The sequence below is a fragment of the Streptomyces sp. NPDC007875 genome (genome assembly GCF_042868035.1).
In the GTDB taxonomy this organism is placed as follows: Bacteria; Actinomycetota; Actinomycetes; order Streptomycetales; family Streptomycetaceae; genus Streptomyces; species Streptomyces antimycoticus.
The window spans coordinates 57,672-112,695 of record NZ_JBIADZ010000029.1; the positions used below are offsets into that span (position 1 = coordinate 57,672).

The window sequence follows — 55,024 nt, forward strand, 5'->3', positions numbered from 1 at the left end:
TCCACCCCGCCCGCCAGGGCGATATGCGCATCGCCGACCGCGATCGCGCGGGCGGCCTGCAGTACGGCCTCCAGGCCCGAGGCGCACAGCCGGTTGACGGTCGCGCCGGGGACGGTGACGGGCAGCCCGGCCAGCAGTACGGCCATGCGGGCGACATCGCGGTTGTCCTCGCCCGCGCCGTTGGCGTTGCCGAAGTAGACGTCGTCGATGCGTGCCGGGTCGAGGTCGGGGGTGCGGGCGAGCAGGCCGCGCACCACATGGGCGGCCAGATCGTCGGGGCGCACTCCGGCCAGCGCGCCGCCGTATTTGCCGACGGGGGTGCGGACGGCGTCGACGATATAGACGTCACGCAAGGGGGTCATCGGGTCTCCTTCCCGGGCTTCCCGGCGGCTCCGGGCTCCTCGGCCGCTCCGGGCTCTCCGGCGGCTCCGGGCTTCTCGGCCGCTCCGGACTCTCCGCCCGCCCCGGGCTTCCCGGCGGCCTTGAGGGCGCGCAGCGCCGCCAGCTCGTCGGGGGTGGGTGGCTCGGTGGTGCCCACGGTGTCGGCGACGGTCAGATCCCAGCCGGTGGCGGCCCGCACCTGCTCCACGGTGACGCCCGGGTGCAGTTCGGTGAGCACCAGCTCGGCGGTGGCCGGGTCGGGGCGGAGCACTCCGAGGTCCGTGATCACGGCGACGGGGCCGGCGCCCGGCATGCCGAGCTTCTTACGGTCGCCGGGGCCGCTGCCGTGGCCCAGGGTCGTCACGAAGTCCAGCCTTCGCACGAAGTTGCGGGTGGAGTGGCGCAGCACCATCAGCACCTTGCCGCAGTTGGAGGCGATCTCGGGGGCGCCGCCCGCGCCGGGGAGACGGCCCTCGGGCTTGTCCGGGCCGCGGTCGACGATGGTGGTGTTGATGTTGGCGTAGCGGTCGACCTGGGCGGCGCCGAGGAAGCCGACGTCGATCCGGCCGCCCTGCAGCCAGTAGTTGAACACCTCCGGCACCGGGATCACCGCGTCGGCGGTGTCGGCGAGTTCGCCGTCGCCGATGGACAGCGGGAGCCGGGTGGGCTTGGAGCCGATGGTGCCGGACTCGTAGATGAGGACGAGGCCGGGGTTGACGGTGGCGCGGGCGAGGTTGGCGGCGGTGCTGGGGAGGCCGATGCCGACGAAGCAGGTGGTGGCGTCGGCGAGCGCGCGGGCGGCGTTGACCTCCATCAGCTCGTCGCTGGTGAACCCGGTCGTGCCGGCGGGTGTCGCGGTCATCGGGTGAGAGCTCCCTCGGTGGTGCGCACGTTCTCGTCGATCCACTTGGTGAACGCCTCGCGGTCGCGGGCGATCGGGTCCCATGCCTGGTAGAAGGCGTTGTCGCGGGTCGAATACCCGGCGGCGTAGGAGGGGTGGGCACCGCCGGGGACGACGGAGACCGCGTCGATCACCCAGGTCGGCAGCACGATCCCGCCGGGGCGTGGCGTCAGTTCCTCGACGATCTCCTCCACGGTCACCAGCACCCGCTCCGCCGCGAGCGCCGCCTCCTTCTGCACGCCCGTCAGCCCCCACAGCTGCACATTGCCGGCGCGGTCGGCCTGCTGCGCGTGGATGACGGTGACGTCGGGGTTGAGCGCCGCGACGGCGGCCAGCTCCTCCCCGGTGAAGGGGCAGACGACGGTGGAGACGGTGTCCGTACGGGTCGGGATGTCGCTGCCGCGATAGCCGCGCAACACGGCGAACGGCAGCTTGGAGGCGCCCGCCACATAGCGGTTCGCCATGCCCGCGTGGCTGTGCTCGTCCAGCTCCAGCGGCCGCGGCCAGCCGTTCTCGACGGCGTCGCGGAAGCGGTGCAGCGAGCCGACGCCGGGGTTGCCACCCCAGGAGAACACCAGCTTGCGGACGAGTCCGGCGCCGATGAGCTGGTCGTAGATGACGTCCGGAGTCATCCGGACGAGGGTCAGGTCGGTGATGCCCTGGCGAATGACCTCGTGCGCGGCGGCGTACGGGATCAGGTGCGTGAAGCCCTCCATCGCGATGGTGTCCCCGTCGTGGACGAGGTCCGCCACGGCGTCCTGCAGGCTTCGGATGTCGGCCATCGTCACTCCGCTCAGTCCGCGGTCAGGATGCTCAAATAATCAGTGTGCTGACTAATGTGGTATCGGGCCGCACGCTGCCATTGGCTGGTGCGCTCGTCAAGAGAGTCTAGGGTGAATGTCGGGCTCTCGACATGGGGTCTTCCACAGGGCAGAATCACTCAGTACACGGACTAATGGCGTAGTGGGAAGGCCGGGAGGGCACGGCATGGGCGGCGCGGTGGATCTGAACACGCACCCCGGGCATCTGGCCCGCCGCTTCCAGCAGGCGCACTCCCTGCTGTGGGGCGCGATGGTCTCCGAGGAGATCACCTCGCCGCAGTTCGCGGTGGTCAACGCACTGACGGAGAAGCCCGAGATAGACCAGCGGACGTTGAGCGAACACGTCCACCTCGACCGCTCCACCATCGCCGACCTAGTCGCCCGGCTGGCCCGCCGCGGCCTGCTGGAGCGGGTCCGCGACCCGAACGACGGCCGCCGCAACGTCCTGCGCCTGACGGAGGAGGGGGCCAGGATCCACCGGAAACTGGTCACGCGGACGGCCCGGATGAACCGGGTCTTCCTGTCCCCGCTGGACGAGACGGAGCGGGAAACGCTGCTGCGGCTGATCGCCCGGGTCACGGACGCGGCGGAGGAGCTGCGCGCGTAGGCGTGCGAGGCGCGCGTAGGCGTGCGAGGCGTGCGACGCGCGAAGGCGCGCAAAGGACGGCGCGCTCGGGTGCCCGCTTCGGCCGTCCGCTGCCGGATCGCGCAGCGCGTATTGAGTGGCGGGACCTAAGGGGCCGACGGCCTCGTCCCGATCACCACCGTCGCCTCCCGCTCCCCGCACTCGGCCAGCCGCGAATCCAGCCCGTCGCCGGCGGCGATGGCCAGAGCCGAGGCCGCCTGCCGCCCGCTCGTCTCGAACAGCAGCGAGCCCCCCGGGGCCAGCCACCGGCCCGCCTCGGCAGTCACCCGGCGCAGGACATCGAGCCCGTCCACGCCCCCGTCCAGCGCCACCCGCGCCTCGTGCACCCGGGCCTCCGGCGGCAGCAGCCCGACCTCTTCGGTCGGCACATACGGGACATTGGCCAGCAGGACGTCGACCCGGCCGCGCAGCGCGGCGGGCAGCGGCTCGTAGAGATCACCTTCGTAGACCGTGCCGCCCACGGGCTCGACATTGCGCCGCGCGCAGGCCACCGCGACGGGGTCGATATCGGCCGCGTACAGCTCCACCTCGCCCAGGGCCGAGGCCAGCGCGGCGCCCAGCGCGCCCGAGCCACAGCACAGATCGACCACGACGGCCCCGGGCCGGACCAGCGCCTCGGCCTGATCGACCAGGAATTCGGTGCGCCGGCGCGGCACGAAGACCCCGGCGTCGACGGATATCCGAAGCCCCCGGAACTCCGCCCAGCCGAGCACATGCTCCAGCGGAAGCCCAGCCGCGCGCCGGTCCACCATGGCGCTGAGTCCGGCCGGGGTACGAGCCGTGGCGAGGATCAACCGCGCCTCGTCCTCGGCGAACACGCACCCGGCGGCGCGGAGCCTGGTGACGACGGCGGAAAAGGTGGTGAGTGAAGGTGAAGCCGACATGGGGCCTGGAAAGCCTTTCGGGAGGTCTCAGGGCGCTCCCGGCGGTCAGCTATGCCGCGTACGTCGCGGCGACCACTCGGCCGTCACGGGCGAGCACCCAGCCTGAACTGGCGTTGATGGGTCTCACCTCCTCGGTGCGTACGGGTGACGGCCACATTACTCGATACGCCGGAGCCGCGAGGGCTCACGAGCCGACCGTCCGCCGTGCCTGACCGATCAGACCCCGGGCGCCGGCGAGATCGGCTGTCCGCGGCCGCTGACGTGAATCAGTTCGCGAGCGCCTCGTACCGCACCCCCGTCAGCCGCTCGGACGCCGCCCACAGTCCCCGCCCCGCCGTGTCGCTGCGCGTCCACTTGGCGCGCGCCGAGCGGACGGGGGAGCCGCGCCACATCCCCTGGAACGGTGGGCCGAAGAAGTCGTCCTGGCGGACGTCCGGGCCGGTGGCCGCGTACAGGGTGGGGAGGGCGCCCTGGTCCGGGCTCTGGGCGAAGTAGCGGTTGCCGATTTCCATGAATCGCTCGGCTGCCCGGCGGCCCTCCATCTTCGGGGCGGCGGTCTGGAGGTTGGTCGAGGCGTAGCCGGGGTGTGCGGCGGCCGCCACCAGGCGGGCGTTCGTCGCGCGCAGGCGGCGGGACAGCTCGTGGATGAAGAGGAGATTGGCGGACTTGGAGCGGGCGTAGGCGGTCCAACGGCGGTATCCGCGCTCCATGTTCAGGTCGCGTGGGTCGACCGTCCCCAGCATGTGCATAAAGCTGGACACGCTGACCACCCGCGCCCCCGGCCCCGCCTCCAGCAGCTTCGGCAGCAACAGCCCGGTCAGCGCGAAGTGCCCCAGGTGGTTGACGCCGAACTGCATCTCGAAGCCATCGGCGGTGCTGCGGCGCGGGAGGGCCATCACGCCCGCGTTGTTGATGAGCAGATCGAGCCGGTCGCCCGTGTGCTCGGCCGCGAAGGCCCGTACGGACTTCAGATCCGCGAGGTCCAGTGGCGCGACCCGCACATACGCGCCGGGCGCCTGCGCCCGGATCCGCTGCGCGGCCTCGGCCCCGCGCGCCTCGCTGCGGCACGCGAGCACCACCTGCGCGCCGCGCCGTGCCAACTCCCGGGCGGTGATGAAGCCGAGACCGCTGTTGGCGCCTGTCACCACGGCGGTACGGCCGGTCTGATCGGGGATGTCGCTCGCGGTCCAGCCCTTCATCAAGCGCTCCTTCGCGGTGTGCGCTACGCGCCGGTAGCCCCTGTCTCCGGCGACAGCCTAAGGGCGGAGTGGTGAAGGTGCGAGGCGCGTGGATCGGCCTGCGCAGCCATACCTCCTTGGGCGGGCGGTGGACCGCGGCTCAACTTGGCCGGCTCATGCGGGAGCGATGTCCATGTCCATGAGCGGGGCGTACTGCTGCCCGGCGTAGCAGTCGGTGTCGCGGAGGCCGCCTTGGACGGTCGGGCGGGGGAGGGAGACCTTGACGGCGAGGGCGAGGGGGTGGTTGACGACGAGGATCTGGTCGGGGTCGGCGTCGTAGAGGGTGGCGAAGAGGCCGGGGTTGAGGAAGCCGGTGGCGACGAGGGCGTCGTAGGCGGCCTGGTCGTGACACATGAAGTCGAAGGTGAGGGTGAAGGGGCCGGCGTTCTTGGAGCGGACCAGGGAGCAGTAGTCGAGCAGGGTGGTCATGGGTTACAGCTCCTCGGTGGTGGTGCGGAAGAGTTCGGTGGGGGCGACGGCTGTGGCGACGTGGTTGAGGGTGAAGCGATAGAGCGGGCCCCTGTCCGTCTCGGGCGGGGAGTAGGGGTAGGCGAGGGTGGAGACCAGGCCGTCGTACTCGGCGACCGGCAGGTGGCTGCTGGCGTGGGCGACGAACGTGGCGATGGCGTGGGCGGTCGCCTGGTCGGGCGCGGTGACGGTGATGAGCACGCCGAGCTCGCGGGGGGCGAGCAGGTCGGGTTCGCTGCCGTCGAGGACCGCGCCGGCGCCGTAGAGGCGGTAGTCGATGTCGACGTCGGCGGGGTCGACCGCTCCGCCGAAGACGTCGAGGATCTTCGCTTCGAAGTACTCCTTGGCCATCGGCACCAGCTTGGGCAGGGTGTCGATGACGACGCGGTCGCGTACGCCGCCGAAGATGACGGTCTGGTAGCCGATGAGTTCGGCGCCCTCGAGCTTGTTGGTGTAGCCGTCGGCCGGCAGGTAGCGGGCGCCGCGGACGCGGACGGTCCGCTCGTCGACCGCCTCGTAGGTGGCCTCGGTGGTGTCGAGTACACCGGAGGGTTCGGCGACACGGTACGGGTCGGCGTTCTCGTACAGCGTGTGGGCGGCGACGGAGCGGGGAGCCAGGCGGGTGCCGTCGGCGAGGGTGGTGACGTCGAAGTGGTCCTCGCGCAACGTGACGAGCAGACCATTGGCGGACGGGGGGATCGCGCAGGCGGCACCGCATTCGATGGTCTTGGCCAGGTGCCAGGTCAGGCCCGGGTCGGCGCCCCGCAGGTGTGGGACGGCGGCGAACAGGGCGGTGTCGCTGGCCCGTCCGGCGAGGATCACGTCGCAGCCGTCGCGCAGGGCTTCCTGGATGGGTTCGACGCCCATCATGGCGACGGTGTGGCTGCGGTCGAACAGGTCGCGGTCGATGGCGGGCGCGTGGGGAAGCGGCCGGATCCTGCCCGCGTCGTACAGGTCCCGCAGGCGCTGGGCGGGCTGGTCGGAGTAGATCAGGCCGAGCTTGAAGCTCAGGTTCTCCTCCGCGGCGATGGAGCGGGCGATGTCGGCGACCCAGTCGACACCGGCGTCGCGGCCCGAGGTGCCGCAGGAGCCGATGATCAGCGGCACACCGAGCTCGTCGCGGGCCCTGAGCAGCAGGCGCAGGTCGCGGGTGACGGCCTGGGCGGACAGCTTCGGGGTGCCCGAGCCCAGGGCGGCGGGGCCGGAGTCGGTGGAGCCGGCGTCGCAGGCGATCACGTCCGGCAGGGCGGCGACACCGCGGGCGAAGGCGTCGGCGTCGAACCCGGCGCCGAGCGCGCCGGTCGGGGCCAGGATGCGGAGTTCCATGAAAGTGGTGCCTTTCGTCGTGCGGGTCATCGTGCGGGAAGAGGGAAGGTCGGCCGGTCAGGCGGCGGCGTGGTCGGCGGCGCGGTCGGGGGCGCGGCGGGCCAGGCGGGTGAAGACGAGGAAGGTGACGCCGGCGAACACCGCGGCGTTCAGGTGCATATAGCGCCAGTGGGTCAGATCGATCGTGGTGCCGAGGATCGCCGGGCCCAGCGCCATCCCGGACGCCGAGGCGATCGTGTACAGCGTGGTGTAGGTGCCCAGCACCTTCTGGGTCGGTGCCAGGTTCCAGAGCGCGACCAGCGCGTTGACCGCGAACGAGGTGTACCCGAGCGAGCAGAGCACCATCGAGGTGATCGTGCCGGGTACGGTCGGCACCGTGAACCCGAGGAGCAGGCCCGCGATGAACAGTCCGACGCCGTACCGCATCGCGCGCAGCTGCCCGAGCCGGTTGGAGGCGTACGCGATCGGCAGCACGCAGATCAGGAACGCGACCGCACCCGGCAGGGCCAGGCCGGCCGCCTCGCCGCGGGTCAGGCCGAGCACCTGCGTGCCGTAGGGGGTCATGAGCGAGCGCAGCGCGGACCACATGCCGGCGAAGCAGAAGATGCCGACCATCAGCAGCAGGGTCGGGCTGGACGGCGAGCGCAGCGCGTCCTTCAGCACCGCCCACGGGGAGGCGAACTCCCGCTCGGGGGCGGCCTTATCCTCCTCGTCCTCCGGCAGCAGCACGTCGGTGTGACGGCGGCCGAGGAACGCCCACGACAGCCCCAGCATGATCAGCATCAGCAGCGGGGGTATGGCGAACGCGAGGCGCAGGGACCGGTCGACGACGAGAAGGCTGATCAGGGAGGACACGACGATGGTCAGGCTGACGCCGGCCTTGATGAAGCCCTGCGCCTTGCTGCGGTTGGACGGCGCGACGTAGTCGGACACCAGGGTCTCGGTAACGCCCTTGAACGCGTTGGCGATCGCGGCGAAACCGACCACGCACACCAACAGGGTGGGAAGGTTCGTCGCCCAGGGGATGAGGACGAACGGCACGGTCGCGGCCGCGGCGCCGATCAGCACGATCGGCCACCGGCCGGTGCGGCGGCGGGCGAGCTTGTCGGAGAGGAACCCGACCGACGGCTGCGTGAAGATGCCCCAGGAGTGGTCCAACCCCATGATCAGGCCGACCACGCCCGCGGAGCTGAAGTAGTGCCGCAACTGCTCGGGAACCTGGGTGTCGTAGAAGTTCCACACCGCTTCCTGCGCGAAGACGGCGAGGGTCACCCACAGCACGGCGCTGCGGTTCATATGGTCGCCGGGTGCCGGGCGGGGAAGGGTGCTCACCGCGGCGGTCGGGGAGGTGGGGGGAGTTTCGGGCATCGCGAAGGCTCCTGTGCTACATGCTATAGCAAATGGGGGAGGGGTCTGCCTGCCGGAGCGCATCCTGCGCGCCCAGTGGCGGGCAGGCGGCCTTGGGGCCGGCCGCTGGAGACTTGGGGTCGGCTGCCGGAGCTCGGGGATCAGCCCCGCCCCCGGGGCTTGGGGTCAGTTGCCGGAGAGCTGAACGAGCGCGGCGCGGTGGTGCCGCGCGGCGAGCTCCTCGGCGCGATCCTCGTCTCGTTCGAGGAGGGCGTCCAGGAGCCGGCGGTGCTCGGCGTAACGGGCGCGGAACGCCTCGGCGTGCTCGGGTGCGAGCTTCATGGTGAGGTCGAGCCGCTCCTCGTGGCTGAAGGCCCTCGCCTGGCCGAGCAGGCCCTCCAGGACGGGGTTGCCCACGCACGACTCGACCTGGCGATGGAAGAGCCGCAGCTTGTGGAAGACGGCCGCGAGCTGCTCGGACACATCGGCGTCCAACCCCTGCTCGGCGACGGTCTGTTCGATGCCGGCGGTGATCTGGTCGGTCTGGGCCAGCAAGGCGACCAGGTCGGTGAGTTGCTGAGCGGTGGCGTTACGGGCGGCGAGGCGGGCCATCAGGGCGGACAGCCGCACCTCGGCCTCGACGATCTCGGAGCGGGCGGCCGAGGAGTGGTCGGCGATCCGCAGGGCCCGGGGGCCGACGCGCTCGACGACCTTCTCGTGCACCAGCTGGCGCAGCGCCTCGCGGACGGGGGTGGGGCTCACTCCGAGCCGGGCGGCGAGATCGCGCTCGGTGATCTTCTCGCCCGGCCGCAGGACGCCCTCACGGATCGCGTCCCTCAGCCGCCGGTATGCCTGGTCGGCCAGCGATACGGTCTCCACGGGGCCGAGGGCGTCAGTGCTCATGGCAGTAAGAGTGCATTCTGCTATAGCAAATAGTCAAGAGGGCGAGCGGTAGATGGTCGGCCTCATGAGCGATGATCTCGCCATGGCGTATTCGACGGGGGAGGACGGGGGGCGTCCGATGGCGACCGGTGCGTGGACGGCTGTGGATGACCGACGCGTGGTGCCCGCGCTGGGCGGGCTCATCGACGGCACGGGGATGTGGCGGCCCGGGGCGCTGGCCTGTATCGAGCGGACCGGCAGCTTTCTGACCGGGACGTGGGATCCGCCGGGCGCCGAGGGCGAGGGCGAGGACGGCCCCGGGGTCGCCGGGGAAGGGTCGTGGCTGCGGTTCATCGGGCGGATCGGGGCCGTGGCGCTCCGGGCCGCCGTCGCGTCCACGCGTCCTGAGCGGCGCGAGCGGCTGCTGGCGCTGCTGGAGATGTGGGCGGAGAGCCCGTTCGCCGATCCGGCCGCCCGGCTGCGCACCGGGATCGTGGTCACCGAGCGGGCGGCGGTGCGGGATGAGCGCGGGGCGGCCGTCAGCGTGGGGTGGGGCCGTGAGGGGCGGCGAAAGTTCGTCGAGCTGCGGAGGGGGGACGCGGAGCCGCCGAGGCTGGGGGAGATCGAGGAGGCGCAGGAGGCACCGCGCGGCTGGGGGAGCCCCGCGCAACTGCGGCGGCTGGTGACGCTGGTGCGGGAGCGGGGGCCCGCGCCGTGGGACAAGGAGGCCGTGGCCCTGCTGCGGGAGCGTACGGGCATGGGGCGCCCCGCCGCGTCCCTCGCGCTCGCCGGGCTCCTGGAGCGGATGTACGTCCCGTTCCTGGACGCCGATGAGCGGGCGACGCTGCGGCTGAAGGTCGCCGAGGCCGAGGACGGCGCGTCCGAACTGGCCCGGCTGACCACGCTGGAGCGGCTGGAGCTGCTGGCCGACGTGCTGCCCGAGGACCCGGCCGAGCTATGGGAGCCGGCCGGGATGCGGGGAGTCGCGGAGCGGCTCGCCGAGGCGTGGCAGGCGCGGCGCGGCCGGCGGACCGTGGTGCCCGAGCGCACGCTCAACGCGGTCGTCGAGCTTCAGCTGCTCCGCGTATCGGCGGCCGAGTTCTGCGCGGCGTTCACCCAGCCCGCCGCCGAACCCGGGCTCAGTGCGCCCCTCGACACCTGGATCAAGAACAGCGAGCACGGCCCGCTGCTCACCGACGCCCGGTGGGACATCATGAGGTTCCAGGACCGCCTGCACTCCGTCGTGCCGCATCTGTCGTGGGTCTACGCCGAGCTTCCCACCGGCGACCCGGTCCGTGAGGGTGTGCCCGGCCTGGTGCGGCTGCTCCTCGAGCGCCTGGACCACCCGGGGCTGCTGCTGCGCGCCGGACCCCCCATCGGCCCCGGGCGCACGGTCGCCGATCTGCAGGAGCGGTTCGGGTTCCGGCCGTACGCGGGGCCGGAGCGGCTGGACGTCGCGAGCATCGACGACGGGCTCACCGTCATCACGGACGGCATCGTCGACCGCAGAGGGTATCTCTCCACGCCCAGGGTGTACTTCCGCCCCGCGTTCTACGGCGACGACGAGCGGTCAAGGGCCCTGGTGGAGATCACATCCGGCTACGGCCGTGAGGATCTCCCCTTTGTCGAGTGGCTGCGCGGCCCGGCCTGCGCGCACATCGTCGAGCGGATCGAGAGCGCCCCGCTGCCGCCCGGCGCGTACGAGTCGAACCCGGCGGCCTCCGCGCCCGACCTCGTGGCGCGGGTCGCCGGCACGCTCGGCCTCGACGAGGACGCGGCGGCGCTCTACCTCCAGCTGCTGGCCCTGCCCGCGCCGACCGACCGGAACGTCCGCACCTGGAACGGGTGGAAGACCGCCCGGCACCAGACGGCGGCCGCCGCGCTGGCCGGGCGCGGCCTGGTCATCGAGGACAAGCGCCCCCGGGCGGGCCGCCAGATCTTCCTGCCGGGCGAGTGGATCCACGCCAAGAAGCCGTACCAGCCCATGGAGGCATGGAAGGCGGAGCTGATCGGGGTGCGGCGCTCCTACAACCGACGGCTGGAGAACCCCCTTCCGCTGCCCACCCGCACCCTGCCCGAACTGTTCGCTCACGCCTGGGCGCTGGTGGAGAAGGGCGAGGGGCCGGTCTGAACCGGCCCCGCCCCGCTCCTACTTCACCCGCGCCTCGCACACCATCCGCCGCCGGTGGTCCACCGTGCGCTCGGGACCGGTCAGCGTCAGCGGGACCGTGTGCCGTACGCCGGAGTCGGCGCTGGAGGAGGCCAGCCGCAGCTCCAGCGCGCCCGGTTCCACCACCCTCGTGCCATCGGCACGCAGCGGATACGAGGCGAGGTCGGCGTGGAAGGCGAAGTGGACCTCGGCCGACTCACCCGGCCGCAGCGGCACCCGTGCGTAGCCGATCAGCCGGGACACCGGCCGGGCGATCCGCGCCACCGGGTCGTGGAGATAGAGCTGCACGACCTCCGTCCCGGCCCGGTCACCGGTGTTGCGCACGGTCAGCCGGACCGTGGTCTCCCCGTCGGTCGGCACATCGGCCGCGTCGGCCTCCGGGCGCTCCCAGGCGAACGAGGTGTAGGACAGCCCGTGGCCGAAGGGGAACAGCGGGGTCGGGTCGATCGAGCTGGAGTCGCCCCGCAGCCCGAGCGGCGGCTGTGCGTACGTCCAGGGCTGGCCGCCGGACGCGTACGGGACGCTCACCGGCAGCCGACCCGAGGGGTTGACGCGGCCGCTCAGCACCCCCGCCACCGCCGGGCCGCCCTCCTCACCGGGGAAGAACGCCTGCACGGCGGCGGCCAGCAGCCTCGACCAGCGGCCGAGAGCGTACGGCCGCCCGGTGAACAGCACCAGCACCACCGGGGTGCCGGTGGCCACCAGGGTGTCCAGCAACGCCCCCTGATCGCCGGGGAGTTCGAGGTCGGCGGCGTCGCAGCCCTCGCCCGAGGTGCCCCGGCCGAACAGGCCCGAGCGGTCGCCCAGCACCGCGACGCACACATCCGCGTCCGCCGCCGTCCTGGCCGCCTGCGCCAACCGGCTCTCGGCGGTGAGCGCCGCCGCACCGGCCGAGACCGCCGCGCCCGGGTCCCCGGCGGACCCGGCCGGGCCGGGCGCGGCGCACCCCTCGGCATGGGTGATCCGCGCACCGGGCAGTTCGGCGCGCAGCGCGGCGAACAGCGTCGGCACCTCGATGCCCAGGGGCAGTTCGGGGTGTTCCACCCCCACATGGCGGGGGAAGGTGTAGCAGCCGAGCATGGCGGCCGGGTCGTCGGCGAGCGGGCCGACCACCGCGATCCGGGCGTCCGGCGCGAGCGGCAGCACATCGCCGTCGTCGGCGAGCAGCACCACCGACTCCTCGGCCAGCTCCCGCGCCACGGCGCGCATGCCGGGCGGATCGAGATCGAGATCGGGGCCGGGGCCGACCGGTCCAGTGGGCGCTACGGATTCGGCGGCCTCCGCGAGCGCCGACGGCATCGGCGACCAGTCCGCGTCCAGCAGCCCCAGCTCGCACTTCTGCCGCAGCACCCGCAGCGCCGCCCGGTCCACCAGTGCCTCGTCCACCTCCCCGGCCCGCACCGCGTCCCGCAGCGGGGTGCCGAAGCAGCGCACCGCGGGCAGCTCCACATCCACCCCCGCCGCCAGGGCGAGCCCGGCGGCGTCGCCCCGGGTGGCGGCGACCCGGTGGGCCAGTTCCAGGAAGGACACCCCGAAGTAGTCGGCGACGACGGTGCCGGTGAAGCCCCAGGTGTCGCGGAGCAGTTCGGTCAGCAACCAGGGGTTGGCGGCCGAGGGCACCCCGTCGATGTCGTTGTAGGAGTGCATGACCGACCGCGCGCCCCCGTCCCGCACCGCCAACTCGAAGGGCGGCAGGATCACATCGGCGAGTTCCCGCGGGCCGATGGAGACCGGCGCGTGGTTGCGGCCGCCCCGGGAGGCGGAGTAGCCCGCGAAATGCTTGAGGGTGGCGACGATCCCGGCGGACTCCAGGCCGCGGACATACGCGGTGCCGATGGTCGCGACCAGATAGGGGTCCTCGCCGATGGACTCCTCCGTACGGCCCCAGCGCGCGTCCCGTACCACGTCCAGTACCGGGGCCAGCCCCTGGTGGATACCGGCCGACCGCAGCGAACCGCCGATCAGCTCGGCGGCCCGCCCCACCAGCGCCGGGTCGAAGGACGCGCCCCAGGCGAGCGGGGTGGGGAAGACCGTGGCGCGCCAGGCGAAGAAGCCGGTCAGACACTCCTCATGGGCCAGCGCCGGGATCCCGAAGCGGTTCCCGGCGGCGATCCGGGCCTGGAGACGGGCCAGCGCGGCGGCGCCCTCGGCCGGTTCGACGGGGGAGGTGCCGAAGGGGCGGGTCAGCTGGCCGACGCCATGGGGGAGGAGGCCGTCGAGGTCCACGGCCTCGGACACCTCGTGCTGGAGCGGGGCGACGTCCTCGCCCTCCTCGGCCTCGGATCCCGGCCATACGCTGGAGAGTTGGGCGAGCTTCTCCTCCAGCCTCATCGAGGAGAGCAGGGCCGCCGCGCGGTCCTGCGCGGAGAGGGAGGTGTCCTGCCAGGGCTGAGGCATGAAGCTCCTTGTCGGGGGAGGACGGCGGGGCGGGAGAAACGCGTGGGGCGGGAGAAACGCGTGGGGCGGGGGAACGGCCTACGTGCCGCCGGAGGCGGCCTGGGCGCGCGCCGGGGTCGGCCTATTTGCCGCCCATGCCCATCAGTCCGTTGATCAGCTGACGGCGGGCGAAGAGATAGACGAGGAAGATCGGAAGGATGGAGAGCACCACGGCCGTGAGCAGCGCCGGGGTGTCCACCCGGAACTCGCCCACGTAGTCGTACAGCCCCAGGGTCAGCAGCCGGTTGCTCTTGGACTGGGTGAGCAGCAGCGGGAAGAGGAAGCCGTTCCAGGCGTGCAGGGCCGACATCACCCCGACCGTGGAGATCCCGGACCGCGACAGTGGCACGACGAGCTGGAGCAGCACCCGGGTCGGGCTCGCCCCGTCCAGCGCCATCGACTCGTACAGCTCCTCGTCGATATCGCGCATCGTGCCGACCAGGATCAGCACGCTGACCGGGAGGGAGAAGGCGGCCGTCGGCAGGATCACGGCGAGCAGGGTGTCGTACAGATGGAGCTTGGTGATGACCAGATAGACCGGGATCACCACCGCCTGGGAGGGGATCGCCAGCCCCAGCAGGAAGATCTGGAAGATCCGGCGGGAGGCGCGGCTCCGGGCGCGCACGACGGTGTAGCCGACGGTCACCGACAGCGTGATCACGATCGCCGCGCATACGGCCGTGACCAGGGCGGTGTTGAGGAGGTAGGAGAGGAAGTCGGAGCGCAGCACCCGCCGGTAGTTGGCGAGCGTGGGGTGGTCGGGCAGGGCCAGCGGACCGTCGTCGATATAGCCGTCGCGGGTCTGGAAGGTGGCGGCCACCAGGACGTACAGCGGCAGTCCGACGATGCCGAGCCAGATCAGGGAGCCGAGCCCGGCGGGGTAGTTGGGGGTCCGGGAGCCGCGCCGGAGAAGGCGCGGGCGGCGGGGTAGACCCCGGCGGCGGAAGCGGGGGCCTGGGGCCGCCGGGGTCTGGTTCGGCGTACGGACGCCGTCCGGGGGGTGGTTCGGCGAGCGGTTCGGGTGGCCGGGCAGGACGTCGGTCACATCCCCTCCCGGGTGCTGCGCATCGCGGCGAAGCCGGTGAGCCGCACCAGCAGCAGCGAGACGGTGGTGGCGACGACGACGAGGATGGTGGCGACCGCGCTGGCGTAGCCGAGGTCGAACGCCTGGAAGCCGTTCTTGTACATCAGATACGGCACGATCGTGGTGTCCGTGCCGGGCCCGCCCTTGGTGAGGATCAGGACGGTGTCGAAGAAGGTCAGCGCCCCCACCACCATGATCACCGAGGAGGTGACGATGGTGTTGCGCAGCTGGGGCAGGGTGATCGAGAAGAACTGCCGTACGGTGCCGGCGCCGTCGATCGCCGCCGCGTCGTAGAGCGAGCGCGGGATGGCGCGGGCGCCGCCCTGGTAGATCAGTGTGTGCAGCGGGATGAACTGCCAGGCGGTGACGAAGAGGACCGCCCCGAAGGCGCCCTTGGAGCTGCCGAGCAGATCGCCGTCCGCGAAGCCCAGGGCGGGCCCGATGTCGGCGATCAGGCCGAAGTTGGGGTCCAGCAGCGACTTCCAGACCAGCGCGAGCGCGACGGAGGAGCCCAGCAGCGGCAGGAAGAAGATCGCCGACAGCACGGCCCGGTTGCGCTGCCGCCCGGCCGCCCACACGCCCAGCAGCAGGGCGAGCGGGGTCTGGAACACCCAGGTCAGCACGGTGAGCACCAGGCTGAGCCAGATGGCCTGATGGGTTTCCGGGTCGTCCCACAGCCGGGACCAGTTGCTCATCCCGGTCCAGCTCGGGGTGCCGATGCCGTCCCAGTCGGTGAAGGCCAGGGCGCCGACCAGGACCATCGGCGCCACCGCGAAGAAGACGAAGAACAGCGCCCCGGGCAGCGCCCAGACGACGCCGGGCCGGCCGACCCCCGGTCGGCCGACGCTCCGGCGCCGCTCGCGCGTCGCGGCGTCCGCCATCACATGCCCTTCAGGGCGTCGACGAACTCGGCCGGGCTGAGCTGTCCGTTGAACAGCTTCTGCACGGTGGTGTGCAGCGGCGGGGTGTACTTGGCGGGCAGCGCCTGGTCCCAGGAGAGCGTGAAGTCGGGGGCCTGCTTGACCAGGTCGTACTGGAACCGCGCGTAGTCGGGGTTCTCGTGCTTCCCGAGCAGGGAGGTGGCGTCGGAGGTGGCGGGCACGTCCCCGTTGGCGATGAGGTCGGCGGAGTAGTCCTGCTGGGCCGCGAACTTCACGAATTCGAGCGCGGCCTTCTGCTTGTCGCCCTTGACCTTGGCGTTGATCGACCAGTAGTTGGTCGGGTTGCCGACGACGCTCTTGGGGTCACCGCTGCCGCCGGGGACGGCCGGGAAGGTGGTCCAGCCCAGCCCCGACTTGGCGAACGCGGGCTGGTTGGCCTTCTGGTTGGCGTACTCCCAACTGCCCATCAGATGCATGGCCGCCTTGCCCTTGGCGAAGAGCGTGGAGGCCCCGTCGGCGGTGTAGTTCACCGACTTGTAGTTCTTGCCGAACGCGCCCCGGTCCACCAGGTCCTTGATCGTCTGCGCGGCCTTGAGCACCGCCGGGTCGTCCCACGCCGCCATGCCCTGGCTCTGGATCTGCTGGAACACCCCGGCCCCGCCGTAGCGGTCCACCAGGTACTCCACCCACATCAGCTCGGTCCAGGGATCGGTGCCGGCCAGCGCGAACGGGGTGACGCCCTCGCCCTTGAAGGTGTCGATGAGCTTCAGCAGATCGTCCCAGGACTTCGGCGGCTTCGCCCCGGCGTCCTCGAAGACGTCCTTGTTGTAGAAGAGGATCACCGGCTGCATCCCGCGCATGGGGATGCCGTAGTGCTTCCCGTCGATCGCGCCCGCGTCGAGGATCGTGGGGATGAACGCCTTCTTCAGCTCCGGGTCCTTGGCGATGGCCGGGTCGAGGTCGAGCAGCATGTCCTTCTTGACGAAGTCGCTGATGCTGCCGCCGCCCCAGTTGAAGAAGACATCCGGTGCGTTGGGCGTGCCCATGGAGGTGCGCATCTTGTCCGAGTAGCCCTCACCGGGCACCTGGGTGAGCTTCGCCTTGATGTCGGAGGTCTTGTTGAACCGCTTGACGACCTCGCGCTGCACCTTGGTCGAGGCGTCCTGGTAGACCCAGACGTCGAGGGAGCCGTCATCCGAACCCCCGGGCCCGCCGCTTCCGCAGCCGGCGAGTGCCGTCCCGGCCAGCAGCAGGGCTGCCGCCAGGGTGGACGCACGAAGGGTGGACCTTGACCCTGACTTTGACTTTGACCGAGGTATGCGCATCGTGTGCCTTCCGGAAGTAGCCCGATAATTCTCGGAAGCGGTTGCGTGGAAGGTATGGGGGTGCTGATGCGGTGTCAAGGGTTCTGGCGGCGGGCGGGGTTTGTTCCCACCCCGCCCCTTGCTGAACGGGGCTGCGCACCCGGCCCCGCCGGGGCCGCACGGCCCTGGCCCTCGGCCGACCGGCCGGAGGTTGAAGTCCCGAACGCCCTTCGGGCGTGTCCTCAAGCGCCGGACGGGCTGGATTTTCCAGCCCGTCCGGGGGCACCTCCCAGCGGTGGCTGGGGGAGATTGAGGACAGGGGTCCGGGGGCGCAGCCCCGTTCGGGAAGGGCGGGGTGGGGGATCAGCCCGCGGCAGGCGGGGCCGTGCTGGAGCGGACAACCAGCTGCGTGGCCAACTCCACCCTCGGCGACTCGATCTCCTCCCCCCGCGCCTGCCGCAACACCGTACGCGCAGCCAACTTCCCCATATCCGCCAGCGGTTGGCGCACCGTCGTCAACGGCGGCGCCGACCAGCGGACCTCGGGCAAGTCGTCGAAGCCGACAATGCTCACATCCTCCGGAACCCGCAGCCCCCGGCGCCGCAGAGCCTCGATCGCGCCCAGAGCCATCTGGTCGCTGGAGGCGAAGACGGCGGTGGGCGGGGCGTCGGCGTCCATCAGCTGGTCGCAGCCGTGGAAACCGGACTCGTGGTAGAAGTCGCCCTGTATCACCAGCGCCGGGTCGAACGACACGCCCGCCGCCTCCAGCGCCGCCCGGTGGCCGTCCAGCCGGGCGCGGCTGCACAGCAGCCGCGGCGGGCCGGCGATCAGGCCGATCCGGCGGTGGCCGAGGCTCAGCAGATGTTCGGTGGCGGCCATGCCGCCCGCCCAGTTGGTCGCCCCCACGGTGGGCGCGTCCAGCGCCGGGGAGCCGGCCGGGTCGACGACCACGATCGGCACGTTCAGCCGCCGCAGCTCCTCGTGGACCACCGGCTCCAGCACGGACGTCACCAGGATCACCCCGTCCGAGGCGCGGGCCCGCAGGTTCTTCAGCCACTGCCGGGCCGAGCCCGCGCGGCCGTGGATCGCCGAGACCACCGTGCCCGCCCCGTCCTGGTGGGCGACCTCCTCCACGCCGCGGATGATCTCCACCGCCCAGGGGCTGTCCAGGTCGTTGAAGACCAGGTCCACCAGGGCGGCGCGGTCGCCGGGCACGCGCTGGCGGCGGCGGTAGCCGTGGACCCGCAGCAGGTCCTCGACCCGGGCCCGGGTCTCGGGCGAGACATCCGAACGGCCGTTGACCACCCGGGAGACCGTGGGCACCGACACCCCGGCCTCCTGCGCGATGGCCGTGATCGTCACCTTGGGCCGGGCGCCGCCCTCGGTGCCCCTGCTCTCCGTAGCCATTCCGCCTCCTCGGTTGACGGGAGCCACCCCCGCCTCTCACTTTCCGGGGCGCACCCTCGGAACCTTGCAGAAGTCTTCCGGAAAACCGGATCGGACGTGAAGAGACGAGAGAGGGATGTCCCCATAAGCTCCTGAGCTTACGCAGCGCCGCGCGGTCATCCTCAGCCGCCGTCACGCCACCGCGCGCCCGGCGGCTTCACGCTTGGCGGGGCCGCCTGCTCGACTGGCTGGGCGCCATGGTCCTCCTGGCCGCTGGCCCCGCGCGCCCGGCTGAGGTCGTGGTCTGCCTGGCCGTTGGTCCCGCGCGCCCGGCTGACCGCCCTCGTCCGCCTGGCCGTTGGCTCCGAACGACCGGCTGAGGGCCGTCGTCCGCCTGGTCGTTGACCCGCTGCACCGGCCATGCGCCCTCGTCTGCCCGGCCGGTGGTCCCGCTCGGCCGGCTGAGCGCCGTGGTCCGCGTGGTCGTTGGCGCCGCTCGGCCGGCTGGGCGCCGTCGTCCGCTTGGCCGTTGGCCCCGCACCCCTTGGCCGGTGACCCCGCTCCAGCGTGTAGGCACCCCGCCGCCCAAACTTTCCTCTCCTCGGAGTGTAAGAAGGCGCGGCCCTCGACCACTGCATGGTGAGAGAGCAGAGATGAGGAGACGGCGTGACCGACGCCCAACGCTTTCGGGACCTTTACGAGGAGTGCCACCCCCGTGTGCTGGCCTACGCGGCCGGCCTGGTGGGTCGGCAGGTCGGTGAGGACATCACCAGCGAGACCTTCACGGTCGCCTGGCGGCGGATGCGGGACATCCCCACGCCGCCACTGCCGTGGCTGCTCGGCGTTGCCCGCAATCTGACCCGCGAGCTGCGGCGCCGCGATGGCAGGCAGTACGCCCTGGCCGCCCAGGAGGCCCAGCGCATCATCAGCTCCGGCGCCCAGGTCGAGGACGTGGCCGCGGGGGTGACCGAGCGCGCCGTAGCGCTGCAGGCGCTGGCGGGGCTGTCCGCCGCCGACCGCGAGCTGCTGACGCTGGTCGCCTGGCACGGGCTCGGCCCGAGACAGGCCGCGCGCGTCCTCGGCTGTTCCAGCGCCACGTTCGCGGTGCGGCTGCACCGGGCCAGACGGCGGCTGGAGCGGGCCGTGGGCGTGGTCGGACCCTCCCCTGACTCCAGCCCCGCCCCCGACCCCGCCCCTCGCCCTCGCGCCCCTCGCGCGAACGTGACAGTGAAGGAGACCTGAGATGGCACGCAAGCGGCACGATGTGATGAAGACCCTGGCGGACGCGCGGCCCCCGGAGCTCGATCCGGACCACCTGGCCGGTTCCGTACGCGCCCGCCGCGACCTGGAGACCATCCTGGCCGGCAGGGCCGAGGCGCCGGAACTCCGACGGTCCCCGCGGATGTTCACCTGGCGCTGGGCGCTGCCCGTCGCGGCGACGGCGGCCGCCGCCGGGGTGCTCGTCGCCACCCTCCCCCAGGGCGGCTCGGACGCCGGGGGCTCCCGGGCGTCCGCCGGCCCCACAGCGGATGGCGCCCGGCACATCCCGGCCAACGGCCGTCTGGCGCTGCAACACGTCGCCGACCGGCTGGACCGGACGGTGGACGAGGGCACCTACTGGCAGGTGACCACGCGGTCGGGCTGGATCGGCGTCGTCGACGCGTCCGGGGAGACCTTCGCGGTGTCCTCCTCCGAGAAGCAGCAGCGGTCCTTCGGGGTACGGCCCGGCACGGAAAGCCTCAACGTCATGGGGCTCGACGCCACCACCAAGCCCCGCACGAAGCGCGATGCGGCGCGCTGGCGGGCCGCCGGCTCGCCGAAGGACCTGACGCTCGCCGACACCGGATCGGGCGGCAGGCTCGGTCTGCGGATCGAGACCGGGTCCGGGAAGCGGCCGATGGTGGACCAGATCAACTCGGGCGATCGGATCGCCGCCCTCGGCGCACGCAATGTCACCTACGAGGACCTGCGGAAACTCCCGGGCGACAGCGCGAAGTTGAAGGAGGAGCTGGCGGACCTGTACCGGGAGGACGGCGGGAGCGAGGTCCGCGGCCGCACCGAGTGGATGTGGCGGCAGGCGGCCGGGCTGATCGGCCTGCCGGTGAAGGCCGAAGTACGGGCCGCCGCGTACCGCGTCATCGCGGGGCTGCCGGGCATCCGCGCGCTCGGTGAGGTGACCGATCCGCTGGGCCGCGAAGGGGTCGGCTTCGCCCTGCCCGCGTCCGACCGGCCCGGCTATGGGACCGGACACTCGGAGCTGATCGTGGACCCGGTGACCGGGGCCCTGCTGTCCGAGCAGGAGGTGCTGACCGAGCCGGACGCGAAGGCCGCCGAGGCGGGGCTCACCTCGGGCACGGTGGTGAACTACACCGCCACCGTCAGGTCGGAGTGGACCGACCGGCAGCTGAAGACCTCGGAATGACTGGCCGGGGCGGGCTGTAAGAACGGCCGGGCGGCGGCCATTTCCTTCTGAGAACTCCACCCGAGCAGAAGGAAGGTCATGGACAGAACCACAGTACGGCCCGGAACCCGCCGGATATGGCTGCGCAACGCGGTCACGGTGTGCGCCGTCGCCCTCGGCACCCTCGCCCCGGCGAACGCCGCCCCCGCGAATGCCGCGAACGCCGCGGCCGGCGGCACGTCCGGCCCGGCGGCCCGCGCCGCCACCCCGTGGACGCTGCGGACGCCGCTGAGCGAGACCGTCTCGACGGAGTTCTGGGACGTCGCCGCGACCGGTGCCAAGGACGCCTGGGCGGTGGGCCGGAAGACCGACGGCGCCGACGGGCCCACCCCCGCGATCAAGCACTGGAACGGCACCGCCTGGACGGACGTGGCCGTCACCGGGGCCGGGGACGAGCCCGGGCAGCTGGAGAAGGTCAGCGCCGCCGCACCCGATGACGTCTGGGCGGCCGGTGTCCAGTTCGGCGACACCACCTCACCGGTCGTGGTGCGGCACTGGGACGGCGAGAAGTGGGCCGAGACCGCCCACGCCACGCCCCAGGAGGGGTGGACGAGCTTCGTCGGCGACATCGCCGCGTTCGGCGAGAAGGCGGCCTGGCTGACGAGCTTCGACTGGGACCAGGCCAGCGGCGCTTCCACGTCCCGCCTGGAGCGCTGGACCGGCTCCGCGTGGCAGGAGGTGTCGCTCCCCGCCGCCCCCGGCGGCGGGGAGGTGCGGCCGTGGGACATCACCGGCACCGGTCCTGACGATGTGTGGGTCACCGCCGAGGCCGTGACCGGTGATGTGTCCGTCCCGCTGCTCTACCACTGGAACGGCCGCGGCTGGAACCTCCGCGAGGTGCCGACGCCGGCCGAGCACCCGACCGGCTGGGTCGCCAACCACGCCGTGGCCACCGGCCGCGGCTCGGTCTATGTGGTCGGCAAGACCAACGACGCGGGGGTGCCCGAGGCCACCATGGCCACCCACTGGACCGGCAGCCGCTGGCAGTCGCTGCCCGCACTGCCCGTCGACGAGGCCAACGCCGCCGGTGCGGACGGCGCCGGGCGGCTGTGGATCGCCGGCTGGTCCGCCGGCGGCCGCCACTCCGTGCTGTCCCGCTGGACCGGTACGGAATGGGCGACCGAGGAGCTGCCCGCCGACGTCACCGAGCACAGCGAGATGTCCACGGTGTCCGGCATCGCCGCGGTCCCCGGGACGAACGGGGTGTTCGCCGCGGGGACCGCGGGCTGCCAGAGCGACCCGGTGATGTGCGGGGTGGTGGTCTCACGCGACGTGCGCTGACCACTCACGGGGCGTGGGCCGACCTCCTCAGGCGACGGCGCTGACTCCCGCTACGCGGCGGGCGCTGTCACCGCGTCCCGCGTGCGCGTGACATACGCCTGGACGGCGACCGTCTCGTCGTCCAGGCATCGTCCCGTCTCCAGATCGAAACGCTGCTTCAGCAGCGGGGAGGCGACGAAGGGCCGTCCGCCCGCCGAGCCCAGCAACCCCCGGGAGAGGACATACGCCCCGGTGAACGGGTCGCGGTTGGCGATCGCGTACGTGCGTCCCGACCGGTCCAGGAAGACCGCCACCTGGCCGCCGTCCGGCAGCAGGGCGGCCACTCCGCGCCCGGGGGTGAGGTCGGTCAGCTCGCAGACCGCGAACCACCGCTGGTCGATGAGGAGTTCCACGCGGACGGCGGTCCGCTCGGGTGCCATGGTCATCGGCTGGCAGTCCCTTCGAGAGTACGGACGGGGAGGGTGGGGCCGGACAGGATCGTCAGGTCCGGCTTGACCTGGTCGCGCTCGGGCACGAACTTCACCGTCGGGTCCGGCGCGTCGGGCGCGTTGACGAAGGAGACGAAGCGCCGCAGCCGTTCCGGGTCGCCCAGGGTCTCGGCCCACTCGTCGCGGTAGCCGGTCACATGGTCGGCCATCATCGCCTCCAGCTCGGCGCAGAGCCCCAGCGAGTCGTCGACCACCACATCGCGCACATGGTCCAGGCCGCCCTCGATCCGCTCCAGCCAGGCCGAGGTGCGCTCCAGACGGTCCGCGGTGCGGATGTAGAACATCAGGAACCGGTCGATGAGCCGGATCAGCTCCTCGTCGTCCAGGTCCTGGGCGAGCAGATCGGCGTGGCGCGGATCGGCTCCGCCGTTGCCGCCCACGTACAGATTCCAGCCGGTGGAGGTGGCGATCACGCCGAAGTCCTTGCCGCGCGCCTCCGCGCATTCGCGGGCACACCCCGAGACGGCCGACTTCAGCTTGTGCGGTGAGCGCAGCCCCCGGTAGCGCAGCTCCAGGTCAATGGCCATCCGGACCGAGTCCTGCACCCCGTAGCGGCACCAGGTCTGCCCCACACACGACTTCACGGTGCGCAGCGCCTTGCCGTACGCGTGGCCCGACTCGAATCCGGCGTCCACCAGCCGCGCCCAGATCAGCGGAAGCTGGTCCACGCGGGCGCCGAAGAGGTCGATCCGCTGACCGCCGGTGATCTTCGTATAGAGCCCGAAGTCCCGGGCCACCTCGCCGATTACGATCAGCTTCTCCGGGGTGATCTCCCCGCCGGGGATCCGGGGCACGATCGAATACGACCCGTTGCGCTGCAGATTGGCCAGGAAGTGGTCGTTGGTGTCCTGCAGCGCGGCCTGCTCGCCGTCCAGGACGTAGCCGCTCGCGCCCAGGGTCGGGGCCAGCGAGGCGATGATCGAGCCGACGGCGGGCTTGCACACCTCACAGCCGTCGCCCTGCCGGGCCTCGGCCCGGCCGTGGCTGTCCAGCAGTTGGGCGTAGGTGGTGATGCGCAGGGTGCGGACGATCTCGTACAGCTCGGCGCGGGTGTACGCGAAGCAGCCGCACAGCCCCTTGTCGACGCTGACGCCGCTCGCCTCCAGCTCGTCGTTGACGAGTGAGGTGAGGGCCTTGACGCAACTGCCGCAGCCCGTGCCCGCCTTGGTGCACTTCTTCACCTCCGGGACGGTGGTGCAGTGGTGGTCGGTGACGGCCGAACGGATCGCGCCCTTGGTGACGTTGTGGCAGTTGCAGACGACCGCCTCGTCCGGCAGCGCCGACGGCCCGAGGGCGGCGGGCGCGCCCAGCCCCGCCGGGAGCACGAGCTGTTCGGGGGCGACGGGCGGCACCGAGCCGGTGAGCGGCCGCAGCATGCCGTACGCGTCGGCGTCGCCGACCAGCACCCCACCGAGGAGGGCGCCGTCGGCGCCGACCACCAGCTTCTTGTAGACGCCCGTGCGGGAGTCGGAGTAGACGACGTCCAGGCAGCCGTCGGCGGTGCCGTGGGCATCGCCGAAGCTGGCCACGTCGACGCCGAGGAGCTTGAGCTTGGTGGAGGTGTCCGCGCCGCCGAACCCGGTCCCGTCCTCGTGTGGGCCGACGATCGCGTCGGCCGCGACCTCGGCCATCTCATAGCCGGGCGCGACCAGCCCGTACACCCGGCCGTCGGCGGCCAGCGCGCATTCGCCGATCGCGTACACCGCCGGATCGCTGGTGCGGCACCGCTCGTCCACCGCGATCCCGCCGCGCTCGCCGACCTCCAGACCGCAGTCGCGGGCCAGCTGATCGCGGGGGCGTACGCCCGCCGAGAAGATGACGAGGTCGGTGTCGATGGACGAGCCGTCGGACAGCGCCATGGAGGTGACCGCGCCGTCGTCGTCCGCCGTGATCTCCTTGCCGCCGACGCCGGTGTGCACGATCAGGCCCATGTCCTCGACCGTGCGGCGCAGCGCCGCGCCACCGCCCTCGTCCACCTGGATGGCCATCAGCCGCGGGTTGAACTCGACGATGTGCGTGGTCAGCCCGAGCCCCTTCAGCGCCCCCGCCGCCTCCAGGCCCAGCAGCCCCCCGCCCACGACGACGCCGGACGTGCGGTTCTGGGCGTACTCCTCGATCGCGAGCAGATCCTCGACGGTGCGGTAGACGAAGCAGCCGTCGCTGTCCTTGCCGGGCACAGGCGGGACGAACGGATACGAGCCGGTGGCCAGCACGAGCGTGTCGTACGCCACGGTCAGTCCGGAGCGGGCGGTCACGGTGCGGGCGGCGCGGTCGATGGACTCGGCCGGGTCGCCGAGGTGCAGCTCGATGCCGTGCCGCGCCATGAAGCCGTCCTCGACGAGGGAGAGTTCGTCGGGGGTGCGGCCGGAGAAGTACGAGGTCAACTGGACGCGGTCGTAGGCGGGCCGGGGCTCCTCGCAGAGCACGACGATGCGGGCGGCGGTCTCGGTGACGTTCCGCTCGACGAGCGCTTCGAGAAACCGCTGGCCGACCATTCCGTGGCCGACCAGCACGATGGTGGGAGCGGCGGCGGTCTCGGGCTGCGGTGTGCTCGTCATCGGTGCGCTCGTCGTGTTCGGTGCGCTCATGGTCAGGAGCCTCCATCGTTGGTCAGCAGGTGGAGCAGGGGGGCGGCCGGGAGCGCCTCGTCGCCCTCCCAGGCACGGGCGAGCGCGCCGACGGTGCCGAGATCGCCGAGAAGGATGCCGCCGAGGAGGCGGTCGCCGCGGACCACGACTTTGCGGTACGTGTTGCGGGTGGCGTCGGTGAGGTGGATGACGTCGTCGCCGGGGGCGGGGGTGGGGTTGCCGAACGCGGCGAGGTCGAGAGGGCCGGACGTTGACGTGAGCGTCAGGCGGGTGAGGGCACGGGTGCCCGTGTAGCGAAAATCCAGCCCCTCCGGCGATTGGGGAGCGAGGTCCGGGGCGGAGCCCCGGTGGGGGTCCAGGGGGCGGAGCCCCATTGGTTCGGGGAGGGGCGGGGCGGGGGACAGCAACTGCGCCAGGACGTCTGCCTGTTCCTGCGCCGCGCCCGCCAGGCCGTACACGACGCCGTCGTGTTCCGCGCAGTCGCCGATCGCGAAGACTCGCGGGTCACTCGTCCGCAGCTCGTCGTCGACGACGATGCCGCGCGCCACCTCCAGCCCCGCCGCCCGTGCCAGTCCGACCCGTGGCCGGACTCCGCACGCGAGCACGACCAGATCGGCTTCCAGGGCGTATCCGTCGGCCAGTTCGACGGCGTGGACCGTCCGCGCCGCCCGCCCGCCGCCCCCCGGCCCCGCGACGCGGGTGCGCAGGCCCCGGGCCCGGCACTCGGTGTGGACCTCCACGCCCAGCGCCGCCATATGCCGCCGCAGCAGCCGTGACGCGCCCGGGTCCAGCTGGCGTTCCATCAGGTGCTCGCCCTGGTGCGCCAGGACCACCTGGGCACCGCGCTGGGCCAGCGCACGGGCGGCGGAGACGCCGAGGAGTCCGCCGCCGATGACGACGGCCCGCGTCCCGGGCCGTACGGCCGCGCCGAGGGCCAGGCAGTCGTCCATGGTGCGGAAGGCGTGGACGCCGTCCGGGAGAGCATGGAGGTCGTCGCGGCCGTCCGGCTCGAACAGGCCGCGCAGCGGCGGCAGCACCGGGTTGGAGCCGGTGGCCAGCACCAGCGCGTCGTACGGCACGCGGCGGCCGTTGTCGCACAACACCTCCGCCGCGGGACGGTCGACGCGGACCACCCGCACCCCGCCGAGCCGCCGCACCCCGGCCCCGGCGGCCGGGACGGGAGCGGGGAGGGCGATGACCTCCGGGGCGTACCGCCCGGCGAGGACCTCGGCGAGCAGCACCCGGTTGTACGCGGGGTGCGGCTCCTCGCCGATGATCGTGACGTCGAGGGCGACCCGGCCCGCACCCGCACCCGCACCCGCGGCCTGCGCGAGCAGCTGCTGCGCCAGCCTCGTGCCCGCCATCCCGCCGCCGACGATCACCACCCGCCGCTGCGGGCTTCCCGGCTCCCTGTTCGACTCCATGCCAGGAAGCGTGCGGGGTGCCTGTTACCCGGCCGCATCCCCGCCGTTTCCCGGAGGCAACGCTGCCCTCAGCGCACCGGCTCAGGCGCTGTGAGCCGCCCCGAGCCGGATGGGGAGCCGCTGCGGGCTGTTGCCGACGAAGCTGGGGTGCGGGACCAGCTCCTCGTCCGGAACGGCCAGATCGAGGCCGGGGAAGCGGGTGAAGAGCGCCTCGAGGGCGATCACGGCCTCCATCCGGGCCAGCGGGGCGCCCAGGCAGAAGTGGGCGCCGTGGCCGAAGGACAGATGGCGGGCGCCCCGGGTGACGTCGAAGCGGCCGGCGTCCGGGCCGTACGCCCGCTCGTCGCGCCCGGCGGCGGTGTACGAGACGAGCACGGGCGCGCCCTTGGGGATGACCGTGTCCCCGACCGGGAGGTCCCTGGTGGGGTAGCGGAACGGGAAGTAGCTCACCGGGCCGTCGTACCGCAGCGTCTCCTCGACCACATCGCCCCAGGTGGCGGCACCAGAGAGAACAAGGTCGAGCTGGTCGCGGTGGTTGCACAGCGCCCGCACCGCGTTGGTGATCAGGTTGAGCGTGGTCTCGTGCCCGGCGATGATCGTCAGCATCAGGGTGCCGATCAGCTCCTCCTCGGCGAGCCGGTCGCCGTCCTCCTCACGGGCCGCTATCAGCGCGCTGGTCAGATCGTCGCCGGGGTCCTTCGCCCGGGCCGCCGCCACCTGGCCGAGGATCGCGACCATCTCGCGGTTGGCGGCCGGGACCCGCTCCGGGGCGGTGTGGGTGGAGACGATCTCGTTGGACAGCTCGTGCAGCCGGTCCTGGTACTGGTCGTCGACGCCCAGGAGCCGGCAGATCACGCTCATCGGCAGCGGCAGCGCGAAGTGGCGGCGCAGGTCGGCCACCCCGTCCGGATCCGCGGCGGCGGCCCCGGCCAGCCGGTCCAGCAGCGTGCCGGTCAGCTCATGGACCACCGGGTGCAGCGCCTCCACCCGGCGCGGGGTGAAGGCCCGGGTCACCAGGGACCGCAGCCGCTTGTGGTCCTCGCCGTCCGCGGTGATCATGCCCCGGACGGTGGCGAAGGTCCGCATCGGCCAGCCGGGCGGGAGCTCGTCCCGCTGCAGGGCGGCGAAGTGGCAGGCGTTCTTGGCCACGTCGGGGTGGGTGACGAAGTCCTTCAGCTCCTCGTGCCGGGTGATGGCGTACCCCGGCACGTCACCGGGCAGCAGGACCGGGACCGCGGCTCCGCGGGCGCGCAGCTCTTCGTTGACCGCGTGCTGGCGCGCCCCGGTGGGGTCCAGGCGGTGCGGTGCGAGGTCGGCGTGCGACACGGGGCATCGGCCATCGGTCATCTGCGGTCTCCTGCGGGGGAGTCGGGGGCCGGGGAGGCGGGGGTCGGAGCCGGGGAGTGCGAGGTCGGAGGAGCGGGTGAGCCCGAGGTCCGGGCCGGGGAGCCCGAGGTCCGGGCCGGGGACTGGGCGGCGAGCTGCGGCGCGGAGAACCGCACCGGCAGCTTGGCCAGCCCCTTGGACCACGGCGAGGTGATCCACGGAAGCTGCTCCTCCGGCACTGCGATCTCCATATCGGGCAGCCGGTGGCGCAGGGTGTCCACGGCGGTACGGGTGATCAGCCGGGCCGGGTCGCGGGCCGGGCAGGTGTGCGGGCCCGCGCCGAAGGCGAGGTACGAGCGGTTGCCGACCACCGGCCGCCCGTCCTCGGGCAGTACGTCCGGATCGGCGTTGGCGCCCGCGAGACCCAGGATGAGCATGTCCCCGGCGCGGATGTCCTGGCCGCCGAAGCGCAGATCGCGGGTGGCGTAGCGGCCGGGGAAGTTCTGGGTGGGCGGCTGGCGCCACAGCACCAGGTCCAGGGCGTCGTCGACGGTGAGATGGCCGTGGGTCAGCGAGGAGCGGAACGCGGGGTCGGTGAGCAGGATCTGGATCGTGGAGGCGATCCAGTTCACCGTGGTGTTGTTCCCCGCGACGATGATCACCACGAGGTTGTGCAGCACCTCCTCGTCGCTGAGCCCGACGGGGTGCTCCAGCAGCCAGGACGTCAGATCCGCGCCCGGCCGCCGCTTCTTCCCGGCGATCAGCTCCAGCAGGATCTGGCCCATCCGCTTGTTGGCGCCGGTGGCGGCCACGGTCGGGGCGACGATCGTGGTGAGCGTCTCGACCAGCCGCGCCCCGTTCTCCTCGTCGAGCCCCAGCAGTTCGGTGACGACCTGCAGCGGCAGGAGACGCGCGTAGCTCTCGACCAGATCCGCCGCATGCCGGTCGGCGAACCCGGCGACCAGCCGCTCCGCGGTGGCCCGCACCGTACGGATCAGCTCATGGCCGTTGACCCGCCCCAGCGCGTCGGCCACCGCCGAGCGCATCCGGCGGTGCGCCGCGCCGTCGGCGAACAGCAGCGCCGGGCGCCAGCCCACCAGCGGCATCAGCGGTGAGTCGGCCGCCACCCGGCCCTCGCGCAGCGGGCTCCAGCGGCGCGGGTCATGGGAGAAGTACTGCTCGTCGCGGGTGAGATGGAGCAGCTCGCGGTGGCCGATGACCAGCCATGCCTCGACCCGGGGCGCGATCTCCACCGGGACCACCGGACCGTGGTCGCGCCGCATCCGCTCGTACAGGTCGGTCAGCGGACCGTCGAGCGCGGTTCCGTACAGCGGCACCCGGGTGGGGGCCGGGGCGGTCATGATGCCTCCGTGAGCGTCTCGATCAGATGCGAGACGAGCGAGATCAGCGCCTTGACCGAGGACTGGTGCTCCCGGGCGTCACAGATGACCAGCGGGGTGTGCGGGAGCAGATCGAGCGCGGAGCGCAGATCGTCCTCGCTGTGCGGCTTGCTGTCCGGGAAGGCGTTGACCGCGACGGAGAACGGCACATCCAGGTCCTCCAGATGCCCGATGGCGTCGAAGGACGCCTCCAGATCGCGGGTGTCGACCAGTGCGAGCGCGCCCAGCGCGCCGCGCGCCAGGTCCTTCCAGGCGGGGAGGAACCGCTGCTGGCCGGGGGTGCCGAAGAGATACAGCACCAGCTCGCCGCCGAGGGTGATCCGCCCGAAGTCCAGCGCGACGGTGGTCGTGGTCTTCGACGGCCGCACCTTGGTGTCGAGCCGGGCCCCGGCCTGGCTCATCGTCGCCTCGGTGGAGAGCGGCTTGATCTCCGACACCGTGCCGATCAGCGTGGTCTTGCCGACGCCCATCGGGCCGACCACCAGGATCTTGGCGGCCCCGGCCACGCTGGACTGCACGTACATGACGGGGGTGTCGTCCATGTCGTCCATGTCGTCCGTATCGCCCGTCTCGTCCGTATCGCCTGTCTCGTTGGTGTGGTCTGTGCGGGTCGTGCGGTCCGCGTCGCCCTGGCGGGCCGTGGGGTTCGTCTGCGTTGTGCCGTCCGTACCGGCCATCGAGATCTCAGAGCTTGCTCTCAAGCCCATCGAGCACCTTCCTCAGCAAGTCCAAATCGGCACGTTTTCGCTTGACCACCCGGATCGGCGGACGCGCCACGATGTGCCCCCAGTCGATGAGATCCGCGAGCAGCACCTGCACCACGGCCGGCGGCTGACCGAGATGGGCGGCGACCTCCGCCACCGACAGCAGCCCCTGGCAGTGGTCGGCGATCCGCCGGTACTCGGGCTGCAGATGCGGCGGCAGCGCGCTCCCGGACGCCATGACGAGCGTTTCCAGCGGCAGAGCATCCCGTGAGGAACCGGCGCGCCCCCGTGTGATCACATAGGGGCGCACCGCGGCCGTCGTGCGTTCCTCGCCGGGCGAGCTCATGACGCCGGGCGGCCCATCGCATCCCGCGGCTGACTGCTCAGATGGGCACCGATCTTCGCGACCAGTAACTGCATCTGCTGGGCCACCAGGCCGACATCCGTCTCGGTGTCGGTGGCCACCCCCAGCGAGGCGCCTTGACCGGCCGAGGTGAACAGCACGAACCCGCTGTCGGATTCGATCATCAGCTGCCGCACCCCCGCCTCGTCGCCGAACAGCAGCGACACGGTGGACTGGCTGGTCACCGTCAGCGCGGCACAGGCGGCGGCCAGCGACTCGGCCTCGTCCACACCGAGCCGGGAGACCTCCCCGGACAGCCCCTCGGCGGAGTCGTGGCCCATGCGCAGACCGTCCTCCGAGACGACGACGGCATGCCGCACCCCGGGGATCCCCGTCAGCGGACGCAGCATCCATCCAACGTCGGGCAACTTGGATATGGTTCCGGCCACTACCGGCCTCCTTCTCGGTCTTCTCGGTCCGGACTCTTTTCCTCCGTCAGCGGTACGGCCCCGTCCTCCGCCTCCGCTTCCACCCGTCCGCGGCGGGTGCCGGAGACGACGCTGGTGATGGAGGCGCGGGCGGCCTCCGGCGTCCAGGAGGCACTGGTGTGCGGGGTGGGCGCGGCGCCGGAAGCGGTGGCCGCACCGGCCGTGTCGGCCGGGGTGCTTCCGGAGGCCGGGCGGCGGCGGTTGCGGCGCCGGGGCAGCCCGGTGCCGAGCGGCGCGGGGGCCTCGGGGGCGTCGTCCACGGACAGGCCGTTGAGCGAGCCGCTCCCGCTCGGCTCCGCGGCGGCCGGGCCGAGGCCGGTGCCGCCCGCGTCGTGGCTCACCGTGCCGACGGTCACGGGCTCCACGACCACCGGCTTGTGGTCGGCCGCCCGGACCGCGCTCGCCGGCTCGGTCAGCAGCCGATGGGGTACGAAGACCACCACCCGGGTGCCGCCGTACGCCGACGCCGTGGACAGCTCCACCCCGAAGCCCAGCTCCCGCGACCAGCGCCCGACACAGGCGAGCCCCAGCCGCGGCACGGCCCCCAGCTGGGCCAGGTCCAGACCGTCCCGCAGCTGGCCCACGGCCTTCTCCAGCACATCCGGCGGCATGCCGAGCCCCGCGTCGTCGATCTCGATGACCGCGCCCGCCGCGACCTCCCGGACGGCGACCGCGACCTGGGTGCGGGAGGGGGAGAAGACCGTGGCGTTCTCCAGGAGTTCGGCCACCGCGTGCATCAGGCCCTCCACGGCGGGTGCCACCGCGTAGAGGGTCTGCCCGCCGTGGACGTCCACCCGGCCGAACTCCACGATGCGCGACTGCGCGCCCCGCACACAGTCGAAGAGCGACACCGGCCGGGTCTCCCGCCGCGCGGGCCAGATCCCGCACATCACCAGCAGCGTCTGGGCCTTACGGGTCATCTGGGCGGCGGCGTGGTCCGCCTTCATCACCTCGCCCATCAGCCGCGCGTCCTCGACATGCTGCTCGAGGCCGTCGAGGACCTGCTGCTGCACCATCGACATGGCGTGCATATTGCGGGCCACGGACTCGAACGACGCCTGGACGGAGTCGCGCAGCCTCCGCTCCCGGCGCGCCGCCTCGTCCAGATCGCTCTGTACGGCGGCCAGCCGCGCGACCTCTTCGCCGCGCTCGGCCGCCAGCGCACGCTCGCGCGCGGTATTGGCTCGTTCCCGTTCGGAAACGGCTCGTTCTCGCTCGGTCGCCGTACGCGCGTCAGCCAGCGCGCGACGGAGTCTGACCACCCAGGTGAGGCACAGCGACAGCACCAGTACCAGCACCGCGGACGCGGCCACGACGACGGCCTCCGTCCCCGACAGCACCTTTGACACCTCCATCTGGGACACGGCCAGGAAAGGGCAGATACTACTGACCAACTGATCAGTCTGGTCCGGTAGTTGCCAAACTCTCACGAGTGAGCCGCCGCGTCCGTACCGGGGTCAGGGTTGGGTGACGTCCGTCCGCGGCAGACACAACAGCAGGCGAGCCCCGCCCGGCGGGCTGGTGAGCACCGTAAGGGTGCCACCGTGGGCGTGAGCGATGTCATTGGCGATGGCGAGCCCGAGACCGGTGCCGCCGTCCTGGCGGGCCCGGGCGTCATCCAGCCGGGTGAACCGCTCGAAAACACGCTCGCGGTCGGCTTCGGGGATGCCCGGACCGTCGTCGTCCACGGCCAGTTCGACCAGGCCACCGCGGACCGCCACGGTGATCGAGACGGTGGTACGGGTGTGCCGGCGGGCGTTGTCGGCGAGGTTGGTGAGCAGCCGGGACAGCTGCACCCGGCTGCCGGTCACCACAGCCGCCCGCTCCTGCTCCCCGGCCAACGTGAGCGCGCCCGGGTGGCGCCGTACCTCCTCGGCCGCCAGCGCGCCGAGGTCCACCGCCGCGGTGCGCGGCGCCTCCTGCGCGTCGAGCCGGGCGAGCAGCAGCAGATCGGAGGCGACCGCCTGCAGCCGGTCGGTGTCCCGCAGTGCCTTGTGCACGGCGGCCGGCCAGTCGGTACGCGACGGGCGGGCCAAGACCAGTTCGAGCTGGGCGCGCACGGCCGCGATGGGGCTGCGCAGCTCATGCGAGGCGTCGGCCACGAACTGCCGCTGCCGGGTCATGGCCCGGTGCAGCCGGTCCAGCGTGGCGTTCATGGTGCGCGCCAGCCGGTGGATCTCGTCCCGCGCCCGGGGCACCGGCACCCGGCGATGCAGATCGCGCTCGGTGATCTCGGTGAACTCCTGCCGCATCGCGGCGACCGGGCGCAGGGCGCGCCCCACGAGCAGCCAGGTGAGCCCCGCAACGAACAGCACCAGCCCGGCGGCCGCGGGGGCGGCCTGGCGCAGCAGCAGACCGGTGGCGTTGTCGACGGCGGTGGTCGAGGGGCTCACCTTTACGCTGTAACGTTGCCCGGCCTGGATGGACTCGACGGGCTCGGCCGGAAACATCGTGGCCCCGTCCGAGTCCCGCGGGGTGGCCTCTGTCTCCTGCGAGCCGGCCGCTGTCGGCATGGTGGGGGTGACCGTCCGGCCGGAGACGTCCTTGATCGTCACCGCGCCGGGGGCGACGATGAGTGCCCGCTGCGGCGCGGGGCGGGTCTGCGCCAACTGGCCCTTGATCGCCACGGCGGCGTTCCTGGCGTCCAGGTCGGCGCTGGCGCGGAGGTTGTGCTGCAGGGCCAGCACCAGGGCCAGCATGCACAGCCCGATCGCGAAGGCCACGGTCCCGGCGGCCGCCAGCACGGCCTTGGCGCGCACGCTCAACCCGGACGTCAGGCGCGGGCGGCGACGTCCCGGGTGCGCTGGGTCCTCAGCGTCGGCCGTATGCCCGACGTCCTGCCTGATGTCCTGCCGGACGTCCGGTCCGACGTCCGGTCCGACGTCCGGTCCGGCATCCGGTCCGACGTCCGGTCCGACGTCCGGTCCGACGTCCGGCCCGGCATCCGGCCCGGCATCCGGCCCGGCATCCGGTCCGACGTCCGGCCCGACGTCCGGCCCGACGTCCGGTCCGGCATCCGGCCCGACGTCCGGTCCGACGTCCTGTCCAGAGCCCGCGATGTGCCCCGTGTCCGCCGTGCGCCCCGCGTCCGCGCTGATGTGCCGCACCGTCTCACCCTCCGTCGCGGGCCAGCAGATAGCCCGCGCCCCGTATCGTGCGGATCGACTGCCGTCCGTACGGCACATCGATCTTCCGGCGCAGGCTCCGGATGTAGACCTCGACGAGATTGGCCCCGCCGTCGTACGCCGTGTCCCACACGCTCTGCACGATCTCGGACTTGGAGACCACCTGGCCTGCGCGCCGGGCGAGGTACTCCAGCACGGCGAACTCCTTGGCCGTGAGCGTGACCTCCTCCTTCCCCCGCGCACAGGCCAACGCGGCGGGCTCCAGCCGCAGATCGCCCAGCTCCAGCACGTCGGGCCGGTCCAGCCCGCCGCGCCGCACCAGGGCCCGCACCCGTGCGATCAGGACGACGAAGGAGAACGGCTTGGTCAGATAGTCGTCCGCGCCCACGTCGAGCCCATCGGCCTCGTCGTACTCGCCGTCCTTGGCGGTGAGCATCAGGATCGGCGTCCAGTCGCCCTTCTCGCGCAGCCGCGAGCAGAGCTGGTAGCCGGAGCATCCGGGGAGCATCACGTCCAGCACGATCGCCGCGTATCCGCCGGAGCGGGCGAGCGCCAGGCCGCTGGGCCCGTCCGCCGCCGTCTCGATGGTGAAACCCTCCTGCTCCAGGCCCTCGGTGAGCAGTTCGCGGAGCCGGGCGTCGTCTTCCACCACCAGTATGCGCACGCGGTCAGGATGGCACGGGCAAGCTGAGGCCCCGCTGAACCGGCACCGGTTTCAGCGGGGCCTCAGGGGGTTCAGCGAGGACTCAGCATCGGTGCGCCACGGTGGGTGCGCCGACGGATCAAGGGTCCTTCGGCAGCCAGTTCCACTCCCCGAACGAAGGAGAGCTGTGCCCATGTCTCACTTCCTGCCTCGTGCCACATCCGCGAAGCGGCGCGGTGTCGTGCTCGCCATGGCGGCCGGTGCCCTGGCGCTGGGGGCCGCGGTTCCCGCCTCGGCTTCGTCCTCGGCCTCGTCGCCCTCCTCGGCGTCGGCCTCCGCCTCCAAGGCGAAGTCGAAGCCCAGCGACACGATCACCTGCCGGGTGGTGCGCGGCGCCGAGCCCGCCAAGTCCGCCAAGTCGGTCGAGCTGACCGAGGTGGGCAAGGCCACCGCGGCGGTGAAGGCCCACGGTGAGAAGGTCACCGCGGCGGTCAAGGCCGACGGCAAGAAGGTCACCGTGGCGCCGAAGGACGGTGCCCGCGGGCACGGCGACGTCTGCGCCATCCCCACCATCCCCGCCTTCCCGGGCAAGCCCGGCAAGGTGTGCACGGTCGTCATCATCAAGGGCAAGGCCGGGAGCAAGGACGACGTCTCCGCCGTTCCCGCCCGCCCCACGACGCCGACCAAGCCGGGTAAGCCGACCAGGCCCAGTGAGCCGGCCAAGCCCGGTAAGCCGTCCAAGACCTGCGAGATCGTGGTGATCAAGGAGGGGCACCGCGCCGACGACCGGTCCGCGGACGCGACGAAGGCGGCGGTCGGGGCGACCCGCTCCTGAACCACTGGCCGGCCCGTGGGGGGATCGGCCAGCGGCCCGGCGCGCACGGCGCGCCGGGCCCTCGCGCGTTCGGTGGGAAGCACACGCCGGGGCAGGGCGTTCTCCCGTCATGTCGATCATTCACAAGACCACGATGAGTCCGACCAAGGTGGAACTGCTCACGGCCTGGCTGCCCGGGCAGCCGTGGTACGCCGCCGCCCAGCGCGCGCCGGAGCTGTCGCGGGCCGGTGGCTTCCGGCTCGACGACCCGGAGGGCGAGGTGGGCATCGAGTTCATGGTGATGCGGGACGACGCCGGTGATCGGCCCGCCTGGTACCACGTACCCATGACCTATCGCGCGGCACCGCTCGACGGAGCCGAGCAGGCCCTCATCGGCACGACCGAGCACGGGGTGCTGGGTCGGCGGTGGATCTACGACGGGGCACACGACCCGGTGCTCGTGGGCCAGTTGCTCGCGCTCCTCCAGGGCCGCGCCGAGCCGCAGGCGCAGAGCCTGTCCGACACTCCGGACCCCTCCGTCACCACCGAGGTGACCGGGGCCGGGTTCGAGGTCCCGGCCGGGGCCGCCGAGGCGGCGGCCGTCGCCAACGGACCGGACGGCACCCGCCTGCTGCTGGGCGACGGGGCAGCCCTTCAGGTGACGCGCGTTCTGCGTCCGGACTCCGGTGCGGAGACGGCCGGGGTCCGGGGCCATGTCAGCGCGGGCTGGCGGCTGTCGGAGGACGAGGAGGCGCGCGGCCGGTTCGCCGTCCTCTACGACACGGTGTCCTGACGCCCTGTTGGGCGGGGGCGAGGGCGGGGGTGTCGGCGGTGGCCGGTGCTCCCGCCGCGCTATGAGACCAGCACCAGGCCGATAGATCCAATGAATTGATGCCCTAGGGGCGAAGCAAGGCGGTCGCGCCCGGCACCCGCACCGCCCCCGTCCGCACCCCCGAGCGCGCCCGCGACCTCGTACGGCAGCGCACCGACCGCCTCACCGCCGACCTCACGGTGCACCTCGCGCCGGGTACGTACCGCCTCGCCCGCCCGCTCGTCCTCGACTCCCGTGACTCCGGGGGCAAGGGGCACCGCGTCATCTGGCAGGGCAGCAAGGGCACGGTGTTCAGCGGCGGCCGGGCCGTCCTGCGCTGGAAGCCGGTCACGGGCAGGTCCGGACTGTGGTCCGCCCGCGCCCGCCGGGCTGCACAACACCCGGCAGCTGTACGTGAACGGCGTGCGCGCGCCGTGCTGGGACAACTCCACCAAGCGCGTGGAGTTCCCCGACATCCCCGGCCGCGGCATCAACATGGTCGGCCCCGGCAAGCTCACAGTGACGCCCTGCCCGGCTATGTCGAGAACGTCTTCGAGGCCCTCGACCAGCCCGGAGAGTGGTACCTCGACCGGCACACCTGCACCGTCTACTACCGCCCGCGCGCCGGGGAGAACCCGCGCACCGCGGATGTGGAGACACCGGTCCTGGAGAAGCTGGTCGACGGGCGGGGCACCGGGAGCGCGCCGCTGCACGACATCGCCCTGCGGGGCATCCAGTTCTCGTACGCCACCTGGCTCACCCCCTCCTCACCCGAGGGCTTCTCCGAGGTGCAGGCGGGCTACACGGTGACCGGCGCGGAGGGCTGGAAGACCCAGGGGCTGTGCGAATACACCCCGGGCGGCACCTGCCCGTACGCGTCCTGGACCAGGATGCCCGGCAACGTGGCCATCAGCCACGGCCGTGACCTGGAGTTCTCCCACAACGCCTTCGTCCACCTCGGCGCGGCCGGGCTCGAACTCGGCACCGGAACACAGAACACCACCGTGCGCGGCAATGTCTTCACCGACATCTCCGGCAACGGCATGGAGATCGGCGGGGTGGACGCACCCCGGCGCCGACATCGTGGCCGCGGCCGGTCTCGAACCCCGCTGCCGAGGACTGCTCGGCGGCACGTCCGCCGACCGCTCCGTGCCCGAAGCACCCACCCCCGTGGGCGACTTCGCGGCGGACGGCTCGGCGTACGTCACCTGGAACCCGTCGTACGTCAATGGCGGGTCCCCGGTCACCTCGTACACCGTCACCGCCACCAACGGCACCCACACCGTCTCCGCAACCATCCCGGCGGCGCGCTTCAAGCGCACCGCGTACGCGGTGGTCGACGGGCTCACCATCGGCACGCCGTACACGGTGACCGTCACGGCCCGCAACCGGGTGGGGCAGAGCGAGAGGTCGCTGGCCGCCGCCCCCGTCACGCCCACCGCCGACGGTCCCGGCACCCTGCCCGCCGCCTCCACCGGCGTGAAGGCCAACGCGGAGGCCACGGCCGCCAGGCTGTCCTGGACGCCGCCCAAGACCACCGGCGACACCCCGGTCATCGGCTACCGGATCAGCGTCTCCGACGGCCGCACCATCATCGTGACCGGCCGCGACGTCCTGGTCGCCCAGCCCCGGGCCAAGGGGATGCTGCGGGTGATCGGCAATCTGCGTCCGTCCACCGCGTACACCTTGTCGATCGCGGCACTGACGGCCACCGGCACCGGCTCGTCTGCCGAGGTATCCGTCACGACCCCGTCCGAATAAGGGCGCGACCCTATCCGGATAAGGGCGGGAAAGCTCAAATCCTGCTCTGAAACCACGCCGATCCGGGTTCATCACCGTTCAGGCGGACAAAACTGACAGTAAGTGAGTAGTTCACATGTACTCGGATGGACGTGGATGGACGGGGGCATTCCGATGTGGGCCATATCCAGACGCCCCGCCTCGGCGGAGCCACAGGAGGCGGCGGGTCAGGCGCTGGACCTCTATGACATCGCCTATCTGGTGGGCGGGCGGCGGTGGGTGATCCAGACCCTCCTGATAGCGCTTCAGGAGCGGGATGTGATCACCCTCCGGCGCTCCCGGATACACGCCAAGGCGGTGGGGGAGGCCGGACACCCGGTCGAGCGCGCGCTCATCACGCTGTGCCCCCGCTCGAAGCCGGTGGACCACGTGGTCCCCACGCTGCTCGGCGCACCCGAGCTGGAGGCGATCCGGGATCGGCTCGCCTCCAGCGGTCTGCTCACCCGCTTCCGGGGCCGCCCCACCCGCACGGGCCGGCGCCGCGTGGAGGCGGCCGTGCGGGAGGGGTCGCTCCCCTCGTACGTCTTCCACGGCCCCGTCGTCCTCCCGGAGCCGGCGCGGCGCAAGGCCGTCAGCGCGGCGATCCCCATCCCGAACGGCGATCCGGCCTACTGGGAGCGGCACGTCCTCATCGCCTACGACCCCGGCTACCCCGACCACGAGTCCTTCTACGAGACGCACTCGTGGGGCGACGACCGCGGCGGTGGCCACGGCGGCGACCACGGCGGTGGCCACGGCGGCGACTACGGCGGCGGCCACCACTCCTGCGGCGGCGGTGGTGGCGGGGGCGGCAGCGACTAGGTCGCCGTCAGGCGGTGGCCGCGTCCTCGTAGGGGGTGGGACAGCCATGCGTGGCGGTCACGGCGGTCAGCAGCACCACCGAGTCCTCCAACGCCCGCAACCCGTGCCGCTCATGCGGGATCTCCTGCACCTGGCCCGCGATGAGATCCATCCGGTCACCGCCGCCGGTCAGCCGTACATGCCCGTGCAGCACCTGGAGACTGGCCGCCGGAGGAGCGTTGTGCTCATCGAGCTCGCAGCCGGAGACCATGGCGATCACGCTCTGCCGCAGCGGGCCGTCGTGCAGGAACAGATGTGCGCTGCGCCCGTGCGGATCGGCCTTGGCCTGGTCCAGATGGTGGCGCGCGAGCGTGGTGAGGTCATCCATGTGTGCCCCTCGATCGGTCCGGTCTGATCGTCGGCGGGTTCCCTCAATCCTCACCGGCTAGCGTGGTGGGCGCCAGTTCGCAGCCGCGCCGTACGACCGCGCCGTGGAGAGAGGTACCGCAGCAGTGGCCGACTACCTGACCGTACTGACCACCACCGACACCCCCGAGAAGGCCGAGGCGCTGGCCCGCGGGGCGATCGAGGCCCGGCTGGCGGCCTGTGCGCAGATCAGCCAGCCCGTGACATCCGTGTACCGGTGGGAGGGGGAGGTCGAGACGGCGGCCGAGTGGCAGGTGCTGTTCAAGACGACCGCCGCGCGCTATGACGAGCTGGAGGCGCATATCCGCGAGGCGCACGACTACGAGACGCCCGAGGTCATCGCGATGCCCATCGTGAACGGCAGCGAGGACTATCTGGCGTGGGTGGTGTCGGAGACGACGATCGACTGACGGCGACCCGTGGCTGGAGGCGAGGGCCGAGGGAGTCGACGGCTCAGCGGGAGCCGGAGGCCCCCCGCCCCGCCAGCGCCCGCTCGATCCCCCGCTCCCGCGGCCCCAGGAAGTGCGGATCCGGCTCGAACGCCGCGTCCAGGGCCGCCTTGCCCGCCGCCACGACCTCCCGCGTCCCACCGAAGTACCAGGTCACATCGTGCGGCTCGTCGACCGCGACCCCGTACGCGTCGATCCCCGCCGCCCCGCACAGCGCCAGCGCCCGCCGGACATGGAACCCCTGGCTCACCAGCACCGCCTTGTGCACCCCGAAGACCCGCCGGGCCCGGCTGCAGGAGTCCCAGGTGTCGAACCCCGCGAAGTCGCTCACGATCCGCCGGTCCGGGACCCCGCGCTTGACGAGATACGCGCGCATCGCGTCCGGTTCGTCATAGTCATGGCGGCTGTTGTCCCCGGTGACCAGCAGCGCACGAACCCTGCCGTCCTGGTAGAGCCGTACGGCGGCGTCCAGCCGGTGCGCCAGATACGGCGACGGCTCCCCGTTCCACAGCCCCGCCCCGAAGACCACGCCCACCGGGGCCGAGGGCACATCGGCGACGGTATGGATCCGGTCGTCCGTGCTCAGCCGCAGCCAGGTCGCGGGGAGCAGGGCCAGTACGCAGACGAGGATGCCCCCCTGCACCAGCCGCCGCCACCCCCGCCGCGTCCGCGGCAACCGCCTCCGCACCCACCCCCGCATGCGCTCCCCCTCTCCGCAGCACCGATCCGGTCGCGCTGTGGGACGCCGGAGGGAGGGTGGCGGTTGCGTCGGGTTACTCGGAGGTTTCCTCCTGCTCCTCTTCGGGCTCATCCACGAAATCGGTTGTCTCGAGCTCGAAGCCGAACGGCGCGGGGATGGGCAGCGGCTTACCGAACGGGATCGTCATACGGGCGAGATAGCCGTGGTCCGAAGGGTCCCAGAAGGCCGTGATCTCTTCGGTCTGCATGTCGAGCACGAGGTAGACCGGCACATGGCGACCGTAGACCTCGAGCTTCTCCTGCCAGTCGACATCCCGGGTGGAGACGGACGTGAACTCGGCGACGAGGGACAGCGCCGCGCCGTCCACATGGCGGGCGCGCGTCGCCCACGAACGCCTTCAGGTCCGCGACGTGAAGATCCGGGCCGTAGGCGCGCTCGGATGTGGGGAAGCTGAAGAGAAAGGGGGAGGTATGGGGCTCCTCGACTGCCGGTGCGTCTTCTGTGGTCATCGGCCGCTCCAATATCGCGGTCGCCGTGTCCTCCATCTGCTACGGAGCGTACTGTCTCGCTCACCGTAGCGACGGCCCCCCGGTGGTATCCGTCTTCCGTTCGCATTACCCCCACAAGGGTGATGCATCCGCTCCCGCATAGCCTTGACCAGTCATTCCGCACCACCGAAGACCAGCAGGTGATCCCCTCCATGCCCCCGATCCCCACCGCAGAGCTCCATCTCCACATCGAGGGCACCCTGGAGCCCGATCTGGCCTTCGCACTCGCCGAGCGCAACGGGGTCGAGCTGCCGTACGCCACCCAGGAGGAGCTGCGGGCCGCGTACTCCTTCAGCGACCTGCAGGACTTCCTGAACCTCTACTACGCGCTGATGACCGTGCTGCGTACCGAGGACGACTTCGCCGACCTCACCCACGCGTATCTCGCCCGCGCCCGTGAGCAGGGCGTGCGCCATGCCGAGATCTTCTTCGACCCGCAGGCGCACACCGCGCGCGGCGTCGAGATCGACGCGGTCATCCGCGGGATCGGCCGTGCGCTGGACGCGGCGCCGCGGACGTACGGCATCACCACGCGCCTGATCATGTGCTTCCTGCGCGACGAGAGCGCCGAGTCGGCCCTGGAGACGTTCGAGGCGGCCCGCCCTCACCTGGACCGGATCGCCGCCGTCGGCCTGGACTCGGCGGAGGTCGGGAATCCGCCGTCGAAGTTCCGTGAGGTGTACGCACTCGCGCGGGAGGCCGGGCTGAAGTGCGTCGCGCACGCGGGGGAGGAGGGGCCGCCCGCGTACGTATGGGAAGCGCTGGACATCCTCGGCGTGGACCGCGTCGACCACGGGGTGCGCTGCCTGGAGGACGAGGCGCTGGTGGCCCGGCTGGTCGCGGACCGGACCCCGCTGACCGTCTGCCCCCTGTCGAACGTCCGGCTGCGCGTCGTGGACCGCCTGGAGGACCATCCGCTGCCCGCGATGCTGGACGCCGGTCTGCTGGTGACGGTCAACTCCGACGACCCCGCCTACTTCGGCGGCTACGTGGCCGACAACTTCACCGCCGTACGGAACGCGCTCGCCCTCGACGAGACCACCCTGCGCACCCTGGCCCGCAACTCCTTCGAGGCCGCCTTCCTGGAGGAGGAGACGCGGGCGGCGTACCTGAAGGAGGTCGACGGCTGGACCCGCTGAGCCCTGGGGCGATCAGCCCTCGGCCAGCTCCAGCCGCACCGCGCACACCTTGAACTCCGGCATCCGCGACACCGGATCCAGTGCCGGATTCGTCACCGTGTTGGCCCGCCCCGGCCCCGCCCAGTGGAACGGCATGAACACCGTGTCCGGCCGGATGTCCCGGCTGATGCGGGCCGGGGCCACGGCACGGCCGCGCCGGGAGACCACCGCGATCGGTACGCCCTCGGCCGCCCCCAGCCGCTCGGCGAGCAGCGGGTGGAGCTGGACGTAGGGGCCGGGCGCGGCCTCGTTGAGTTCGGTGACCCGCCGGGTCTGGGCGCCCGACTGGTACTGGGCCAGCACCCGGCCCGTCGTCAGCAGCACCGGATACGCCGCGTCCGGTTCCTCCGCGGCCGGACGATGGCTCACGGGGGCGAAGCGGGCCCGCCCGTCGTCGGTGGCGAACCGATCGAGGAACAGCCGTGGCGTACCGGGATGCGGGCCGGGCCGCTCGGCCTCTGCGTTCTCCGAGCCGGCACCGGCCACCCCCTCGGAGCCGCTCTCCTCCGCGCGCCCCGGGCAGGGCCAGAACACCCCGTCCTCCTCCGCGATCCTCCGGTACGTGATGCCCGAGTAGTCCGCCGGGCCCCCGGCCGAGGCCCGCCGCAGCTCCTCGAAGACCTCCTCCGCGTCGGCCGGGAACCCCTTCTCCCAGCCGAGCCGGGCCGCGAGCCCGCTCAGCACCCACAAATCCGTCCGGACGCCCGGCGGCGGGGTGAGGGCTGCCCGGCGGAGGATGACCCGGCCCTCCAGGTTTGTCATGGTCCCGGTCTCCTCGGCCCACTGGGCCACCGGCAGGACCACATCGGCGAGCGCGGCGGTCTCCGAGAGCACGACGTCGGCGACCGCCAGGAAGTCCAGCGACCGCAGCCGGGACTCCACATGGGCCGCGCGCGGGGCGGAGACCAGCGGATTGGAGCCCATCAGCAGCAGCGCCCGGACGTCCCGCCCGAGCGCGTCCAGGAGCTCGTACGCGCTGCGCCCCGGCCCGGGGAGGGTGTCGGGCTCGACGCCCCATACGGCCGCCACATGGGCGCGCGCTGCCGGGTCGGCCAGCTTGCGGTAGCCGGGCAGCTGATCGGCCTTCTGGCCGTGTTCGCGGCCGCCCTGGCCGTTGCCCTGGCCGGTCAGGCAGCCGTAGCCGGAGAGCGGGCGGCCCGCGCGGCCGGTGGCCAGGCACAGGTTGATCCACGCGCCGACGGTGTCGGTGCCCTTGGACTGCTGCTCGGGGCCCCGAGCCGTCAGCACCATCGAGTTCTCGGCGTCGCAGAACATCGCGACCGCCTTACGGAGGTCAGGGACGGGGACGCCCGTGATCCGCTCCACCAGCTCCGGCCAGTGGGCCATCGCGGCGGCCCGCGCCTCGGGCCAGCCGCTGGTGCGCCGTTCGACGAACTCCTCGTCCACCCGGCCCTCCGCGACCACCAGGTGCAGCAGCCCCAGCGCGAGCGCGAGATCGGTGCCGGGCCGCGGCGCCAGATGCAGATCCGCCTGCTCCGCCGTACGGGTGCGCCGGGGATCGACCACGATCAGCCGGCCGCCCGCCTCCTTCAGCTCGGTCAGATAGCGCAGCGCGGGCGGCATGGTCTCGGCCAGGTTCGAGCCGACGAGGACGACGCATCCGGTGCGGGCCACGTCCGCCAGCGGGAACGGAAGCCCGCGGTCCAGCCCGAAGGCCCGCTGGTGGGCGGCGGCGGCCGAGGACATGCAGAACCGGCCGTTGTAGTCGATCTGCGAGGTGCCGAGCACCACCCGGGCGAACTTCCCGAGCGCGTACGCCTTCTCGTTCGTCAGCCCGCCGCCGCCGAAGACCCCCACCGCGTCGCGGCCGTGCGCCCGGCCGGTGGCCTCCAGGCCCTCGGCGATCCGGTCGAGGGCCTCCTCCCAGGTGGCCGGTTCGAGCCGACCGGAGTCAGGGCGGCGGACCAGCGGCTCGGTCAGACGCACCCGGGAGGAGAGCACGGCGGGCGCGGTGCGGCCCTTACCGCAGAGCGCGCCGCGGTTGACGGGGAACGCGGTGCGCTCGATGACCTCAACGCCGCCCGACCCGCGGTCCGGCGGCGTTGGGCGCAGCGTCATCCCGCACTGCAGCGAACAGTAAGGGCAGTGTGTGTCGACGGGGGCGGGGTCGGGGGCGGGGGAGTGCTCCCCGGGAACGTGCGCCATGCCAAGGAGGGTGCTACGGCCGTGTTACGGCCCGCGTCGTCTCGGATTACGCCTGCGGGAAGCGGACCTCAGCACGGGGCCAGGCGGCCGGTGAAATCGGCGCAACCACCCGTCACGGCCGCGCAACGGCGGTGCAATCTGCCGCTGCCAGGCTCTGGCCATGACGCCCCACTCCGGTCCCGCCGGCCCCGATGGCACGGCCGATATCGACAGCACGGCGGACTTCGACAGTGCCCAGCGGCTCATGACCCGGTTCACCGCACAGCTCACCACCCAGCTCGACCGGCTGGGCCACGGCAGCCACCCTGGCGGCCGCCCCGGCAGCCGTCAGGGCGTCCGCCGGGGCGGCCGTGACCGCCCGCCGACGCTCGTCGCCGTCGCCCACGGCAGCCGGGACCCCGAGGCGCTGCGCACCGTGACCGCACTCCTGGACCGCGTCCGCGCGCTCCGCCCCGGACTGCCCGTACGCCTCGGCCATATCGAGCTCAACCAGCCGCTGCTGACCGACACGCTGGCCGCGCTGCGCGGTGAGGCCGTGCTCGTCCCGCTGCTCCTGAGCCGTGGCTACCACATCAAACAGGACATCCCGGATGCCGTCGCCGCCGCGCCCCACCTCGCCGCCCACCTCGCCGCCCCGCTCGGCCCGGACCCGCTGCTCGCCGAGGCGCTGCACGCCCGGCTGGCGGAGGCAGGCCGTCGGGCCGGGGCTCCGCACGGAACCGGCGTCACGGGCGTCGCGGCTTCGCACCGGGCGGGCGTCGTCCTGGCCGCGGCGGGCTCTCGCGACCCGGACGCGGCCCTCGACGTGGCCCGGACCGCCGCCCTGCTCAGCGCCAGGCTCGGCGGTGTGCCCGTCCTGCCCGGCTACGCCTCCGGCTCCGGGCCCACCGTGCCCGAGGCCGTACGGGCCCTGGCATCCCTCGGCCATGACCGGATCGCCGTCGCGTCCTACTTCACCGCGCCCGGCCGCTTCGCCACCCAGTGCGCGAACGCCGTTCAGAACATGAGCGCCACCCCCGGGGTCGCGGCCGCCCCGCTCGCCGCCCACCCGGCGGTGGCGCGCCTCGTAGTGCGCCGTTACGAACAGGCCATCGCCTCTGCGCCCTTGTCACCCCCGGCGGCTACCGTCGGTGTATGAGTCGCAGCGCACCTCCTGAACCGGATCCGGCCCCTCCGACCGGTGCCCCCGAGGCCGACACCGGCCACGTCCCCGGCTACTCCCCGGTGGACCTCGAGCGCTGGGCGCCAGAGCCCGACAAGCGGCCGGGCCGGACCGCCTTCCAGCGGGACCGGGCGCGGGTGCTGCACTCCGCCGCGCTGCGCAGACTGGCCGGGAAGACCCAGGTGGTGCCCGCCACACCGGCCGCCGACCCCGGGCCGGCCGGGCGCGCCCTGGCCTACGATGCCACGCCCCGCACCCGGCTGACCCACTCCCTGGAGTGCGCCCAGGTGGGCCGTGAGCTGGGGGCCGCCCTCGGCTGCGACCCGGATCTGGTGGAGACGGCCTGCCTCGCCCATGACCTCGGCCATCCGCCGTTCGGGCACAACGGCGAGCGGGTGCTCAACGAGATCGCCGAGCCCTGCGGCGGCTTCGAGGGAAACGCGCAGTCGCTGCGGCTGCTGGCCCGGCTCGAACCGAAGCGGTTCGTGCCCGGCCCGGAGGCCGGTGAGCCGGTGAGCGTCGGCCTCAACCTCACCCGCGCCGCGCTGGACGCCGCCACCAAGTACCCCTGGCCGCGCGGTGGCCATCCGTACAGCCCCCGCTCCCCGAAGTTCGGGGTCTACGAGGACGACCTCCCGATCTTCGCCTGGTACCGGCAGGGCGCCCCCGAGGGCCGTACGACCTTTGAAGCCCAGGTCATGGACTGGGCCGACGATGTCGCCTACTCCGTCCACGACGTCGAGGACGGGCTGCACGCGGGCCATCTCGACCCCGCGAGCCTGCTCGCCGAGCCCGAGCGCCGCGAGGTCTTCGCCGTCGCCGCCGATCGCTACGCCCCGGGGGCCGAGCCCGACGAGCTGGCCGAGGCGCTGGACCGGCTGCTGGGCCAGGAGTGGTGGCCGCACGGCTACGACGGCTCGTCCGTCGCCCAGGCCCGCCTCAAGGACGCCACCAGCCAGCTCATCGGCCGCTTCTGCCTGGCCGCCGAGGGCGCCACCCGCGCGGCGTACGGCACGGGCCGCTTCACCCGCTACCACGCCGAGCTGGTCGTCCCCCGCGCCGCCCGCCTGGAGTGCGCGGTCCTCAAGGCGGTCGCCGACCGGTATGTCATCCAGCGTGCCGACCAGGAGCTGGTCCGGGCCGATCAGCGCGTCGTCATCGCCGAACTGGGCGATGCCCTGATCGCCCGCGCCCCCGTCGGCCTGGACCCCCAGTTCCGCTCGCTCTTCGACGCGGCCGGGGACGACCGGGGCCGGCTGCGGGCGATCGTCGACCAGATCGGCTCCCTGACCGACACCTCGGCCCGGTGGCTCCACGCCCGGCTCACCGCGTGACCCCCCGCCCGCCGGATCCGGCTTGCGTGCACACGTCCGGCGTACGGGCCCTTCCGGACGCACGCGCGGTGCGGGAGGCTCCCCTTTGACACGGCTTTCGGCACACGTTGCCGCACAGCTTCCGGTACAGCTTTCGGGCACGGACGTTCCGCACGGCCTCTGGCACAGCCATGGGCACAGCATTTGGCACCGCTTTCGGAGAGCACGACCTGACGCGACCGGGGTAAGGCACTCATAGAGGCACTGCTCGGCACCGCTCGGCAGCGAGGAGGACACAAGTGGTCGACGCACACCAGACATTCGTCATCGTCGGAGGGGGTCTGGCCGGGGCGAAAGCCGCGGAAACCCTGCGAGCGGAGGGCTTCACCGGGCGGGTGATCCTCATCGGTGACGAGCGCGACCACCCCTATGAGCGGCCCCCGCTGTCCAAGGGCTTCCTCACCGGCAGCCAAGAGCGCGACAGCGTCTTCGTCCACGAGCCCGCCTGGTACGCCCAGGCCGATATCGAGCTCCACCTCGGCCTGCCCGCCGTCCACCTGGACCGCGCCGCCAAGGCCGTGACCCTGGGCGACGGCACCCGGGTCCACTACGACCGGCTGCTGCTGGCCACCGGCGCCGAGCCGCGCCGCCTCGACATCCCCGGCACCGATCTGGCCGGGGTCCACCATCTGCGCCGGCTCGCCCACGCCGAGCGGCTCAAGGGCGTCCTCACCACCCTCGGCCGGGACAACGGCCAGCTGGTCATCGCGGGCGCGGGCTGGATCGGCCTCGAAGTCGCGGCCGCCGCGCGCGGCTACGGCGCCGAGGTGACCATCGTCGAGCCCGAGCCCACCCCGCTCCACCCCGTCCTCGGCCCCGAGCTGGGCGCCCTCTTCGCCGACCTCCACGGCGAGCACGGCGTCCGCTTCCGCTTCGGTGCCCGCCTTACCGAGATCACCGGCCAGGACGGCATGGTGCTGGCCGCCCTCACCGACGACGGCGAGGAGCACCCCGCCCACAGCGTCCTGGCCGCCATCGGCGCCGCCCCGCGCACCGCCCTCGCCGAGGCCGCGGGCCTGGAGGTGGTGGACCGCGCGGCGGGCGGCGGCATCGCGGTCGACACCTCGCTGCGCACCAGCGACCCGGACATCTTCGCGGCGGGCGACGTCGCCTCCGCCCCGCTCGGCTTCATCGAGGGCACCCCCGTACGGGCCGCCCTCCCGCCGAGCGCCCGGCTGCGCGTCGAGCACTGGGCCAATGCCCTGAACGGCGGCCCGGCGGCGGCCCGCGCCATGCTCGGCCAGGACGTCGCGTACGACCGGGTGCCGTACTTCTTCTCCGACCAGTACGACGTCGGCCTGGAGTACTCCGGCTACGCCCCGCCCGGCTCGTACGATCAGGTGCTGGTGCGCGGCGACGTCGGCAAGCGGCAGTTCATCGCCTTCTGGCTGAACGACGGCCGGCTGCTCGCGGGCATGAACGTCAACGTCTGGGACGTCACCGAATCGATCCAACGGCTCATCCGCGGCGGCGACCAGCTCGACCCGGCGGCCCTGGCCGACCCGTCCGTCCCGCTGACCTCGCTGCTCCCGTAGGCCCTCGGCCACGCTCCCGCCGGGGTACGGCAGGCGACGGACAGCCATGTCGGACCCCGGCCGTAGAATTCGGGCGTGGCAGGCAGGATCAACGATGACGACGTGAAGGCGGTACGGGCAGCGGTCCCGATCGACGCCGTCGTGTCCGAATACCTCCAGCTGCGCAACGCGGGGGGTGGCAATCTCAAGGGCCTGTGCCCCTTCCATGACGAGAAGTCCCCGTCCTTCCAGGTCAGCCCCAGCAAGGGGCTCTACTACTGCTTCGGCTGCCAGGCGGGCGGCGACACCGTCGACTTCGTCATGAAGATCGACCACCTCTCCTTCGCCGAGACCATCGAGCGGCTGGCCTCCCAGGCCGGCATCACCCTGCGCTACGAGGAGGGCGGCTACACCCCCGGCCGCCAGCAGGGCGAGCGCACCCGGCTGGTCGAGGCCCATAAGGCGGCCGCGCAGTTCTACGTCGAGCAGCTGGAGCGCCCCGAGGCGGAGATCGGCCGCACCTTCCTGGCGGAGCGCGGCTTCGACCAGGCCGCGGCGCAGCACTTCGGCGTGGGCTACAGCCCGGCCGGCTGGGACCACCTCGTCCGCTATCTGCGCGGCCGCGGTTTCACCGACAAGGAGCTGATCCTCTCCGGGCTCGTCCAGGAGGGCCGGCGCGGCCCCATCGACCGCTTCCGGGGCCGGCTGATGTGGCCGATCCGGGACATCTCCGGTGAGGTCGTCGGCTTCGGCGCCCGGAAGCTGCGCGACGACGACAACGGCCCGAAGTACCTCAACACCCCCGAGACCCCGCTCTACCGCAAGTCCCAGGTCCTCTACGGCATCGACCTCGCCAAGAAGGACATCGCCAAGGCCAGCCGGGCGGTGGTGGTCGAGGGCTATACGGACGTCATGGCCTGCCATCTCGCGGGGGTCACCACCGCCATCGCCACCTGCGGCACCGCCTTCGGCGGCGACCACATCAAGATCCTCCGACGGCTGCTCATGGACAACGCGGGCGCGGAGGTCGTCTTCACCTTCGACGGCGACGCGGCCGGGCAGAAGGCGGCCCTGCGCGCCTTCGAGGACGACCAGCGGTTCGCCGCCGAGACCTCCATCGCGATCACGCCCGACGGGATGGACCCGTGCGAACTGCGCCTGGCCCGCGGCGACGAGGCCGTGGCCTCCCTGGTCGACAGCCGTACGCCGCTGTTCGCCTTCGCGCTGAAGTCGATCGTCTCCCGGTACAACCTGGACACCGAGGAGGGGCGCATCGCCGCCGTCGACGAGGCGGTGCCGGTCGTCGCGGCGATCAAGAACCCCGGGCTGCGGGACCGCTATGCGATCCGGCTGATCGGGATGGTCGGCATCGCCACCCAGGCGGAGGAGCAGTCGATCATCCGCCGGGTGCGCGGGCTGGCCCGCAGCAGGCAGAACGGCGGCCCGGGCGGCCCGGAGCACGGTGGCCGCGGCGATCAGCGCGGCGTCGGCCCGGGCGGGTCCCGGTACGGCGGCCGCGGTGACCAGCGGGGCGGCGGCCCGGGTGGGCATGGCGGTCCTGGCGGGCCGGGCGGGCCCGGAGGCCCTGGCGCCGGCGGCGCGCCGCCGGTCCCGCGCGGTCCGGCGCTGAATCTGCGCAGCCCCGCCCACCGCGTCGAGCGCGAGCTGCTCAAGCTGGCGCTTCAGCATCCAGACCTGGTCTCCCCGGCCTTCGACGCCTACGGCATCGACGAGTTCACCGCCCCGCCGTACGCGGCGGTGCGCCGCACGATCGAGGACGCGGGCGGTACGGCCGCCGCGGACGCCGACTATCTCGCCCGGGTCCGCGAGGCGGCGCCCGACGACACGGTCCGGGCGATGGTCACCGAGCTCGCCGTCGAGCCGCCGCACACCCGCCGCGACCCGGACGAGGTGTACGCGGGTGTGCAGTTGGTGGCTGTACGGCTGGCCGCGGTGAATCAGCGCGTGACCGAGGTGCGGGGCGCCCTCCAGCGCCTGGGTCAGCATGCGGACCCCGCCCACCTCGCCGCCGTACAGAACGAGCTGTGGGTGCTGCAGCAGTACGGCCAGTCCCTCCGGGACCGGGGCGCGGCGGCGCTGTAGGCCGAGAGCGGGGCGGTACGGGCCGAATGGTGGGTTCCGGCCAGCCCGTTCGTGCCTCGGCGGGCGGGCCGGAGGGGGCGCTGTAGCCGCCGGGTAGTCGTACGGTCACGGGCCGCTGAGCAAAAAGTGCCCGCACGCCCCTCGTGGCGGGCCTGTGTCGTACTCCACACTGGGGTGCGGTGCCTGAGTCCTCGGAGCGCGGCGGTGTTGGCCAGGTAGGGCCGGAATCCCCCGCAGATCCGCTCATGATGTACGGGACGGACGGCGGCGCGGCCGCCGTGCCGTGCCCGATCGTTCTGCCCCCTCAGCAGCGATCACCCTGGAGGTCGCCCCCGTGCAGACCCAGACCCTCACCGACGCGGCCCTCGCGGCCTCGCCGCACCCCGTGTCCGCCCGCCCGCCCGGCGCGGCACCGGTAGCGCCGGCCGTGCCCGAGGACCCGGCGGACCTCGCCCCGGAGGGTGCACCGGAGAGCGACCAGGACGCCGCACCGGACGCCATGGCCGATCTCGCTGCCGACCCCGACCCCGACGGCGCCCCCGAAGCGGAATCCGCCGAGCCGGTCGAGCCCGTCGATACGGTCGTGGAGCCCGTCGAACCGATCGAGCCGCCCGCCCGCGCCGACACCAGCGGCCCCTCCGCCGACCTCTTCCGCCAGTACCTCCGCGAGATCGGGCGGATACCGCTGCTCTCCGCGGTCGAGGAGGTCGAGCTGGCCCGCCGGGTCGAGGCGGGTCTCTTCGCCGAGGAGAAGCTCGGCAACACCCCCGACCTCGACTCCCAACTCGCCGTGGACCTCGACCGGTTGGTGGTCCTGGGCCGGATGGCCAAGCGTCGGCTGATCGAGGCCAACCTCCGCCTCGTCGTCTCCGTCGCCAAGCGCTATATCGGCCGCGGCCTGACCATGCTCGACCTGGTCCAGGAGGGAAACCTCGGCCTGATCCGCGCGGTCGAGAAGTTCGACTACGCCCGCGGGTACAAGTTCTCGACGTACGCGACCTGGTGGATCCGCCAGGCCATGTCCCGCGCCCTGGCCGACCAGGCCCGGACGATCCGGGTCCCGGTGCATGTCGTCGAGCTGATCAACCGGGTGGTCCGGGTCCAGCGCCGGATGCTCCAGGAGCGCGGCTACGAACCCACCCCCGAGGAGGTCGCCGCCCATCTCGACCTCCTCCCGGAGCGGGTGAGCGAGGTGCTGCGGCTGGCCCAGGAGCCGGTGTCGCTCCACGCGCCGGTGGGCGAGGAGGACGATGTGGCCCTCGGCGACCTCATCGAGGACGGCGACGCGGCCTCACCCGTGGAGTCCGCGGCCTTCCTGCTGCTCCGCGAGCACTTGGAGGCCGTGCTGTCGACGCTCGGCGAGCGCGAACGCAAAGTGGTGCAGCTGCGGTACGGACTGGTCGACGGCCGCCCCCGCACCCTGGAGGAGATCGGCCGGATCTTCGGGGTGACGCGGGAGCGGATCCGTCAGATCGAGTCGAAGACGCTCAACAAGCTCCGCGACCACGCCTTCGCCGATCAGCTCCGCGGCTATCTGGACTAGCGGCACCGACCCCGCCCCAGGCAGGCCGAGCCGGGCTCCGCACTGCCGAAACCCAGGGCTCACGCCTGGCCGAAACCCGAGGGACTCACACCCCAGGGGCCCTCACACCCGTCCTGAAACCCCCAAGGGCCTCGATCGCGTCCCGAGGCCCCAGGTTCTCACATCGCCCCGTACCCTCCGGTCACCCCATGATCATGACCACTCCCGGGCTCGTACCCCCCGGCCTCGTACCCACCGCCCGCCGCATGGCCCACGGTCTCCCGGGCCCCCGGCTCGACGGTCCCGGGCTCGAAGGCCCCGGGGTGGGTCTGCTCCCGCACCGCCACGTACTGCTGCCGCACCGCCTGCCCCACCGGCAGTTCCTCGCCCGGCTCGAAGACCTGGCTCGCCGCGGCCGGCCAGCGCGGCGGCTCGTGCGGCGACTGGGTGCCGTGCGAGACGCCCAGCGCCCACGCGGCCTGGCGGGCCGCGCCCAGGGCGGCGTAGTCGGCGGGCTGGGGCACCACGACCTGCACCCCGAGCAGCGCGGGCGCGATTGCGCGGACGGCCTGCAGATCGGCCGCGGGCCCGAGCAGGAAGACACGCCGCACCTGGACGCCGCGCCCGCGCAGCACGTCCAGCGCGTCCGCGAGCCCGCACAGCATCCCCTCGAACGCGGCCCGCGCCAGATGCTCGGGCTTCATCGACTCACGCCGCAGCCCGGTCAGCGTGCCGGCCGTATGCGGTAGATGCGGGGTCCGCTCACCCTCCAAATAGGGCAGCAGCACCAGCCCGTACGACCCCGGGGTGGACTTCATCGCGAGCGCGGAGAGCCCGTCGAGATCCGTACCGAGCAGCTCCGCCGTACCGCGCAGCGTCCGTACCGCGTTGAGCGTATGCACCACCGGCAGATGCAACCCGGTGGCGTCCGCGTACGACAGGATCGTGCCGGTCGGATCGGCCAGCGCCTCGTGGTGGACGGAGAAGACCGAGCCGGAGGCGCCCAGCGAGATCACCGCGTCGCCGACCCCGACCCCGAGCCCGAAGGCGGCGGCCATGGTCTCGCCCGTACCGGCGGAGATCAGCAGCCCCTCGGGGGTGTGCCCGGCGGCGTCGGCAGGGCCGATGACCTCCGGCAGCCGCACCTGGTGACCGAGGGCCAGCTGGACCAGGTCGGGGCGCCAGGATCCGTTCGCCGCCGACCAGTAGCCGCTGCTGGAGGCCGTGCCGCGGTCGGTCGTACGCCGCACCGGCCGCCCCAGCAGCTGCCACACCAGCCAGTCGTGCGGCTGCATCAGCTCGGCCACGCGGTGCGCCGAGTCCGGCTCGCTCCGCGCCAGCCAGCGCAGCTTGGCCACCGGCTGCGAGGCGGTCGGCACGGCGCCGACCGCCTGGGCCCACGCGGTGCGGCCGCCGAGCGCCTCGGTGAGGTCGGCGGCCGCGGACTGTGCGCGCTTGTCGTTGCCCATCAGCGCGGGGCGCACCAGCACCCCGCCCGCGTCCAGCGCCAGCAGCCCGTGCTGCTGCGCCGAGACGCCGATGGCCTGGACCCCTTCGAGCAGCCCGCCCTCGGCGGCCTCGCCGAGGGACATCAGCCACGCCTGCGGATCCACATCGCCGCTGCCGCCGACCGGGTGCGGGGCGTACCCCTGTTTGATCACGGCACCCGTATCGGTGTCACAGACGACGATTCGTGTGCTCTCGGACGAACTGTCCAACCCGGCGACTATCCCCATGGATCAGATCATGCCACCGCCGCGGCTAGGTGTTGCTGGTGCCCCAGTCGTCCTCGCCCACCGCGCGGGCGTCGCGCTGCCCGATCTTCTCGCGCAGCGGCCGGACCTTGTCCAGCGCCCGCACGGCGGCCAGTCGGCCGCCTTGCGCGGCCGACTCGGCGGTATTGCGGACGGCTGGATTCCGCGCGAACTTCTGCGCACAGGCGCGCAACTGCTCGTACCGCTCCTGGCCCGCTCGCGTGCCCAGCACATAACCCACAGCCATCCCAGTGATGAACGTCAGCCGGTAGCGCATCGACCTGCCCTTCTCGCTGTCCTTCACGTCCGGACCCCGGGGTCGTGCTGCGCGCCTACCCGCCCGCACCGCAGATCACCCACGATCACGTAGAAGATCATCCCTGGATCGGCCGCGGATCGCCTGAGGGCGGACGCGGCGAACCGATTGGCGGAGCACCCCCCTGCTTGCGCTAATGTATGTGTCGCAGCGAGCGCACGCCGTCCGGGAGCCCCGGGCGGGGTCACGCTCGCGGCACATGGAGCAATCCCCTGTAGCTCAATTGGCAGAGCAGCCGGCTGTTAACCGGCAGGTTACTGGTTCGAGTCCAGTCGGGGGAGCTCGGTCCCCTGTAGCTCAATTGGCAGAGCATTCGGCTGTTAACCGGAGGGTTACTGGTTCGAGTCCAGTCGGGGGAGCAGTGAGGAGGACCCCTTGAGGGGTCCTTTTTCATTTCCGGGCCCCTGCGGACGTGATCTACGCCATGATCGAAGCCAGGGGGGCTCCCGTCACCGGCCCTTCGAAGCAGCAGATCGTATGAGCGGCTATGCTGCGGCAGACGGCGCGCGCAGATGTGTACGACGCGCCGTTACGGGGCGGTAGCTCAGCCGGTTAGAGCAGCGGACTCATAATCCGTCGGCCGTGGGTTCGAGTCCCACCCGCCCCACCAGTTTTACCCTGCGGAAACGTTCTGACCTGGGGAAACGCGCTTTTCGGGGGCCTTTCGCGTGTGGCGGTCGCCTCGCGGGGGTGTGGCGAACGTGGCGCTTCGGATATCCCGGACCGGCCTTGCGCGGCTGTGACCTGGGTCTTTGTAGTCTTGCATCCGTGGGATGGTTAACAACGGTCCCACGGCCGCCGCGGAAAGGTGTGGGGCGTCGCACCCGTCTACGAACGGCCCTCGGCCGGGTCGGCCGCCGGCAAGGACACCGGCGCTATGGAGCGTTGTTCCGTGTGACCGCGAGGGGTAGCTCGGCCCGCCGTCGCGCGGAGACGATCCGATCGTGCCGCAAGGTGACGTTCTTGCCGCGCTGCTCGGAAGCAGGCGCGTACAGGACGGGGAGCGGGCGGTGTGCCGAACGCCTGACCGAGGGCCGTTCGGGCTGGACCAAGCCGGACGGCACGGATCTGGGGGCCCTCCAGCCCCGGGGGGTGCCTCTATGTCTTTCGTCAAGCGAGGCGTGGGGTTCTGGGTTGGTAGAAGGTGCCGTCTCGGAGCATGGCGAACAGCACGCTGATGCG

At 72.5% G+C, this 55,024-nt stretch carries 48 protein-coding genes and 3 tRNA genes (1 of these 51 running past the window's edge); 19 read left to right on the top strand and 32 right to left on the bottom strand.

The genetic code is table 11. The features are described from left to right. The 3 genes in view from ACFYOY_RS39555 to ACFYOY_RS39565 are tightly spaced (each overlapping or abutting the next) and all read right to left on the bottom strand, a layout consistent with a single transcriptional unit that may run on beyond the window. On the bottom strand, positions 1–362 hold the beginning of the coding sequence (locus tag ACFYOY_RS39555) for a thiolase family protein (protein ID WP_351882660.1). The gene continues 841 nt to the left of window position 1, outside the view; 362 of the gene's 1,203 nt are visible here — the first part of the coding sequence; the start codon lies at positions 360–362; its stop codon lies off the left edge, out of view. Continuing rightward, on the bottom strand, positions 359–1,243 hold the full coding sequence (locus tag ACFYOY_RS39560) for a CoA-transferase (RefSeq protein WP_351882662.1): 885 nt from the start codon (positions 1,241–1,243) through the stop codon (positions 359–361). The genes ACFYOY_RS39555 and ACFYOY_RS39560 overlap by 4 nt, the downstream gene beginning before the upstream one ends. Further along, a complete protein-coding gene (locus ACFYOY_RS39565) occupies positions 1,240–2,064 on the bottom strand; it encodes a CoA transferase subunit A (protein ID WP_388592496.1) in 825 nt (274 codons plus the stop codon). Before ACFYOY_RS39565 ends, ACFYOY_RS39560 begins: the two co-directional genes overlap by 4 nt. Positions 2,065–2,269: 205 nt before the next feature. On the opposite strand from ACFYOY_RS39565, the gene ACFYOY_RS39570 reads away from it, so the two are divergent. Further along, positions 2,270–2,710, top strand: coding sequence for a MarR family transcriptional regulator (locus ACFYOY_RS39570; protein WP_351882666.1), 441 nt, complete (start codon positions 2,270–2,272; stop codon positions 2,708–2,710). 125 nt (positions 2,711–2,835) lie between these two features. On the opposite strand, the gene ACFYOY_RS39575 is transcribed toward ACFYOY_RS39570, so the two are convergent. The 6 genes from ACFYOY_RS39575 to ACFYOY_RS39600 form a co-directional block, all read right to left on the bottom strand. Beyond that, positions 2,836–3,633, bottom strand: a complete 798-nt coding sequence (locus tag ACFYOY_RS39575; protein WP_351882668.1) for a putative protein N(5)-glutamine methyltransferase — start codon at positions 3,631–3,633, stop codon at positions 2,836–2,838. A 266-nt stretch (positions 3,634–3,899) separates the two neighbouring features. Then, a complete protein-coding gene (locus ACFYOY_RS39580) occupies positions 3,900–4,832 on the bottom strand; it encodes an oxidoreductase (RefSeq protein WP_351882670.1) in 933 nt (310 codons plus the stop codon). Positions 4,833–4,985: 153 nt separating this feature from the next. Further along, positions 4,986–5,300 carry a DUF4387 domain-containing protein gene (locus tag ACFYOY_RS39585; protein WP_351882672.1) on the bottom strand — a complete coding sequence of 105 codons (315 nt, stop codon included), beginning with the start codon at positions 5,298–5,300 and terminating at the stop codon, positions 4,986–4,988. Between the two features lie 3 nt (positions 5,301–5,303). Beyond that, entirely contained in the window at positions 5,304–6,665 is a 1,362-nt protein-coding gene (locus tag ACFYOY_RS39590) for an acyclic terpene utilization AtuA family protein (RefSeq protein WP_388592501.1), read from the bottom strand. A gap of 57 nt (positions 6,666–6,722) precedes the next feature. After that, positions 6,723–8,033: an MFS transporter gene (locus ACFYOY_RS39595; protein ID WP_388592503.1), complete on the bottom strand. Its 1,311-nt coding sequence runs from the start codon at positions 8,031–8,033 to the stop codon at positions 6,723–6,725. 165 nt (positions 8,034–8,198) lie between these two features. Continuing rightward, entirely contained in the window at positions 8,199–8,915 is a 717-nt protein-coding gene (locus ACFYOY_RS39600) for a GntR family transcriptional regulator (RefSeq protein WP_351882678.1), read from the bottom strand. A gap of 64 nt (positions 8,916–8,979) precedes the next feature. Here ACFYOY_RS39600 and ACFYOY_RS39605 point away from each other — a divergent pair, with 64 nt between their 5' ends. After that, complete coding sequence (locus tag ACFYOY_RS39605) at positions 8,980–11,025, top strand: hypothetical protein (RefSeq protein ID WP_351882680.1); 2,046 nt, start codon at positions 8,980–8,982, stop codon at positions 11,023–11,025. A gap of 18 nt (positions 11,026–11,043) precedes the next feature. Here the strand turns inward: ACFYOY_RS39605 and ACFYOY_RS39610 are convergent, their stop codons facing one another. From ACFYOY_RS39610 to ACFYOY_RS39630, 5 genes are all read right to left on the bottom strand, one after another. Continuing rightward, a complete protein-coding gene (locus tag ACFYOY_RS39610) occupies positions 11,044–13,461 on the bottom strand; it encodes a glycoside hydrolase family 3 N-terminal domain-containing protein (RefSeq protein ID WP_388592507.1) in 2,418 nt (805 codons plus the stop codon). Between the two features lie 121 nt (positions 13,462–13,582). Beyond that, a complete protein-coding gene (locus tag ACFYOY_RS39615) occupies positions 13,583–14,545 on the bottom strand; it encodes a carbohydrate ABC transporter permease (protein WP_388592510.1) in 963 nt (320 codons plus the stop codon). Next, on the bottom strand, positions 14,542–15,465 hold the full coding sequence (locus ACFYOY_RS39620) for a sugar ABC transporter permease (RefSeq protein WP_351882684.1): 924 nt from the start codon (positions 15,463–15,465) through the stop codon (positions 14,542–14,544). The genes ACFYOY_RS39615 and ACFYOY_RS39620 overlap by 4 nt, the downstream gene beginning before the upstream one ends. Then, complete coding sequence (locus ACFYOY_RS39625) at positions 15,465–16,790, bottom strand: extracellular solute-binding protein (protein WP_388592514.1); 1,326 nt, start codon at positions 16,788–16,790, stop codon at positions 15,465–15,467. Before ACFYOY_RS39625 ends, ACFYOY_RS39620 begins: the two co-directional genes overlap by 1 nt. 342 nt (positions 16,791–17,132) lie before the next feature. After that, entirely contained in the window at positions 17,133–18,176 is a 1,044-nt protein-coding gene (locus ACFYOY_RS39630; RefSeq protein ID WP_351882688.1) for a LacI family DNA-binding transcriptional regulator, read from the bottom strand. Positions 18,177–18,821: 645 nt separating this feature from the next. Between ACFYOY_RS39630 and ACFYOY_RS39635 the strand changes: the two genes are divergently transcribed. The 3 genes from ACFYOY_RS39635 (at position 18,822) to ACFYOY_RS39645 (ending at position 21,897) form a co-directional block, all read left to right on the top strand. Then, positions 18,822–19,397 (top strand): sigma-70 family RNA polymerase sigma factor, encoded by a 576-nt coding sequence (locus tag ACFYOY_RS39635; protein WP_351882690.1) that lies wholly within the window; start codon positions 18,822–18,824, stop codon positions 19,395–19,397. 1 nt (position 19,398) lies between these two features. Continuing rightward, positions 19,399–20,577 carry a CU044_5270 family protein gene (locus tag ACFYOY_RS39640; RefSeq protein WP_351882692.1) on the top strand — a complete coding sequence of 393 codons (1,179 nt, stop codon included), beginning with the start codon at positions 19,399–19,401 and terminating at the stop codon, positions 20,575–20,577. Between the two features lie 78 nt (positions 20,578–20,655). Then, entirely contained in the window at positions 20,656–21,897 is a 1,242-nt protein-coding gene (locus ACFYOY_RS39645; protein ID WP_388592517.1) for a hypothetical protein, read from the top strand. 50 nt (positions 21,898–21,947) lie between these two features. Here ACFYOY_RS39645 and nirD read toward each other — a convergent pair whose 3' ends face one another. The 11 genes from nirD to ACFYOY_RS39700 all read right to left on the bottom strand — a co-directional run bounded on the left by nirD (position 21,948) and on the right by ACFYOY_RS39700 (position 34,447). Then, positions 21,948–22,322, bottom strand: a complete 375-nt coding sequence (nirD, locus tag ACFYOY_RS39650) for a nitrite reductase small subunit NirD (RefSeq protein WP_351882696.1) — start codon at positions 22,320–22,322, stop codon at positions 21,948–21,950. Next, on the bottom strand, positions 22,319–24,943 hold the full coding sequence (gene nirB / locus ACFYOY_RS39655) for a nitrite reductase large subunit NirB (protein ID WP_351883084.1): 2,625 nt from the start codon (positions 24,941–24,943) through the stop codon (positions 22,319–22,321). Before nirB ends, nirD begins: the two co-directional genes overlap by 4 nt. A gap of 32 nt (positions 24,944–24,975) precedes the next feature. Continuing rightward, complete coding sequence (locus ACFYOY_RS39660; protein ID WP_351882698.1) at positions 24,976–26,397, bottom strand: FAD-dependent oxidoreductase; 1,422 nt, start codon at positions 26,395–26,397, stop codon at positions 24,976–24,978. 81 nt (positions 26,398–26,478) lie between these two features. Beyond that, positions 26,479–27,744, bottom strand: a complete 1,266-nt coding sequence (locus ACFYOY_RS39665; RefSeq protein WP_388592521.1) for a cytochrome P450 — start codon at positions 27,742–27,744, stop codon at positions 26,479–26,481. Beyond that, positions 27,741–29,084: a cytochrome P450 gene (locus ACFYOY_RS39670; RefSeq protein ID WP_351882702.1), complete on the bottom strand. Its 1,344-nt coding sequence runs from the start codon at positions 29,082–29,084 to the stop codon at positions 27,741–27,743. Before ACFYOY_RS39670 ends, ACFYOY_RS39665 begins: the two co-directional genes overlap by 4 nt. Then, positions 29,081–29,800: an ATP/GTP-binding protein gene (locus ACFYOY_RS39675; RefSeq protein WP_388592542.1), complete on the bottom strand. Its 720-nt coding sequence runs from the start codon at positions 29,798–29,800 to the stop codon at positions 29,081–29,083. The genes ACFYOY_RS39670 and ACFYOY_RS39675 overlap by 4 nt, the downstream gene beginning before the upstream one ends. Before the next feature lie 7 nt (positions 29,801–29,807). Then, on the bottom strand, positions 29,808–30,173 hold the full coding sequence (locus tag ACFYOY_RS39680) for a DUF742 domain-containing protein (RefSeq protein WP_059148057.1): 366 nt from the start codon (positions 30,171–30,173) through the stop codon (positions 29,808–29,810). Further along, positions 30,170–30,619, bottom strand: a complete 450-nt coding sequence (locus ACFYOY_RS39685) for a roadblock/LC7 domain-containing protein (protein ID WP_351882706.1) — start codon at positions 30,617–30,619, stop codon at positions 30,170–30,172. Before ACFYOY_RS39685 ends, ACFYOY_RS39680 begins: the two co-directional genes overlap by 4 nt. Further along, positions 30,619–32,013, bottom strand: a complete 1,395-nt coding sequence (locus ACFYOY_RS39690) for an ATP-binding protein (protein WP_351882708.1) — start codon at positions 32,011–32,013, stop codon at positions 30,619–30,621. Before ACFYOY_RS39690 ends, ACFYOY_RS39685 begins: the two co-directional genes overlap by 1 nt. 102 nt (positions 32,014–32,115) lie before the next feature. Next, positions 32,116–33,765 (bottom strand): ATP-binding protein, encoded by a 1,650-nt coding sequence (locus tag ACFYOY_RS39695; protein WP_388592524.1) that lies wholly within the window; start codon positions 33,763–33,765, stop codon positions 32,116–32,118. A 4-nt stretch (positions 33,766–33,769) separates the two neighbouring features. Further along, positions 33,770–34,447 carry a response regulator transcription factor gene (locus ACFYOY_RS39700; protein ID WP_078641262.1) on the bottom strand — a complete coding sequence of 226 codons (678 nt, stop codon included), beginning with the start codon at positions 34,445–34,447 and terminating at the stop codon, positions 33,770–33,772. A gap of 172 nt (positions 34,448–34,619) precedes the next feature. On the opposite strand from ACFYOY_RS39700, the gene ACFYOY_RS39705 reads away from it, so the two are divergent. Further along, positions 34,620–35,261: a hypothetical protein gene (locus ACFYOY_RS39705; protein WP_351882712.1), complete on the top strand. Its 642-nt coding sequence runs from the start codon at positions 34,620–34,622 to the stop codon at positions 35,259–35,261. 109 nt (positions 35,262–35,370) lie between these two features. Then, positions 35,371–36,033, top strand: coding sequence for a 1,4-alpha-glucan branching protein (locus ACFYOY_RS39710; RefSeq protein WP_351882714.1), 663 nt, complete (start codon positions 35,371–35,373; stop codon positions 36,031–36,033). Between the two features lie 817 nt (positions 36,034–36,850). On the opposite strand, the gene ACFYOY_RS39715 is transcribed toward ACFYOY_RS39710, so the two are convergent. Beyond that, positions 36,851–37,075 carry a hypothetical protein gene (locus ACFYOY_RS39715; RefSeq protein ID WP_351882716.1) on the bottom strand — a complete coding sequence of 75 codons (225 nt, stop codon included), beginning with the start codon at positions 37,073–37,075 and terminating at the stop codon, positions 36,851–36,853. On the opposite strand from ACFYOY_RS39715, the gene ACFYOY_RS39720 reads away from it, so the two are divergent. Both ACFYOY_RS39720 and ACFYOY_RS39725 read left to right on the top strand, forming a co-directional pair. Then, positions 37,066–37,812: a fibronectin type III domain-containing protein gene (locus ACFYOY_RS39720; RefSeq protein WP_351882718.1), complete on the top strand. Its 747-nt coding sequence runs from the start codon at positions 37,066–37,068 to the stop codon at positions 37,810–37,812. The genes ACFYOY_RS39715 and ACFYOY_RS39720 overlap by 10 nt on opposite strands. Positions 37,813–37,947: 135 nt before the next feature. Next, entirely contained in the window at positions 37,948–38,652 is a 705-nt protein-coding gene (locus tag ACFYOY_RS39725) for a TIGR04222 domain-containing membrane protein (protein ID WP_351882720.1), read from the top strand. Between the two features lie 7 nt (positions 38,653–38,659). Here ACFYOY_RS39725 and ACFYOY_RS39730 read toward each other — a convergent pair whose 3' ends face one another. After that, a complete protein-coding gene (locus ACFYOY_RS39730) occupies positions 38,660–39,019 on the bottom strand; it encodes a cupin (RefSeq protein WP_014060454.1) in 360 nt (119 codons plus the stop codon). A gap of 124 nt (positions 39,020–39,143) precedes the next feature. Between ACFYOY_RS39730 and cutA the strand changes: the two genes are divergently transcribed. Further along, positions 39,144–39,467: a divalent-cation tolerance protein CutA gene (gene cutA, locus ACFYOY_RS39735; RefSeq protein WP_351883086.1), complete on the top strand. Its 324-nt coding sequence runs from the start codon at positions 39,144–39,146 to the stop codon at positions 39,465–39,467. Positions 39,468–39,510: 43 nt separating this feature from the next. Here cutA and ACFYOY_RS39740 read toward each other — a convergent pair whose 3' ends face one another. Next, positions 39,511–40,206, bottom strand: coding sequence for an ElyC/SanA/YdcF family protein (locus tag ACFYOY_RS39740; protein ID WP_351882722.1), 696 nt, complete (start codon positions 40,204–40,206; stop codon positions 39,511–39,513). Between the two features lie 73 nt (positions 40,207–40,279). Beyond that, positions 40,280–40,573 (bottom strand): hypothetical protein, encoded by a 294-nt coding sequence (locus ACFYOY_RS39745; RefSeq protein WP_351882724.1) that lies wholly within the window; start codon positions 40,571–40,573, stop codon positions 40,280–40,282. A 333-nt stretch (positions 40,574–40,906) separates the two neighbouring features. On the opposite strand from ACFYOY_RS39745, the gene ACFYOY_RS39750 reads away from it, so the two are divergent. Continuing rightward, entirely contained in the window at positions 40,907–41,893 is a 987-nt protein-coding gene (locus ACFYOY_RS39750; RefSeq protein ID WP_351882726.1) for an adenosine deaminase, read from the top strand. A 12-nt stretch (positions 41,894–41,905) separates the two neighbouring features. Here the strand turns inward: ACFYOY_RS39750 and ACFYOY_RS39755 are convergent, their stop codons facing one another. Beyond that, entirely contained in the window at positions 41,906–44,098 is a 2,193-nt protein-coding gene (locus ACFYOY_RS39755; RefSeq protein ID WP_351882728.1) for a molybdopterin oxidoreductase family protein, read from the bottom strand. Between the two features lie 160 nt (positions 44,099–44,258). Here ACFYOY_RS39755 and ACFYOY_RS39760 point away from each other — a divergent pair, with 160 nt between their 5' ends. The 5 genes from ACFYOY_RS39760 (at position 44,259) to ACFYOY_RS39780 (ending at position 51,793) form a co-directional block, all read left to right on the top strand. After that, a complete protein-coding gene (locus ACFYOY_RS39760) occupies positions 44,259–45,236 on the top strand; it encodes a sirohydrochlorin chelatase (protein ID WP_351882730.1) in 978 nt (325 codons plus the stop codon). Beyond that, the gene (locus ACFYOY_RS39765) at positions 45,233–46,594 is read left to right on the top strand and encodes a deoxyguanosinetriphosphate triphosphohydrolase (RefSeq protein WP_351882732.1); all 1,362 of its coding nucleotides are present in this window, start codon (positions 45,233–45,235) and stop codon (positions 46,592–46,594) included. Before ACFYOY_RS39760 ends, ACFYOY_RS39765 begins: the two co-directional genes overlap by 4 nt. A 278-nt stretch (positions 46,595–46,872) precedes the next feature. Next, complete coding sequence (locus tag ACFYOY_RS39770; RefSeq protein WP_351882734.1) at positions 46,873–48,168, top strand: FAD-dependent oxidoreductase; 1,296 nt, start codon at positions 46,873–46,875, stop codon at positions 48,166–48,168. 75 nt (positions 48,169–48,243) lie between these two features. Beyond that, entirely contained in the window at positions 48,244–50,250 is a 2,007-nt protein-coding gene (gene dnaG / locus ACFYOY_RS39775; protein ID WP_388592534.1) for a DNA primase, read from the top strand. Positions 50,251–50,584: 334 nt separating this feature from the next. Continuing rightward, entirely contained in the window at positions 50,585–51,793 is a 1,209-nt protein-coding gene (locus ACFYOY_RS39780) for an RNA polymerase sigma factor (protein ID WP_388592537.1), read from the top strand. Between the two features lie 158 nt (positions 51,794–51,951). On the opposite strand, the gene ACFYOY_RS39785 is transcribed toward ACFYOY_RS39780, so the two are convergent. Continuing rightward, positions 51,952–53,508: an FGGY family carbohydrate kinase gene (locus ACFYOY_RS39785; protein WP_351882738.1), complete on the bottom strand. Its 1,557-nt coding sequence runs from the start codon at positions 53,506–53,508 to the stop codon at positions 51,952–51,954. A gap of 25 nt (positions 53,509–53,533) precedes the next feature. Then, the gene (locus ACFYOY_RS39790) at positions 53,534–53,803 is read right to left on the bottom strand and encodes a YtxH domain-containing protein (protein ID WP_351883088.1); all 270 of its coding nucleotides are present in this window, start codon (positions 53,801–53,803) and stop codon (positions 53,534–53,536) included. A 247-nt stretch (positions 53,804–54,050) separates the two neighbouring features. Between ACFYOY_RS39790 and ACFYOY_RS39795 the strand changes: the two genes are divergently transcribed. From ACFYOY_RS39795 to ACFYOY_RS39805, 3 genes are all read left to right on the top strand, one after another. Then, positions 54,051–54,123 (top strand) — tRNA-Asn (locus tag ACFYOY_RS39795). A gap of 5 nt (positions 54,124–54,128) precedes the next feature. Next, positions 54,129–54,201, top strand: a tRNA-Asn gene (locus ACFYOY_RS39800). A gap of 174 nt (positions 54,202–54,375) precedes the next feature. Further along, positions 54,376–54,452: transfer RNA gene (locus ACFYOY_RS39805), tRNA-Ile, on the top strand. The last annotated feature ends 572 nt before the right edge of the window (positions 54,453–55,024 follow it).

What these genes read in the sequence shown, in the direction of transcription:
- ACFYOY_RS39560 (WP_351882662.1), bottom strand. Translation starts at nt 1,243, where the DNA reads ATGACCGCGACACCCGCCGGCACGACCGGGTTCACCAGCGACGAGCTG.
- ACFYOY_RS39565 (WP_388592496.1), bottom strand. Translation starts at nt 2,064, where the DNA reads ATGGCCGACATCCGAAGCCTGCAGGACGCCGTGGCGGACCTCGTCCAC.
- ACFYOY_RS39570 (WP_351882666.1), top strand. Translation starts at nt 2,270, where the DNA reads ATGGGCGGCGCGGTGGATCTGAACACGCACCCCGGGCATCTGGCCCGC.
- ACFYOY_RS39575 (WP_351882668.1), bottom strand. Translation starts at nt 3,633, where the DNA reads ATGTCGGCTTCACCTTCACTCACCACCTTTTCCGCCGTCGTCACCAGG.
- ACFYOY_RS39580 (WP_351882670.1), bottom strand. Translation starts at nt 4,832, where the DNA reads ATGAAGGGCTGGACCGCGAGCGACATCCCCGATCAGACCGGCCGTACC.
- ACFYOY_RS39585 (WP_351882672.1), bottom strand. Translation starts at nt 5,300, where the DNA reads ATGACCACCCTGCTCGACTACTGCTCCCTGGTCCGCTCCAAGAACGCC.
- ACFYOY_RS39590 (WP_388592501.1), bottom strand. Translation starts at nt 6,665, where the DNA reads ATGGAACTCCGCATCCTGGCCCCGACCGGCGCGCTCGGCGCCGGGTTC.
- ACFYOY_RS39595 (WP_388592503.1), bottom strand. Translation starts at nt 8,033, where the DNA reads ATGCCCGAAACTCCCCCCACCTCCCCGACCGCCGCGGTGAGCACCCTT.
- ACFYOY_RS39600 (WP_351882678.1), bottom strand. Translation starts at nt 8,915, where the DNA reads ATGAGCACTGACGCCCTCGGCCCCGTGGAGACCGTATCGCTGGCCGAC.
- ACFYOY_RS39605 (WP_351882680.1), top strand. Translation starts at nt 8,980, where the DNA reads ATGAGCGATGATCTCGCCATGGCGTATTCGACGGGGGAGGACGGGGGG.
- ACFYOY_RS39610 (WP_388592507.1), bottom strand. Translation starts at nt 13,461, where the DNA reads ATGCCTCAGCCCTGGCAGGACACCTCCCTCTCCGCGCAGGACCGCGCG.
- ACFYOY_RS39620 (WP_351882684.1), bottom strand. Translation starts at nt 15,465, where the DNA reads ATGGCGGACGCCGCGACGCGCGAGCGGCGCCGGAGCGTCGGCCGACCG.
- ACFYOY_RS39625 (WP_388592514.1), bottom strand. Translation starts at nt 16,790, where the DNA reads ATGCGCATACCTCGGTCAAAGTCAAAGTCAGGGTCAAGGTCCACCCTT.
- ACFYOY_RS39630 (WP_351882688.1), bottom strand. Translation starts at nt 18,176, where the DNA reads ATGGCTACGGAGAGCAGGGGCACCGAGGGCGGCGCCCGGCCCAAGGTG.
- ACFYOY_RS39640 (WP_351882692.1), top strand. Translation starts at nt 19,399, where the DNA reads ATGGCACGCAAGCGGCACGATGTGATGAAGACCCTGGCGGACGCGCGG.
- ACFYOY_RS39645 (WP_388592517.1), top strand. Translation starts at nt 20,656, where the DNA reads ATGGACAGAACCACAGTACGGCCCGGAACCCGCCGGATATGGCTGCGC.
- nirD (WP_351882696.1), bottom strand. Translation starts at nt 22,322, where the DNA reads ATGACCATGGCACCCGAGCGGACCGCCGTCCGCGTGGAACTCCTCATC.
- nirB (WP_351883084.1), bottom strand. Translation starts at nt 24,943, where the DNA reads ATGACGAGCACACCGCAGCCCGAGACCGCCGCCGCTCCCACCATCGTG.
- ACFYOY_RS39660 (WP_351882698.1), bottom strand. Translation starts at nt 26,397, where the DNA reads ATGGAGTCGAACAGGGAGCCGGGAAGCCCGCAGCGGCGGGTGGTGATC.
- ACFYOY_RS39665 (WP_388592521.1), bottom strand. Translation starts at nt 27,744, where the DNA reads ATGACCGATGGCCGATGCCCCGTGTCGCACGCCGACCTCGCACCGCAC.
- ACFYOY_RS39670 (WP_351882702.1), bottom strand. Translation starts at nt 29,084, where the DNA reads ATGACCGCCCCGGCCCCCACCCGGGTGCCGCTGTACGGAACCGCGCTC.
- ACFYOY_RS39675 (WP_388592542.1), bottom strand. Translation starts at nt 29,800, where the DNA reads ATGGCCGGTACGGACGGCACAACGCAGACGAACCCCACGGCCCGCCAG.
- ACFYOY_RS39680 (WP_059148057.1), bottom strand. Translation starts at nt 30,173, where the DNA reads ATGAGCTCGCCCGGCGAGGAACGCACGACGGCCGCGGTGCGCCCCTAT.
- ACFYOY_RS39690 (WP_351882708.1), bottom strand. Translation starts at nt 32,013, where the DNA reads ATGGAGGTGTCAAAGGTGCTGTCGGGGACGGAGGCCGTCGTCGTGGCC.
- ACFYOY_RS39705 (WP_351882712.1), top strand. Translation starts at nt 34,620, where the DNA reads ATGTCTCACTTCCTGCCTCGTGCCACATCCGCGAAGCGGCGCGGTGTC.
- ACFYOY_RS39710 (WP_351882714.1), top strand. Translation starts at nt 35,371, where the DNA reads ATGTCGATCATTCACAAGACCACGATGAGTCCGACCAAGGTGGAACTG.
- ACFYOY_RS39720 (WP_351882718.1), top strand. Translation starts at nt 37,066, where the DNA reads ATGTCTTCACCGACATCTCCGGCAACGGCATGGAGATCGGCGGGGTGG.
- ACFYOY_RS39725 (WP_351882720.1), top strand. Translation starts at nt 37,948, where the DNA reads ATGGACGGGGGCATTCCGATGTGGGCCATATCCAGACGCCCCGCCTCG.
- ACFYOY_RS39730 (WP_014060454.1), bottom strand. Translation starts at nt 39,019, where the DNA reads ATGGATGACCTCACCACGCTCGCGCGCCACCATCTGGACCAGGCCAAG.
- ACFYOY_RS39740 (WP_351882722.1), bottom strand. Translation starts at nt 40,206, where the DNA reads ATGCGGGGGTGGGTGCGGAGGCGGTTGCCGCGGACGCGGCGGGGGTGG.
- ACFYOY_RS39750 (WP_351882726.1), top strand. Translation starts at nt 40,907, where the DNA reads ATGCCCCCGATCCCCACCGCAGAGCTCCATCTCCACATCGAGGGCACC.
- ACFYOY_RS39755 (WP_351882728.1), bottom strand. Translation starts at nt 44,098, where the DNA reads ATGGCGCACGTTCCCGGGGAGCACTCCCCCGCCCCCGACCCCGCCCCC.
- ACFYOY_RS39760 (WP_351882730.1), top strand. Translation starts at nt 44,259, where the DNA reads ATGACGCCCCACTCCGGTCCCGCCGGCCCCGATGGCACGGCCGATATC.
- ACFYOY_RS39765 (WP_351882732.1), top strand. Translation starts at nt 45,233, where the DNA reads ATGAGTCGCAGCGCACCTCCTGAACCGGATCCGGCCCCTCCGACCGGT.
- ACFYOY_RS39785 (WP_351882738.1), bottom strand. Translation starts at nt 53,508, where the DNA reads ATGGGGATAGTCGCCGGGTTGGACAGTTCGTCCGAGAGCACACGAATC.
- ACFYOY_RS39790 (WP_351883088.1), bottom strand. Translation starts at nt 53,803, where the DNA reads ATGCGCTACCGGCTGACGTTCATCACTGGGATGGCTGTGGGTTATGTG.